Here is a 54,000-nt window from a genome sequence, read left to right as displayed (position 1 = left end):
GACGGGGCCGAGCGCCACACACAATAAACATCTACATCCATAAAGAATGCACGATGCCAAAATGGCATCAGACAATTCATCATCACACTATCGAGTTCTCAAAGAACACACACCCACCAGACGTCCTCTTGACGAGTCCGGCCCCGGTGAGCCTCTCCCAGAGCGTGAGAAATTCTCACGCTCTTGTTCTCGGGAGTGGCCCCGCACAGGCGGCCCGAGCGAGTAGCTCGGGCACTTTTGCTTCCCCGGTGCTTGCGGCTCCGGGGGAGTTGCTCTCTGAGGTGCGTCGATTAAGTTACACAGGCGCGAACAACGCGTCAAATCGCCTGGTCAGAGGCGTGGTTCGCTACGGCTTGGCTGCGTCAGCGGCCCAGTCTCGCGCCGGCGAAGCTCTTCTTGCCGCGGCGCACGACCAACCATCGCCCGTGGAGCAGGTCGGAGTCCGCCGGCTGCCACTCCGGATCGGTGATCTTCGTGTTGTTCACGTACGCGCCGCCCTCGGACACGGCACGACGCGCAGCCTTGTTGCTCTCGGACAGCTTGGTGTCGACGAGCAACTGGATGATCGTGGGTCGCTCCTGCACGTACTCCGCGATGACGGTCTCCCCCACGGCCGCCGCGAGCGTGGACTCGTCGAGCTCGTCGAGCTCGGCGCGACCGAACAGGGCCTGGCTGGCGAGCTCGACTGCGCGGGTGTTCCCCTCCCCGTGGATCAGGGTGGTCATCTCGGCGGCGAGCTTCTTCTGCGCGAGACGCAGGTGTGGCTTCTCCTCTGTCGCCTGCTCGAGTTCGGCGATCTCCTCGCGTCCGAGGAAGGTGAACCACCGCAGGTAGCGGATGACGTCCGCGTCGGCGGTGTTCACGAAGTACTGGTACCAGGCGTACGGGCTGGTGAGCTCGGGGTCGAGCCACAAGCTGCCGCCACCGGTGGACTTGCCGAACTTCTTGCCGTCCGACGACGTCACGAGCGGCACGGTCAGTGCATGCAGGGACAACCCGTCGAGTCGGCGTCCCAGGTCCACACCGCCGACGATGTTCCCCCACTGATCCGAGCCGCCGATCTGCAGGAGGCAGCCGTACCGCCGATTGAGCTCGACGAAGTCGTTGGACTGCAGGAGCAGGTAGCTGAACTCCGCGTAGCTGATGCCGTCCCCCTCGAGACGTCGCTTCACGGTGTCCCGGGCGAGCATGACGTTCACCGAGAAGTGCTTCCCGAGGTCGCGCAGGAACTCGATGGCGGAGAGCTGTCCGGTCCACTCGAGGTTGTTGACGACGAGCGCACCAGTCGGCGACTCGTCGATGTCGACGAAGCGACGGAGCTGGGCGTCGATCCGGCCGGCCCATTCGGCGACCGTGTCGGGAGCGTTCATGGTCCGCTCCCCCACTTCCCGGGGATCACCGATGAGACCGGTGGCCCCACCCGCGAGAACGATCGGCCGATGGCCCGCGAGCTGGAAGCGTTTGAGGGTCAACAGCGGCACGAGGTGACCTGCGTGCAGACTCGACGCCGTCGGGTCGAAGCCCGCGTACAACGTGATGGGCCCGCCCGCGAGGGCCTCACGCAGTGCGTCGAGGTCGGTGGACTGCGCGATCAGACCCCGCCACTCCAGTTCGTCGAGGATGTCGACGGGTGCGGTTCCGCTCTGGGCGGTCGCGGCCCGGACGATTTCGTCGGTCGTGTTGGCGGTTCCCTCAGTCTCAGCACTCACCCCTCGATCTTGTCATCCATCGACATCGGGGCTCGGACGAGGTGACTCGTGAGTGGGCTGCCGGCAGGCGTCGGCTACTGCTCGGAGATCAGGCGTTCGTGCTCGGCGTCGTCGACCTTGCGTGCCTCGTCGATGAGCATGACGGGGATTCCGTCGGCGTCGATCCGGTACGCGACATGGAGCCGCGGGTTGTAGAGCTCGTCGCCGGCGTTGATCAGCGGGCCGTGGTCCTGCGGGCAGGCCAGCCGTTCGCGCACGATCGGGTCGATGGCCTCAGCGCGTGTCGTCACGCGGCTCAGCCTAGGGCATCGTCGATCGACGAATGGCCCCAGTCCAGCTTCTGGGCGATCGTCCTGGTGTAGCGCCGGTACCGGCCCTCCTCATCGCGATACCAGGTCCGGGGACCGGGTTTCGGCAGACCTTCGGCCGCGAAGGCGGTGCTCAGCGGACGGAACGACGCCGAGTGCGGGATCTCGTCGACGACGCGGATGAGGTGTGGTCGCAGTTCGGCGGGGAACTCCCCGAGTGCGATGCGGAGCTGGGTGACGGTGAGTGAGTCGGCTTTCGCGTCCGGACGTAGCGTCAGCGCGGCGACGGCCACCTGATGACCCGGTTCTCCGACCCCGTAGGTGACCACCTGGTCGACACCCTGCATACGCGACAGAGCGTGGGTGATCGGCGGGATGAACACGGGGCCCGCCTCGGTCCGGATCACGCGGTCGATGGCACCGAGGAAGTACAGATCACCGTCGGCGTCGCGGACGAACAGATGTCCCGACACCTCCCACCGGTCGCGGCTGGTGAACGCGTCGCGGAGCACCGTGCCGTTGGTGTCGAACTTGTGCTTGGCCTTGGAGAGCAGCAACCCGGCTTCACCGATCTCGGCCCGCCGGACGAATCCGGACTCGTCGATGAGCAGGCGGTCGTTCTCGATGTCGTAGGCCGCGACCTCGACGGGATTGGTCTCCGGAAGGGGCCGCCCGACGGAGGACAGCTTGTCGCCGGAGACGTTGGCCAGGATTGCCGAGCCGTCCGCGGTCGCGAAGAACTCGAGGATGCGGGCGCGTGGGAAGCTGCTGCACACGTCCTCCCACAGACCGGCCGACATCCCCGAACCCATGAAGAGTCGGATCGGGTTGTGTTGGTTGATCCGGAAACGGGGATCGCGCACGACGCCGCTGAGCATCGACCAGGTGTAGGACACGACGGTGACGCCGTACCGCTGCACCTCGGTGGCGAAGGTCTCCGGGTCGATGCCGTTGGACAGGGCGATCCGCGATCGGCCGACCACGGTGGCGCCGAGAGTCGTCAGCAGGCCGGAGGCGTGATGCAGGGGCGGCAGGCAGTACACCGTGTCCCGGTCGGACAGCGCCGCCGCCGATGCCGCACCGAACGCCGACATCGCGAACCGGTGGTTGGTGACCGGCCACGGGACGAGTTTGCCGCGCGCACGGCTGAACAAGATGAACGCGAGATCACCGGCCAGGCCGGGATCCGGCCGGTACCAGGTGGGCAGGACGACCGCGTCGGGATCGATCTGCTCCATGTCGATGATGGTGGCGCCGTCGACACCGTCGATGTCGCGGGAGTCGCCACTGCCGCCGCCGAGGACCAGCACCCGACCCGACGCCGCGGTGGCGAGGTCGAGGTTGTTGGGGTCGGTGACGATGACCGAGCTGTCGGCGAGCCGCATCATCTCCCGCACGTCGGCGTCGGCGGCGAGGAGGACGGAGACGGCTCCGAGCCGGGCCAGTGCCGCGACCACGACCAGTGCGCTCGGGCGGGTGTCCATCAGAACGCCGATGTGCTGCCCCGGCCGCACACCGCAGTCGATGAGACCGGCGACCACGTTGTTGATGCGGGCGTCGACTTGCGCATGGGTCAGCACGCGGTTCTCGAAGAGGAACAACTCGTTGTCGCCGTGCTTCTTGGTGTTCTCCGCCATCAGCTTGGACAGGGAGATCCGCGTGCCACCCTGGATCTGACCGAGGCGGAGCAGCCGCGGCACCGTACGCACCGACTCGGAGGCGACCGCTCGCGACGTCCGTTGCAGGGAGTTGACCAGTCCGAGCAGCTCGCGGGACGCGGCGGTGCCGGCATCGGCGACCGAACCCATCCCGTGGGTGATACGGGAGGACAGACTGACGCCACTGCCGTGGCCAGGCTCCGCGACCGTCATCTCACTGATGAGCTCCGGGCGGGTCCCGTTGGCCGACAACCAGTTCACCCAGTCGGCCGTCGTGGGCCAGGTGTGCTGACCGGCCGAGGAACCGACCACGAGCCCGAAATGACCGACGGGCAGCGTGGATTCGTATACCTCGGCGTCTGGCGCGGCACGCACGATCCCGCGCACCGCGGCCGGCTGACCGATGTCGTCGGCCTCGCCGACAAACGCCAGTACCGGACAGGTGATCTCGGTGAGCGACACGAGGTCACCGTTGATCACGAAGCCACCGGAGACCATGCGGTTGTGGGCCACGAACTGACGCAGCAGTTCGGCGATCGCCGGACCCGACCACGCGACCCAGCCGTCGGCCTCGAGAAACCTGCGCTGATCCTCACGCGGCAAAAGCGCCTCGCGGTCGTGGAGACGGCGGAGGAAGTCGATGCGGCTGCGGACGGTCTTGACCGGATCGAGCAACTGGAAGCCGGTGCGTGCCATCCAGTCCCGCACCCAGAGATTCCGCACGAACGATCTCTCGGCGAGGAACTCGGCAGCCGGCGCCACCAACCCCGCCGGCAATCCGAGGGGCAGTGCCGCGAGGACGTCGACCGGGCTGCCGAAGGTGATGAGGCTCGCGATCCCCTTCGACCGCCGGTACGCCGCGGTCTGGTACGCGAACATGCCGCCCTGGGAGTACCCGGCCAGGTGGATGTCGCGTCCGGTCGCCTCGATGATCAGGTCGATCGCTTGACTGATGGCGACCACATGGTCGGCGAGATTGCGTTCCATCCCGCCCTCTTCGGTGTCCGGGGACCCGAAGTCGATCACCCACGGCGTGATGCCGTTGCGATGGAGGACGGACACCGCACCGTTGTGTTCGGTCACGTCGTAGACGTTGGCGGACACCATCATCGGAGGCACGAGGACGATGTTGGGGCCGGTGGACGGATCGTTCGGGAAGTACCGCCGCAGGCGGAACATCTTGCGCGTCTCGACGATCGCGAAGGGCGCCGGTTCCGTCCCGGTCTCGAGTCCGCCGAACCGCAGGACCTCGAGCCCGTTCTGAGCGGTCGCCACCACCCGGCTGACCACTCCCCCCACATCGGGGATACCGTCCCAACCCACCATCGCGTCGAATCCTCCCGTCGTCAGCGTGACGTGCACCACCAACATCGGTGACATACGTCACTCTACCCACTCAGAAGTGGATCAGCGTCGTCCTCCGGGCCCCGCGTTCCAGCGTGTCCGCAGGTCGGCCGATTGCGACGACACCAGTTCTATCTGCCGTCGTACCTGAATCGGCGCGGTCCCGCCATGCGCGTCACGCGACTCCACCGATCCACGCACCGTCAACACGTCGCGAACCGCAGGGGTGAGCGAGGGATTGATGCCGGCCAGCGTCTCGTCGTCGAGCTCGTCGAGACCGACACCCCGCGACTCGGCCTCGCGGACACAGGCTCCGGCGACCTCGTGTGCAACGCGGAAGGGCACACCCTGCCGCACCATCCACTCGGCGATGTCGGTGGCCAGGGTGAAGCCGGCCGGGGCCAGCTCCTCCATCCGGTCGGTGTGGAACTCGAGCGTCGCGACCAGGCCGGTGACGGCCGGCAGCAGCAGTTCGAGCTGCGCCACCGCGTCGAAGACCGGTTCCTTGTCCTCCTGGAGGTCCCGGTTGTATGCCAGTGGTTGCGCTTTGAGGGTCGCGAGCAGACCGGTCAGGTCACCGATCAGCCGGCCGGCCTTGCCGCGCATCAGCTCGGCGACGTCCGGGTTCTTCTTCTGCGGCATGATCGAGCTGCCCGTAGACCAGGCATCGGCCAGTGTCACGTATCCGAATTCCGGTGTGCTCCAGATGATCACCTCTTCGGACAGCCGGGAGAGGTCGACCGCGATCATCGCGAACACGAACGCCGCCTCGGCCGCGAAGTCGCGGGACGAGGTGGCGTCGATGGAGTTCTCGGCCGGTGCGTCGAACCCGAGATCGGCCGCGATGGCAGCCGGGTCGAGACCCAGCGACGAGCCGGCCAGCGCGCCGGACCCGTACGGCGACACCGCGGTCCGGCGGTCGGCGTCGGCGAGCCGGTCGATGTCGCGGAGCAACGGCTGCGCATGGGCGAGCAGGTGGTGGCCGAGCAGGACAGGCTGAGCGGCCTGCAGGTGCGTCTTGCCGGGCATGATCGCGTCGGGATGAGCGGCCGCCTGGGCGGTCAGCGCGTCGACCACGTCGAGCAGACCGAGGGCGACGCGACGCATGGCGGCGCGCAACCACATCCGGAACAGCGTGGCGACCTGGTCGTTGCGTGACCGGCCGGCACGCAGCCGCCCACCGAGCTCGGGACCGACCCGTTCGATGAGTCCCCGTTCGAGCGCACCGTGCACGTCCTCGTCGGACTCCGCGGGACCGAACGTCCCGTCGGCGACATCGGCTGCCAGTCGGTCGAGACCGTCCAGCATGCCTTTCAGGTCGTCCCCGGTGAGCAGCCCCGCCTTGTTGAGCACCCGGGCGTGGGCCTTGGAAGCCTGGATGTCGAACGGCGCCAGGGCCCAGTCGAAATGGGTCGACTTGCTCAGGGCGGCCATCGCCGCGGCCGGACCGCCGGCGAAACGGCCGCCCCAGAGCGAACCCTCGTTGGTCGTTCCGCCGGTCTGCTCGTCACTCACAGATTCAGGTCCCGCTTGGCCGAGATCTTCGAGGACAGGCCGTGCAGCTCGACGAAGCCGCGGGCTGCCGACTGGTCGAAGCTGTCGCCCTCGTCGTAGGTCGCGAGGTTGAAGTCGTAGAGCGACTCGGAGCTGCGACGTCCGGTGGCCGCGATGTTGCCGCCGTGCAGGACGAGCCGGATCTCACCGGACACATGCTGCTGGGTCGAGTCGACGAAGGCGTCGAGCGACCGCTTGAGCGGCGAGAACCAGAGGCCGTCGTAGACCAGCTCGGCCCACTTGCGGTCGGTGCCGCGCTTGTACCGGCCGAGCTCGCGCTCGATGGTGACGTGCTCGAGTTCTTCGTGGGCGCGGATCAGGACCATGGCGCCCGGGGCCTCGTAGACCTCGCGGCTCTTGATGCCGACGAGACGGTCCTCGACGACGTCGAGGCGGCCGACGCCCTGCGCACCGGCGCGGCGGTTCAGCTCCTCGATGGCCTGCAGCACGCTGACCGGACGGCCGTCGATGCTGACCGGGCGGCCCTTCTCGAAGCCGATGATGACCTCGTCGGGGGTGTTCCAGTTGACGGTCGGGTCCTCGGTGTAGCTGTAGACGTCCTTGGTCGGCGCATTCCACAGGTCCTCGAGGAAGCCGGTCTCGACGGCGCGGCCCCACACGTTCTGGTCGATGGAGAACGGCGACTTCTTGGTGACGTTGATCGGGATGTCGTTCTCCTCGGCGAAGGCGATGGCCTTCTCACGGGTCCACGCGTAGTCGCGGACCGGTGCGATGACCTCCAGATCGGGTGCGAGGGTGGCGAAACCGACCTCGAACCGGACCTGGTCGTTGCCCTTGCCGGTGCAACCGTGGGCGACGACGGTGCCGCCGTGGTCGCGGGCGGCGGTCACCAGGTGCTTGGCGATCAGCGGACGCGACAGCGCCGAGACCAGCGGGTAGCGGTCCATGTAGAGGGCATTCGAGGTGATCGCCGGGAGGCAGTACTCGTCGGCGAATTCGTCACGGGCGTCGACGACGACCGCTTCGACCGCGCCGCAGTCGAGGGCGCGCTGGCGGATGACATCCATGTCCTCGCCGCCCTGCCCGAGGTCGAGGGCCACGGCGACGACCTCCTTGCCGGTCTCCTTCTGGATCCAGCTGATCGCGACCGAGGTGTCCAGGCCGCCCGAGTATGCGAGTACGACACGTTCTGCCATGAGGTGAAGCTCCTGTTCTAAGCGATGACCCGAGTCCATCATCGGCCCCGGGGTTCCGACCACACCGTCCGGGTCTCGGTTGGCGGTGTGGTCAATTGCGGTTCTCGTCGTGTCCGGCCGCGGTGAGTGCGTCCGGTGGTGGTGGGCAGGACGTGGGCTACACGAGGCCCTCGATCCGTCGGGCGAGTTCGGCTCCGTCGAGCGGCTCCCGGGCGACCACGAAGATCGTGTCGTCGCCGGCGATCGTGCCGACCACGTCGGGCAGCCGAGCACGGTCGAGGGCGGCCGCCAGATAGTGCGCGGCGCCCGGCGGAGTGCGCAGCACGGCCAGGTTGCCGCTGCTGTCGGTGGAGACCAGCAGCTCCGACACGAGGCGGGACAGCCGGTCGGTGCCGCCGGACACGCCGCGCACCGGCGAACCGTCCTCGGGAACCACGTAGACACCCGCACCGCCGTCGGCGGCCCGCAGTTTGACGGCCCCGAGCTCGTCGAGATCGCGCGACAGCGTGGCCTGCGTGGCATCGATCCCCTGGTCGGCCAAGAGTCGCTGCAGCTCGGACTGGCTACGCACCTGGTTGGTCGACAGGATGTCGATGATCCGCGCATGCCGCCCCGCGCGGGTCGCGGCGAGGCGGTTCTCCGTGGGTTCGGCGCCGGCGGTCATCGCTCGTCCTGTGTCACTGCTCGTCCTGGGTCACTGTTCGTCCTGGCTTGGGGATGTCATCTCACTGGTGCTCCAGAAGCCAGACCAGCAGTGCCTTCTGCGCGTGCAGACGGTTCTCGGCCTCGTCGAAGACGACGCTGCGCGGGCCGTCGATGACCGACGCGGTGATCTCGTCGCCACGGTGCGCCGGCAGGCAGTGCAGCACGATCGCGTCGTCGGCGGCGTGGGCGAGCAGCTCGTCGTTTATCTGGTACGGCCGGAAAGGCGCGGTGCGGTCCTTGCCGTCCTCCTCCTGACCCATCGACACCCAGGTGTCGGTGACCAGGACGTCGGCTCCCGTGGCCGCCGCGACCGGGTCGGTCACGAGCTGTACCGACCCCCCGGTCTCGGCGGCACGACGCTCGGTGTCGGCGATGATCGCCGGGTCGGGCTGGAAACCCTCCGGTGCGCTGATCGTGACGTGCATGCCGGCGGTGACGCCACCCAGCCCGAGCGAGTGGGCCATGTTGTTGGCACCGTCGCCGAGGTAGGTCATCTTCAGCCCCGTGGGCGACCCCTTGTGCTCGATGATCGTCTGCAGGTCCGCGAGCACCTGGCAGGGGTGGAACTCGTCCGACAGGGCGTTGACCACCGGCACGGTCGCGCTCGACGACAGCGCCTCGAGACGGTCCTGCCCGAAGGTGCGCCACACCACGGCGTCGACGAAGCGCGACAGCACCCGTCCGGTGTCCTCGAGGGTCTCCTCGCGGCCGAGCTGGGTGGTGCGACCGTCCACGACGACCGCGTGACCGCCGAGCTGGGCGATGCCGACCTCGAACGAGAACCGGGTGCGGGTGGAGTTCTTGTCGAAGATCACCCCGACCCCGCGGGGCCCTTCGAGCGGGCGGAAGGCGAACGGCTTCGCTTTCACCTCGGCGGCGAGCGCGAGCACCTCGGCCTGTTCGGCCGGGGTGAGGTCGTCGTCGCGCAGGAAGTGCCGCGTCATGCCCCATCTCCCTTGTTCACGCTGTCTCCCTTGTTCACACTGTCTCCCTTGTCCTTCTGTGCAGCGTGCGCAGCGGCGTCCAGCAGGTCGGGCAGCGCTTCGACGAAGCTCTGCCCCTGCTCCTCGGTGATGATCAACGGCGGTGCGAGCCGCAGCACGTCGGGTGCCGGTGCGTTGATGAGGAATCCGGCGTCGCGGGCCGCGGCCTCGACGCCGGCCGACAGCGGCTCGGTGAGCACGATGCCGAGCAGCAGACCGGCGCCCCGCACGTGATCGATCAGCGGATGGTGGAGGCCCTCGATCCCGGTGGCGATCGTCTTGCCCACGGCGGCGACGTGATCGGTGAGACCTTCGGACTCGATGACACCGAGCACGGCGAGTGCCGCGGCCGCGGCGACCGGATTGCCACCGAAGGTGGTGCCGTGCTGACCGGGTTCGAACAGATCGGCGGCCGCACCCGTGGCGATGCACGCACCGATCGGCAGTCCGCCGCCGAGTCCCTTGGCGAGCGTCATCACGTCGGGAACCACACCCACCTGCTGGTGGGCGAAGAAGGTGCCGGTTCGCGCGACACCGGTCTGCACCTCGTCGAGGATCAGCAGCGCGCCGCGCTCGCTGGTGATGCGCCGGGCGGCGGCGAGATAGTCGGCGGGCGGGACGATCACGCCGGCCTCACCGAGGATCGGTTCGAGGATCACCGCGGCGGTCTGGTCGGTGACGACCGCGTCGAGCGCCTCGATGTCGCCGTAGGGCACGAACCGCACGCCCGGCGGCATCGGCTCGAACGGTGCACGCTTCGCCGGCTGTCCGGTCATCGCCAACGCACCCATCGTGCGACCGTGGAATGCCTTCTCGGCGGCCACGATCTCCGGCCGGCCGGTGCGGCGCGCGAGCTTGAAGGCGGCCTCGTTGGCCTCGGTGCCGGAGTTGCAGAAGAACGCCCGGCCGGGATGGCCGAAACGGTCGAGCAGCTTCTCCGCGAGTTCGACGACCGGCGGCGAGATGTAGAGGTTCGACACGTGCCCGAGCGTCTGCAGCTGGGTCGTGACGGCCTCGACGATCGCCGGGTGCGCGTGGCCGAGGGAGTTGACCGCGATCCCGCCGAGCAGGTCGAGGTAACGCTTCCCGTCGGCATCGGTGACATACGGCCCCGAGCCACCGACCAGGGCGATCGGCGGGGTGCCGTAGTTCTTCATCAGCGACTGGCCCCAGCGCTGTTGCAGCGGTGCGGTCACAGGTCCTCCTCATGGGTTCCGGCGGCCGCCTTCGCCCCCGACTCGGCCGGGTCGACGACGGAGGTGCCGGTGGAGCTTCCGGTGAGTAGTTGGGCGAGCACCGAGTGGGCGACGCGGCCGTCGATCACGTGGGCGCGTTCGACTCCCCCGGTCACCGCACGCAGACAGGCCTCCATCTTCGGGACCATGCCGGAATCCAGCGACGGCAGGAGCTCGACCAGCGCATCGGTGTCGATCTGGGACACCAGCGACCCGCGGTCGGGCCAGTCGGTGTAGAGCCCCTCGACATCGGTGAGCATCACGAGCCGCGACGCGCCGAGCGCCTCCGCGAGCGCTCCCGCCGCGGTGTCGGCGTTGATGTTGTGGACGACGCCGTCACGATCGGGAGCGATGGTCGACACCACCGGGATACGGCCCGCCCCGATGAGATCGAGCACCGCCGAGGTGTTCACCGAGGAGATGTCGCCCACGAGCCCGATGTCGGTCGCGACGCCGTCGACGAGAACCGTCCGCCGCGTCGCGGTGAACAGGTGGGCGTCCTCGCCGGTGATGCCGACCGCATAGGGCCCGTGCGCGTTGATGAGGCCGACGAGCTCACGACCCACCTGACCGAAGAGAACCATCCGGGCGACGTCCATCACCTCCGGGGTGGTGACCCGGAAGCCGCCCTTGAATTCCCCTTGGAGGCCGAGCTTTTTCAGCATCGCCGAGATCTGCGGTCCGCCTCCGTGCACGACGACGGGGTGCATGCCGCAGGCACGGAGAAACACCATGTCCGCGGCGAACGCCTTCTTCAGCTCGTCGTCGACCATGGCGTTGCCGCCGTATTTGACGACGATCGTGGCGCCGGCGAGTTCCTGCAGTGCGGGGAGCGCTTCGGCAAGGATCGTCGCCTTCTGCAGACCTGCGGCCGGGTCGATCGCCCCCGGGACACTTTCAGTGGCACCGGATTCCGGTGTGGTGCCGGTCATGACGAGTACGCCGAGTTCTCTTCGACGTAGGCGTGCGAGAGGTCCGTGGTCCGGACCGACGCCGATGCGTCGCCGAGTTTCAGGTCGACGAGCACGTCGATGTCGGCGTCGGACAGGTCGACGTCACGCGCACCCCGCACGCCACAGCCGTTCTCGCACACCGGCGATCCGTTGAACGACACGGAGATCACGTCCGGGTCGATGCGGACCGGCGAGGCGCCGACCGTGGCCAGCACCCGGCCCCAGTTCGGGTCGGAGCCGAACAACGCGGTCTTGACCAGGGAATCGCGTGCGACGAACCGGGCGACGGTCAGCGCATCCTCCTCGGTCGGTGCGCCCGTGACGGTGATGGTGACCCGCTTGGTGACGCCTTCGGCGTCGGCCTGCATCTGGGCGGCCAGATCGTCGCAGACCGCGAACACGGCCTCGTCGAGGTCGGCCTGGTCGACCGGGATCTGGCTGGCGCCCGAACTCAGCAGCAGCACCGTGTCGTTGGTGGACATGGAGCCGTCGATGTCGAGCCGGTCGAACGTCCGCGCCGTCGCCCGGCGCAGCGCGGTGTCGAGCTGTTCGGAGGTCGCCGCAGCGTCGGTCGTGAGCACCACGAGCATCGTCGCGAGCGACGGCGCCATCATCCCGGCGCCCTTCCCCATACCGCCGACGTTCCATCCCTGGGGATGGTGCAGCGCAGCCTGTTTCGGCACGGTGTCGGTGGTCATGATCGCGTGCGCGGCATCGGTGCCGCCGGTGAGTCCGCCGCCCATCTCCTGGACGATCTCGGTGACGCCGGCGAGGACCTTGTCCATCGGGAGGCGATCGCCGATGAGACCGGTCGAGCAGACCGCGACCTCCACCGCACCGGTGCTGGTCCCCCAGTTGCTCAGCGCCTCCGCGACGGCCTCGGCCGTCTTGTGGGTGTCCTGGAATCCACCCGGTCCGGTGCACGCGTTGGCACCGCCGGAGTTGAGGATCACGGCCCGCAGCCTGGCCGTGGTGAGGACCTGCTGGGACCAGAGCACCGGAGCCGCCTTGACCTGATTGGTGGTGAAGACACCCGCGGCCGAACAGTCCGGACCCTCGTTGACGACGAGAGCGAGGTCGGCGGCACCGGATGCCTTGATACCGGCCGCGATTCCCGCTGCACGGAATCCCAGCGGCGCGGTGACACCCTGTCCGCGGACGAGCCGCGGATGATCGCCCGGGGCGCCGCCCTCGATCCGCTCCGGATCCTGCTGGGTGTTCTCGATTCCCGTCACGGTGCGACTCCCACGGTGCTCAGTCCCTCGTTCTCCGTCCAGCCCAGCGCCAGGTTCATCGATTGGACCGCGGCGCCGCCGGTCCCCTTGGTCAGGTTGTCCACGGCGCCGACGACCACCAGGGTCTGGGCGCGCTCGTCGACGGTCACGCCCAGCTGGACCGCGTTCGACCCGATGACCGAACCGGTGGCCGGCAGACGACCTTCCGGCAGTACGTGGATGAATTCCTCGTCGGCGTAGGCCTTTTCGTAGACCGCGCGTACCTCGTCGCCGGTCGCGGTGGTCCGTGCGGTGCACGTCGCGAGGATGCCCCGCGCCATCGGCGCGAGGATCGGGGTGAACGAGACGGTGACGGGCTGCTGCGCCGCCGCCGAGAGTGCCTGCGAGATCTCCGGGGTGTGCCGGTGGATACCGCCGACGCCGTAGGCGCGGGCCGAACCGATGACCTCGGAGGCCAGGAGATCGACCTTCGGCGAGCGACCCGCACCCGACGCGCCGCTGACCGCGACCACGGTCACGTGCGGCTCGGCCAGGCCTGCGGCGATCGCCGGGAGGAGCGACAGGATCGACACCGTTGGGTAGCAACCCGGGACGGCGATCCGGCTGGCGTCCTTGAGGACTTCGCGGTTGCCGGGGAGCTCGGGCAGCCCATACGGCCAGGTTCCGGCATGGTCGCCGCCGTAGTAGGCGGTCCAATCGCTCGGGTCACTCAACCGGAAGTCGGCGCCGCAGTCGATGATGAGGGTCGTCGGCGGCAGGGCATCGGCGATGACCGCCGACGCACCGTGCGGCAGGCCCAGGAACACGACATCGTGGCCGGCGAGGATCTCCGGTGTGGTCTCCTCGAGAACCCGGTCCGCCAGCGGCAACAGGTGCGGATGGTGGGATCCGAGCGTGGTGCCGGCGTTGCCGCCCGCCGTCAGCGCACCGATCTCGAGCTCACCGGATCGCAGACGGGGATGCCCGCACAGGAGTCGGAGGATCTCACCACCCGCGTAGCCGCTCGCGCCGGCCACCGCGACCTTCACCTTGCTGGTTGAGCTTGTCCCGCTGCTGGTTGAGCTTGTCGAAGCCATGCAATCATTATGCAGCAGCCTGCAAATCAATTCATCGCCGGGTGGGTGGGCGTCGAAGTGCCCTTCGGTCAGCGGAGTCGGGCGCCCACTCGGTCGGCAGCGGCGTCCACCGCGGCGAGCTTCGCGGCGTTGGCCTCGTCCTCGGTGAGCGTGCGATCACTCGCACGGAAGCGCAGCGAGAATGTCAGCGACTTGTTCCCCTCGCCGACCTGCTCACCGGTGAAGACGTCGAACAGTGCGATGTCCTCGAGCAGCTCCCCCGCGCCGTCGCGCAGCGCCGACCGGACCTCGGCAGCGGGTACGTCGGCCGCGACCACCACGTTCACGTCCTGCAGCACGGCGGGGAACACCGACACCGCGGGAGCGGGCAGCACCTCGCCGAGCGGGAGCGCGTCGATGTCGATCTCCACCGCGCACGCACGCTTGGGCAGGTGGGCACGTTCGAGAACCGCCGGATGGAGCTCACCGGCGTACCCGACCGTGCGTCCGTCGACGGTCAGGCGAGCGCACCGACCCGGATGCCACGGCCGGTGATCGGCAGCGGAGAGTTCGACCTCCACGCCCACGGCCCGAGCGATCGTGCGAGCCGCTTCGAAGGCGTCGAGGTAGTCGGCGGCACGGCCCGGACCCCAGGGACCCGCCGGATCGCGTAGACCGGTCAGGACGACGCCGACGTGCAGCGGCTGATGCGGCAGCGAGGCGTCGAGCGCCGCGATGTCCTCGTCGGTCGGGCGACGGGTCACGTCGAGTGCGGGAACCGGCGCGACGTGGTCGCCGGCGATGACGACCTGGCCGATGGTGAACAGCGACAGGTCGCGCTGGCCGCGGGAGATGTTGCGCGCGGCCATCTCGAGCAGACCCGGCAGCAGCGTCGTGTTGAGTTCGGGCCGATCCGACTCGAGGGGGTTGAGCACCTTCACGGTACGGCGACGTTCGTCGTCGGCGGGCAGATCCCAGAGGTCGAAGACCCCGGCCGGCATGAACGGGTACGGGAGGACTTCGACGTATCCGTCGAGCGCGAGCGTGCGCCCGACGCTGCGGCGTCGACGCTGCTTCGGCGTGAGGCCCGTGCCGCCGGGTGCTCGCGGCACGACGGCGGGGATGTCCTCGAGACCTTCGAGACGCAGCACCTCCTCGACGAGGTCGGCGCGCTGCCTGAGGTCGGGACGCCACGACGGCGGGACGACGTCGAGCGTATCGGTGCCGGTGACCACACACCCCACCTCGGTGAGGCGCGCGGCGGTGGTGCCCGCCGGATAGCTGATGCCCGCGACGCGGTCGGGCTCGTCGGCGGCGATGCCGATCGCCGACGGGAGCGGTGTCACGACCCGCGCCTCGGACAGCGGCGAGGAGATCGTGCCGCCGGCGATCTCCACGATCAGCTCGGCGGCGCGGTCGGAGGCGACCGCGGTGATCTCCGGGTCGACGATGCGCTCGAAGCGCTTGCTGGCCTCGGAGGTCAGCTTGTGGCGCTTACCGGTGCGGAAGACGCGGACGGGATCGAAGGTGGCCGACTCGAGCAGGACGGTCGTGGTCTCCTCGCCCACCTCGGTGGCGCCGCCACCCATGACGCCGGCGAGGGCGATGGGACCGGTCCCGTCGGCGATGACGACGTCCTCGGGGTCGAGCACACGGTCGACGTCGTCGAGGGTTCGCAGCTTCTCACCCGGCTTCGCCGAACGGACCGTGACGGTGCCGGTGATGCGATCGGCGTCGAAGGCGTGCAGTGGCTGACCCAGTTCGATCATCACGTAGTTGGTGACGTCGACGATCGCCGAGATCGGCCGGATGCCGGCGACCATGAGTCGCTTCTGCATCCACCACGGCGAGATGGCCGACGGGTCGACGCCGCTGATCACGCGCGCGGTGTAGCGGGTGGCGCCGGATCCGTCCTCGATGGCGACGGGCCACGGGGTGCCCTCGGCGGTCACGTCCGCCTCGGTGATGCCCGGGTCGACGAAGGGCACCTCGAAGCTGCTCGCCAACTCGCGGCCGAGACCGCGGATCGAGAAGGCGTAACCGCGGTCGGGGGTGACGTTCACGTCGATCGCGGCATCGTGGAGTCCGAGGACCTCGCGTGCGTCGGCGCCGGGCTCGGCCGTGCCGGGGGCGAGCACCAGGATGCCGCTGTGGTCGTTGCCGATGCCGAGCTCCGACACCGAGCAGATCATGCCGTCGGAGACGCGACCGTAGGTCTTGCGGGAGGCGATCTCGAACGGACCGGGCAGCACGACGCCGGGCAGTGCGGCCACGATCAGGTCACCCACGGCGAAGTTCCGGGCACCGCAGACGATGTCGCGCGGCTCCGCCTCGCCCACCTCGACGGTGCAGAACCGGATCGGCTTCTTGAACTCGGTGAGTTCCTCGATCGTCTCCACGCGACCGATCACCAGCGGACCGGTGATCTCCGGGAACTTCTCGATGTCCTCGATCTCGAAACCCACGCGGACGAAACCCGCGTCGATCTCCTCCGTGGTGGCCGACCACGTCGGGTCGCCCGCGCGCAGGACCTCGGTGTACCAGGACTGTGGTGCACGCACTGTGTATCAACTACTTTCGTCGCGTCGTGAAAAGTCTGGAGGGGTCGCGCCGCTCAGGCGGCCGGACCGAACGGGAGGGTGAACCGGATGTCGCCCTCGACCATGTCGCGCATGTCGGAGATGTCGTTGCGGAACTGCAGAGTGCGCTCCAGCCCCATGCCGAATGCGAAACCGGAGTAGACGTCCGGGTCGATCCCGCTGGCGCGCAGTACGTTCGGGTTCACCATGCCGCACCCGCCCCACTCGACCCAGCCGGGCCCGCCCTTCTTGGCGGGGAACCACACGTCGACCTCGGCCGACGGTTCGGTGAACGGGAAGTAGGACGCGCGCATCCGGGTGGTGGTCTCCGGCCCGAACAGTGCCCGGGCGAAGGTCTCGAGGGTGCCGCGCAGGTTCGCCAGGGTGAGGCCCTTGTCGATGGCGAGACCCTCGATCTGGTGGAAGACCGGGGTGTGGGTGGCGTCGAGTTCGTCGGTGCGGAACGTACGACCCGGGCAGGCCACGTAGATCGGCAGGTCGCGGTTGAGCATCGAGCGCACCTGAACCGGTGAGGTGTGGGTACGCAGCACCTGACGCGAACCCTCGGGTGCGATGTAGAAGGTGTCCTGCATCGACCGGGCCGGGTGATCCGGCAGGAAGTTGAGGGCGTCGAAGTTGTGGTGTTCGGTTTCCACCTCGGGACCCTCGGCGATCTCCCAGCCCATGCCGACGAAGACGTCGGCGACCTGCTCGGCGATCACGGTGATGGGATGGCGCGCACCGACCGGGCGTCGACCGCTGGGCAGGGTCACGTCGACCGACTCGGCGACGAGGACCGCCGCATCGCGCTCGGCCTCGAGGACCGCGGTGCGCAACTCGAGCGATGCGGTGACCCGGCCACGGACCTGGTTGACGAGCTTGCCTGCTTCCGAGCGCTGATCCTTCGGCAGGCTGCCGAGTGCGCGTCGGGCCAGGGCGATCGGCGAGCGATCACCGAGGTGCGCGGATTTCGCCGCGGACAACTGCTCGAGGTCGGCCGCCGCATCGAAGGCCTCGACGGCCGACGCCGCGGCCGCCTCGAGCTCGTCGGGTCCGGGGAATACCGTTTCGTCGGCGGAAGTGGCCACGGTCGGCGAGCTCCTCATGCATGGGTCGGTGGATGGACGGTGTCGTCGTGACGCGGAGGGCCGGTCGGGCGCGGAAACCGGCTCGAGGCGACCGTCGACGGCGGCGATGACTCTCATCGAGGGTAGTCGACCGCCGCGACGCGCTGACCTGCAGGGAGGCGTGGTCTCCGGGAACCGTGTCCACTCCGCGCGGACTGGGCGGCCGAAGAGCGAGGACACGAGCGGTCGTCGCACATCCGATCCCGGCGATCAGCCACCCGACGCCGCCGTCGAGCAGGCCGTACCGCGACACCATCAGAACAGCGACGCCGAGGCACACGAGCACGGCCAGCAGGGCCAGGTCACGAGCGCGTCCGGATCGCCGGGCGACCGGATCATCCCACCACCGGAGCGGCCGGTTCTCCAGATGCGACAGCACCGCGACGACGGGCACCATGAGCGCGAGGAGCAGCATCGTCTGGGCACCGACGATGATCGGGAACGACGCGGAGTGCACATCGGCACGATCCAGACCCGTCACCGCGCCCGACACGATGATCGCGGCAAGCACCGGCAGATGCCAGAGGTACAGCGTCATCGCACCCCGGTTGCCGAGGACGACCCACCACCAGACCCGCGGACGCGCCGCGATCTTCGCCAGCACCCTTCGCACGGCGATCGCGCCCGCACACAGCACGCTCGCGTGACCGGCGAGGAGCAGGCTGGGCGGGCTCATGTTCGACAGTTGCTGCCCCGGCACCGTGACGAGCGAGACCTCATACGGACCTCGGTACACGAGCCCGACGTCGAGGATCAGCACACCTGTCGCCACCGCCGCGGCAGTCACCGGACGAAGGATGCGCTTGGCGTAGGCGACGCCGAGCACGGCCGGGATCGTCCACACCGTGAGGAAGTTCAGATAACCGAGCCACGACGGGCCGTCGGCGAAACGCATCACGTCGATGACCGCTGCACTCCCCCAGCATGTTCCGAGGGCGATCATCACGTGGCGGGGTGTGCCGATCCGCTGCAGCAGCGGGACCACGGCCAGCACGAGGAGATACGCACCGAGGAACCAGAGCAGCTGCACGCCGAGTCGCGCGACGACGTCGGCCGCGGCGTCGAGGCCGGCGGTCGTCAGTCCGGCCAGCAGGAGCAGCACGGCGCCGAGGTACCAGACGAGTGGACGCAGCAGTCGCTGCACGCGGGTGAACAGCCAGTGCCCGGCAGTGGGGTGGTCGTGGGAAGCACGCGACATCCACCCGTGCGTCGACGCGGCGGCACCCGCGAAGAAGAATAACGGCAGCACCTGGAGCAGCCAGGTGGCCGGCTGCAGGATCGGCACGTCGCCGAGTGTGTTGCCGAGGCGGATCGCGCCGTCGGATGTGTCGACGGTGAGCATGATCGAGTGGCCGGCGACGACCACCAGCAGCGAGCAGATGCGGATGAGGTCGACGACCCGATCGCGGTCCCCGGTGAGTGCCGCGAGTTCGTGTGGGGTCGGCAGACTGGTCGGTCCGTCGGTCGTCCGGCGGCGAGAGGTCGTGAGCATTCACCGAGTCTCGCCGGGTACGTGGCCCTCGACCTGAGCAGAACTACTCAGCCGGAGTCGGTGATCCCCGCACCCTCCGGGCCTGTGGCACGCATCACGTGCCACCGAAAAGCTTTACCATCGGCCGCCACCACGGTAGAGACGGATAGGTGAAGCAATCAACTATCACCCAGCTCCGAGGCGACGGCATCCGACTCGCCGCCGACGTCTGGGAGCCCTCCGGCACGCCGGCCGGCACCGCCCTGTTGCTGCACGGCGGTGGACAGACCCGGCATTCCTGGCAGCGCACCGGCGCCCGCCTCGCCGAGCACGGCTGGCGGGCACTGACGATCGACGCCCGCGGACACGGAGACAGCGACTGGGCCGACGACGGCGACTACAGCCACGACGCGCACGCCCGTGACCTGCGGCAGATCGTCGCCGACCTGGGTGAGACACCGGTGCTGGTCGGCGCGTCGATGGGCGGTTTGGCCTCGCTACACGCCGCGGGCGCCGACCCGTCGATCGCGCGGGCGCTCGTCCTCGTCGACATCACCCCGACCGCCGAACCCGAGGGAATCGCCAAGATCACCGGCTTCATGCGCGACGGACTCGACGGCTTCGACAGTCTCGAAGACGCCCTCGACGCCGTCGTCGCCTACAACCCACACCGGAGCCGCCCGCCCCGGATCGAGGGCCTGCGCAAGAACCTCCGGGAACGCGACGGGCGCTGGTACTGGCACTGGGATCCGCGGATGCTCGAATCGCACGACCACATGGAGCAGACAGCCGCCGACCGGGAGGAACGTGCGCGCGAGGCCGCACGGGCGGTGCGGGTCCCGACCCTGCTCATCCGGGGCAAACAGTCCGATGTCGTGAGCGACGACGGCGTGCGCGAGCTACTCCGACTGATCCCCGGTGCCCGCCTGATCGACGTCACCGGCGCAGGCCACATGGTCAGTGGCGACGACAACGACGTTCTGAGCAGCGGCCTGATCGACTTCCTGGACGGCGTCGCGGGCGCCGAGGCCGGCTGAAAGGCAACGGTCCCGGCACTCTGCGTGCCGGGACCGAAGCGATGACGGGGGCTACTTGCCGAAGCCGGCGCGCTTGAGGGCGTCGGCCATCGCACCGTTCGGTGCGGGGCGCCGGTCGTTCCGGTTGCCGCCACCGCGGTTGCCCTGGTTGGCGCGACCACCCTGAGCACCCTGACCGCCACGCTGATCGTTGCGACGTCCCTGCCCACCGCCACGGCTGCCCTGCTGGTTGTCAGGGCGCGGTGCGCGGGTGCCACCCTTGCCCGAGTTACCTGCGCCGGGCTCGTCGTCGAGACGCAGCGACAGTCCGATCCGCTTGCGGTCGACGTCGACGTCCATGACCTTCACCTTCACGATGTCGCCGGACTTCACGATCTCGTGCGGATCGGAGACGAAGCGGTGCGCCATCGCGGACACGTGAACCAGACCGTCCTGGTGGACGCCCACGTCGACGAAGGCACCGAAGGCCGCCACGTTGGTGACCTGACCTTCCAGCACCATGCCGGGCGTGAGGTCGGAGACCTTCTCGATGCCGGCGGCGAAGGTCGCGGTCTTGAACTCGGGGCGCGGGTCACGACCCGGCTTGTCGAGCTCGGCGATGATGTCGATGACGGTCGGACGGCCGAACGTCTCGTCGACGAAGTCGTCGGGACGCAGCTTGGTGAGGGTGGCGGTGTCGCCGATCAGCGAGCGGACGTCGGTGCCGACGTTGTCGAGAATCCGGGTGACGACCGGGTAGGCCTCGGGGTGGACGCTCGACGCGTCGAGGGGGTTGTCGCCGTCGGTGATCCGGAGGAAGCCGGCACACTGCTCGAAGGCTTTGGGTCCGAGTCGCGGCACATCGGTGATCTGCTTGCGGCTACGGAACGCGCCGTTCGAGTCACGATGCGCGACAATCGATTCCGCGAGCCCGGCGGTGATACCGGAAACACGGGACAGCAGCGGTACCGATGCCGTGTTCACGTCCACACCCACCGCGTTCACCGCATCTTCGACCACGGCGCCGAGCGACCGGGCCAGCAGCGTTTCGGAGACGTCGTGCTGATACTGGCCGACGCCGATCGACTTGGGATCGATCTTCACCAGCTCGGCGAGCGGGTCCTGCAGGCGGCGCGCGATCGAGACCGCACCGCGGATCGACACGTCGAGGTCGGGCAGTTCCTTCGAGGCATACGCCGACGCCGAGTACACCGACGCGCCGGCCTCCGAGACCACGACGCTGGTCGGCGGCTTCTTGCCGGAGTCCTTGATGGCCGCGATCAGTTCACCGGCGAGCGCGTCGGTCTCGCGGGACGCGGTGCCGTTGCCGATCGCGATCAGCTCGACGCCGTGCTTCTGGACGAGCGCACCCAGCACAGCGAGGGCGCCGGCCTTGTCGCGACGCGGCTCGTGCGGGTAGATGGTGGCGGTGTCGACGACCTTGCCGGTGTCGTTGACCACGGCGACCTTCACACCGGTGCGCAGGCCGGGGTCGAGGCCCATGGTGGTGCGGGCGCCCGCAGGTGCGGCCAGCAGCAAATCCTTGAGGTTGGTGGCGAAGACGGCCACCGCGTCGGCTTCGGCTGCCTGACGCAGACGCATCCGCACGTCGAGCGACAGTCCGACGAACAGCTTGGTGCGCCACGCCCAGCGGACGGTGTCGGCGAGCCAGCGGTCGGCGGGACGGCCCTGATCGGAGATCCCGAAGCGCGCGGCGATGCGCTGCTCGTAGGGACCGGGTCCGGCCGGCCGGTCGGCGGACTCCGGGTCGGCGTCGAGAGTGACCGTCAGGATCTCCTCCCGTTCACCGCGCAGGACGGCGAGCACGCGGTGCGACGGGATCGAGGTGAAGGGCTCGGAGAACTCGAAGTAGTCGGCGAATTTGGCGCCGGCCGATTCCTTGCCCTCGCGAACGGTGGTCCGCAGCACGCCGGTCTGCCACATCAGCTCACGCAGGTCACCCACGAGGTCGGCGTCCTCGGCGAAACGCTCGACGGCGATCGCGCGAGCGCCGTCGAGCTGCTCGGCGGTGAACGTCGACGGGTCGGTCATCGGGTCCGACAACAGCGCGTCGGCCACCGGTTCGTGCCCGGCCTCGCGTGCGATCTGGGCCTTGGTGCGCCGCTTGGGCTTGTAGGGCAGGTAGATGTCCTCGAGGCGTGCCTTGGTGTCGGCGGCAAGAATCCGTGCGTCGAGTTCGGTGTCGAGCTTGCCCTGGGCGGCAATCGACTCACGAACCGCCTGCCGCCGGGCCTCGAGGTCACGCAGGTATCCGAGACGCTCGTCGAGCGTGCGCAGCTGAGTGTCGTCGAGCCCGCCGGTGACCTCTTTGCGGTACCGCGCGACGAACGGGACCGTCGATCCGCCGTCGAGCAGTTCGATCGCGGCCCGGACCTGTCCGACGCCGACGCCGAGTTCGGTGGCGATGGCCGACGCGATGCGAGCGTTCACGACCGCGGGGTCGGGGGCAGGCACCGTCTGCGGGGTGACGGCATCCGACTGCGCGGCAGCCGACTGGGCTGGGGCTGCGGGAGCGGACTCGGATGGGGGCACGGACACGGGTGGCACAGTTTCTGACACGATCGCCGACCCTACCGGCCGCCTCGGACAGCTGTCAGCCGCGACCCACCGCACTGTGGATGCGCGCACTCTCGTACAGGCAGATCGCGGCCGCGGCGGCCACGTTCAGGCTCTCGGCGCGACCGCGGATCGGAATCGACACCCGGTGGTCGGCAGCGGCCTGGATGTCGGGGGGCAAGCCATGGGCCTCGTTGCCGAACAGCCAGCCGACCCGGCCGGACAGCACCTCGGCGGCGTGATCGAGGTTCACCTCGCCGTCGGCGGCGGTGGCGAGCAACGTGACACCCGCACCTGCGATGGCGTCGAGTCCCTCGGTCAGGGCACGGTGACGCACCACCGGCACGGTGAACACCGACCCTGCGCTCGCACGGACACATTTGCCGTTGTGGGGGTCGACGGCGTCGCCGAGCAGCACGACGGCGTCGGCGCCCATCGCGTCGGCACATCGGATCAGGGTTCCGGCGTTGCCGGGCTCCCGCGGTTCGACGGCGATCGCGAGCAACCTCGGCTCGTCGGCGAGGACGCTCTCGAGCGGCACGTCGAGGAGCGGACAGACCGCGAAGATCCCGGGCGGGGTCGATGTCTCCGCGAGCTTCGACGCCGCCCGCGCGGAGATCACGAGGACGGGGACGCCGGCGGCCGCCGCGGCGTCGGTGAGCTCTCGGTGCCGAAGACGCTCCTCGTCGGCGACCAGCACGACCTCGGCGCGGTCGACAGCGAGGGCCGAGCCGACCGAGTTGGCCCCCTCGGCGAGGAAACGCCCCTGGTCGCGCCGCTCGGCGGCGCGATGGAGCTTGGCATACGACACGACCCGCGAGGATCGCTCGGACAGGATCTCCGTCATCGGATCATCCGTGGTGCGACTCGCGGGTCGTGTGTGGTGTGGCGCAATCAGGCAGCCGGGGCGTTGACGTCAGCCGGCAGGGCCTTGCGGGCGACCTCGACCAGGCCGGTGAAGGCCTCGGGATCGGTCACCGCGATGTCGGCGAGCACCTTGCGGTCAACCTCGACACCAGCGGCCTTGAGGCCCTGGATGAAGCGGTTGTAGGTGATGTCGTTGGCGCGGGCCGCAGCGTTGATGCGCGCGATCCACAGCTTCCGGAACTCACCCTTGCGGGCGCGACGGTCCCGGTAGGCGTAGGTCATCGAGTGGAGCTGCTGCTCCTTGGCCTTGCGGTAGAGGCGCGACCGCTGTCCGCGGTAGCCCTTCGAGGCCTCGAGGGTGGACCGACGCTTCTTCTGGGCGTTCACTGCCCTTTTCACGCGTGCCATGTGTTAGATCCTTTTGCTTGTCAGATGTCCGGGTTCGCGCGCGTCAGATGTTCAGCAGGCGCTTGATGCGGGGGGCGTCGTTCTCGCTGACGACGGTGGTGCCGTCGAGACGACGGGTCCGCTTGGAGGGCTTGTGCTCCAGCAGGTGGCGGCGGTTGGCCTTCTGGCGGACGATCTTGCCGCTGCCGGTCACCTTGAACCGCTTCGCGGTGCCCTTGTGGGTCTTGCTCTTTGGCATGTCTTTCCTTCTGTCGGGCGAACTCGGGCAGCCGAACCTGATCAGGTCCGGCTGGAATCCGGGTTCACGTCTCGTGATCTCGGCCGGGACGGGGCATGCACCCGCGTCCGGCCGATCGGCTCAGCTCTCGTCCGGCGCGTTCTTCGGGCCGCCGGAACGTTCGCGGCTCTCTTGCGCCTTCTGGCGGGTCTTCGCGCCCTTGTGCGGGGCGAGGACCATCGTCATGTTGCGACCGTCCTGCTTGGCCGAGGTCTCGACGAAGCCGTAATCGGCGACATCGTTACCCAGGCGCTGCAACAGGCGGTAGCCGAGCTCAGGACGGGACTGCTCGCGGCCGCGGAACATGATGGTCACCTTCACCTTTGACCCCGCCTCGAGGAACCGGACGACGTGACCCTTCTTGGTCTCGTAGTCGTGGTCGTCGATCTTGGGGCGGAGCTTCTGCTCCTTGATGACGGTCATCTGCTGATTGCGACGCGATTCGCGCTGCTTCTGGGCCGCTTCGTACTTGAACTTGCCGTAGTCCATGATCTTGCAGACCGGCGGACGGGCGTCCGGAGCCACCTCGACCAGGTCGAGGTCGGCCTCGTAGGCCAAGCGAAGCGCATCTTCAACACGCACGATGCCCACCTGCTCCGAGTTGGGTCCGACGAGTCGGACCTCAGGGACGCGGATGCGCTCGTTGATGCGGGTCTCAGTGCTGATGGGGCCTCCTAGTTCAATCCTGCAGTGGTAACCGTCGCGTCGTGCGAGGGTCGTGTGCAGGAGAACGAGCGCAAACCTCAGCAAACGAGCCCCGGGACAGATGTCCGCGGGGCTCCGATACCGACCGATTCTGCTACTGCGCCCAAGGGCACAGCGCGGCCGATCTCTCAGTCGCATCGACGAGGATGCGATCTGCGACGATCGGCGTGAACCGGACCGTGCAACTGCGGTGATCTCGCGAGGCGAGTACTGCGTCGAACGGTGGGAGCGGAACTCCACTTACGACCCCGGCGCATACCAGGGCGGTCGTGCTATGGGAGTCTAACAGCCATGGCCGAGAACCCCAATTCGTCACCAGCACCGATACCCCAAGGGGGTGCGACGGGCAGTGGCGCCGACACGGATGATGCGGCACACACTGAATTCGACAACGTCCGTGACCTGGGAGATATTCCGGCGATCGAGGTCATCACCCGTTCCATCGTGATGCTCATGAGTGCCGCCGCCGAGAAGCTCGGACTGGCCGAGGGCACCCCCGAGGACCGGATCGACCTGCCCGAGGCACGCACGCTCATCACCGCGCTGGCCGGCCTCGTCGACGCGTCGAAGGCCGATCTCGGCATCCACGCCGCACCGATCCGCGACGGCCTGAAGGGCCTCCAGCTCGCCTTCCGGGAGGCGAGCGCCTACCCCGACGAGCCCGGCGAGGGCCCCGGCGAGAAGTACACCGGCCCGGTTCGGGTTCCGAAGAAGTAGGCGGTACGAACTCTCGAGGCCCCACACCCATCGCTATACCTGTCGATAAACGGGCTGGCCGCAGGGGCACGAGTCGGTGAGATCAACGGGCAGGTAACCGTCTGGTCAGATCCGGCGACTGGCTGACTACTGACTGGCACTACACTCAAACCACGCCTCGCTCATCGGCTCAGGCAATGCCGGGAAGCCCGGAAGCCGTACTTCACCACATTCTTGGTGGTCTATTCAGTACTCATAGATGCAGGCAGTCAGAACGAACACCTACTTCAGTCTGGCACCCAGTTCGTTAATAACTTCGAATTCGGAAGCAACTTCGCCTTGCACGAGACAACGCTCTCCCCAGTCTCTCGAAAGTACCAACCCATTTCCGTCACTACTGCCACATCCGGAACCAAGGGATGATCGATTGCGATCAGTGAACTGGTTGAAATCAAGTGGTCGGACTGAAAGGAGACGAAGCGTCCCGCACGTTCAACCTCATCCACGGTCTGCAGCAGGCGCGGTCCGCCATAAGCTACAAGTTGACCTAGCACGCGCAGAGAAACAAGCTCGATCAGTTCATCAAGCTCCTCAAACGCATTGGAAAGATTCCTCGCATCTTCAGGAAGTGAAGCTACTACGTCACTAACCCGATCGCGACGGTACGCAAACCGGTTCAGCATTCCATCCTGCGCATGCTCACCGATCGCCGAATGCTCCAGCATCGGAGCAAGTTCCCGACGCACATCCCTTAGGCTACGAGCGCCTTCAGGCGATAGATCGTCAAGCAATTCCGAATACCGGCACCACTCGACAGTCGCTTCGAGCGCCTTCACGAGACCGGTCATTGCGGACACATAATCACGAAAGCTCTCCCGAAAGACTCCGGCGTCTCGAGGAGCACTTTCGTACTGAAGCCCAGCCAGAAGCGCTTCCCTGCGCCAGCCTAGCCCTGGCCGGACTTCTGAACATGTCAGATGGGTCCCGTGAGCGAGGTGCGGGACGGGGATTTGCGGGTATCCGGGTATCCGTGACCGAATCCATGCAACGCCACATTCAGCCGTACCTCCGATCGTCGCGACTCGCTCTAGAAACCTTGCGAGCGCCGGAGCGCTTTGGTCGACGAACGGTAGTTGTTGGGCAAGGACGCCCCACTTATGGGTCAGCAGGGGCTCTTCTGAAACCACTCGCGCTCCGGCGTCAAGGTTACGCAGCGCCTCAGGGATGCCGTCCGGTTGATCATTGTTTCGCGGGAGGAGCTTTCGGAAAGCGTCAACCAATGACGACCCTCGCCACACATCCGCCAATTCAACGGTTGCTTGCCAAACTTCATTTGAAGACACTGAATTTCTCCATAACCGTAGCACCAGCACATTAAATGGCAGGGCCTACAACCACTTTATTCCGACTAGTTCATTAATCTCTTTAAGCAAGTCTTCAGCAGCGTCCGATTGAGGCGTTCCTCGGGAGAAGGACTCAATCGACGCTTGGCCAGTCCAACCATCAGCCAAACCTTCGCCGTTACAGCAAACAACCCGAGGCGCCATCGAATCAGCAACGAACCGGTATCTAACCCCCCTTTCCAGAGGAGGAATACTTTCAACCGACTTCTCCAGATTGAACTGAATGCTTCCTAATTGAAAAGAATCTACATACGATATGCGGCCATCGGCAGGTAGAATTTTGTCTAGGAGTCTCCGCTTTGCGTTATCAAGTTCGATCGAGTACCACTCCAAGAACCCCTCGGGGTCACTTGCGATTGCACCCAGGCTGGCAAACCTATTCCGAACCGGCGATTTGAGTATCGATAACAGGTATCTCCGCCAGACACGGGAGGCGATAGTCAATGGCCCGTGTTCGGCCTCGAACGTCACGCCCTCATCCAGATCAACAGAATCGAGAGAGACTTCACCGCGCCAGCCTTCAATCGAACCATCAACAGTGACCATTAATTTATCGCCAAACTCCCACATCGCTAGTCGTGGAATATTGACACCCTCGGGCAGAAGACGTGAAACCAGTTCAACCGATTCGGTATACCACGACTCAGTCGGTTTCCTACCCTCACGCAGGGACACTACTGGAACAGAGAACGGCCGGTACGCAGCAACAGCATGAGCTAGAGTCAGATCAACGCCTGAAATCTCAGAGTAGAACAGCAATCGTAAGTGGTCATCAGAGGCTATAACTCTCGGAAACTCTGCACATTTACGCGCATACGCAATCGCGGCAAGATAGTCAGCGAACGAGTCATGAATAGCTTCGGTTATGTCACCTCCAGATCGACGAACAAGTCCACTATCGAGACCGAAGTCGACAATGTCACGACCGTCTACATCCTGACCGGCCTCAGACAGGATATCCGCGGACTTCTTCGCCAGTTGCGCCCATTCGAACGAATCCGCATAACGGCGACCTTCAGCTGCGAGGCATGCGAAGATTACACCCAGACCAATCTCGTACACTGAAACCTGTTCATAACCCTGATCCTCAGCAATCCTCCGAATGTAAGCAGAATACATGGACGCAGGATTCTGAAAGTCGAAGCCTTGTGCCACTAGCCGGCACGCTACAAGGAAGAGTTGCGGATTGTCAGCAGCATCTCCGATCGCATGTTCCGCTTGCGCTGCCAGAATATTGCATTCTGGCTCGTCAATTATTTCACGAACAATCGCACGCCTACTATCTCTGGTCAAAGATTCCAGCGTAAGAAGCGAAGTCTCTTGATCGCGCGGTAGCACAGATCTTAGAGCCACGAGATCGCGCCCCACAAGGGCCAGTGAAGCACGCAGGTCGCTCATGAGGAGCTCTCTGAGATCTTCCGCCAGCCGACGCCTGAGTTTGACCGGAATTTCAGATAGATTGTCGACAACAACTGTAACATAAGGGTCTTTTAACGCTTCTAAGCCAGTCGCGGAGTATGCGCCCACGAATTGTGGCGAATTGATTCCTTTCGCTATTAGCGACCCAATCCGTCCCGCCACATACGCTTTGGCGTCGACACGAATTATCGCTCGATTCTCTGCCACACTGGCTACTTGGGCACCCAGTATCGCAGTTGTCTTGCCCGTCCCCGACGACCCGTGCAGGAGGACCACACTCTTGCCTCCCAAGAAGTGCGCCAGCGGAAGCCTCGTATGATGATCGGTCTTGCACCTAAGTTCGATGCTAGGTACTTTAATCTCCGCAACCGCACGAATATAGTCGGAACGCGCTTTGATGTTCCACGTGTTCGTTCGGACATACTCACGATTTTCGTTGAGAATGGACCACACATCTGCACTAGTTACGACTCGGCGGTCGACCTCGGACAGCCCGCTTCTACCGACGACAAGCCGGAGGAGTTCGAGGACCACATACATAGAGCGTTCTTCAGCCTCGGCCTCACCAGTTACAGCGGGCAACAAATTGGTTGCCAGACGCACCGCCTCGTCTAACAACGTGTCGAAGCCCTCCGCATTGGCATCGATGAATGCTCTTCGGCACGCATTCAGATCGACACTTAGTTCCAAGCCAGACGCTATGGCCGTCAACCTCCGCTCGTCACCGTTCCGGAGTTCATCGAGCGCAATCAGAACCTTCCGGCCGGTCGGTCCCAGGCGTCCGTCTGTCACAAATCGATACTCGGCCTCTGGGTGCTCTGGCCCGAGCTTCGACCACCGTTCGAGCTCCTCCATCAAATCGGTTTGCGCCCAGGTATAGCGCTGGTCTCGACGTTTGAACTGGAGTGCTCGGACGAGCAGACCGCTCGAATCGAGAATCTCAAGATCGACTACGTCATTATCAGCTTCAACCCGGGCCTGTCCGAGTCTCGGATCGGCCGCCATACCGAGAACGCCGAGGACTGCCTGCGCATGTTGAAAGGCAAAGCCCCCTGCCGCATCTACACCGCCCATGCGTTTGCCCCACCTCCCCATATCGCCGCCCGGAGCCTACTACGGCCGAGTGACACACGGAGCCCGCGAACAACGATCGAGACCACTACCCTAGGGACATGGCGAATCCAGGAGATCCGGATACCCCGGGCGTTGTCCCCCAAGGCACTGGGGCGGAGACCACGCGACCGGACGAAATCATCGACGCCGAAATCGTGCACGCCGGTCCGGCGCCGGGCACCCTCCCCGACCCCGACTACACCGACACCGGTGTCCCGACCTTCGACTTCGTACGCGACAAGATCGAGAACCGCATCGCCACCGCGATCGGTTCCCAGGAACTTGCCGAGGCGAGCGCCGAGGGGCAGAGCGTCGACGAGATGATGCGCAAGCGTGACGAGGCCGCGAAGAAGCGCCTCGAAGAGATCCGCAAGTCGATGGGCACGGGATGACACTCTGTCCCGCCAACCGCTAGCTCCTGACTGAAGCCCACATACCTTCCTGGAGCAACGAAGGAAGCGCACGCCGCGTCGCGAGGTACTGCACGGTCGGACCAAGCTGCGAATGCCGACGGGTAACCGCTGATTGCGTAGCCTTGTCGAAAGCACCGACCCTGCATAACGCTGCAGCGGCGCCACGTACCAAACTGGGGTTGAAATCGGTCGCCGCTACCCTGCGTACAGCCTCGATATCCTCCCGTACACCGCCTCGTACAAGGAGGTTCATTGCTAGATTCCGCAGAAAGATCGGCTTGTTGAGGTCCCAAGCAACCGACCTCGCGTAATCTACCCATTCACGAGGCGGACTACTCAACGTTTCAAGCATCGCCGCGATCAACCATGACTGCTGGAAGAGTTCAAGCCCAGGTTCCCCCGGCCCGTTCAGATGACGGGTGATCTCCTCCTGGACGCGGCGCTCGGAGATAAATGATCGCAAATACATAGCGGCGTCGGAGGACACTTCTTTCAGTCGATCCAGCCTATTCAAAAGGCTCATCAGGATGCCTCGGTCAACGATCGCCGCCAGTCGAGCAATCGCAAACTTCGCGTGACGCCGCTTCAGGCTTTCATCCTCGATGGCGCTCTTAAATAGTTCTCGTAACACAGCGCGCGACTGCGAAAGCCCGTTCTTGAAGATATAGTCAGCATGGTCAAACTTGTCATCATCCGACGGATCTTCATCATCTGGCGCAAGAACGCGTGTCTTCTCAGACCCCACAATAAGCCCACGGTTCCTGCAGAGCACTTCGAAAGTTCGCAATGCACGCAGCGCGCCCACTTCAGTGTCCGCGATGATCCGCACATCATCCATATATCGGAAATAGTTGAAGCCCCTACGCAGCATCGCGTTGTCCACAGAGACCAAAAAATAGTTGCCCAGCAAACGAGATGCATCACTCCCAGTCGGGAGGCCGTGATGGGATGCGTGCCGCCATTGTCTGAGCAGACTTCGGAGAGACCTAAGAACGGGTTCAGGCACCCCCAACGCGTGAAGATCTTCGAACAGTATTTGGTGACTAATCGTCTCGAAATAGCTAACAAGATCAGATTCGACCATCCAGACCGAGCCCTTCTCCCGCTCTTTAACGACAGTCGTTCGAAACTCTACCCATTGCTGGGTCGATGGTTTGAAGAAGCCACGAGCACCAGCACCGTCGAGCCGTGAACTGAATACCCGGTCCGACAGCTCGCCCTCGATTACGTCCGCGAAGCTGCCGCACAGCGCCTGGTACGCCACTCGGTCCTCCAGACTCAAGAGAGCGCCGGCTCGACTTAAGTAGCGGCCCTTGGGAACCTCGACAACCTCGAACGGATCCGCCTGCCCCGTTGCACACTTCGCACTCGCAGCGGCGAGCACCTCAGCCGATGAGTGTTTGAAGTCATCCCACACAAGGATGTCGGGAACCCACAGCTCGCGAAGATCAGTCCGGAGAACGTGCCGCATCGCAGCTTCGACATCCAACCCGCCAGCAGCTACCGACTGAGACCCACCAGACGCTGGGCGTTGCGCTAGCTTGTCGCCGTAGACAATCCAGCGTCCCCCGAGCTTCGTACCGGGAATCGCACCCTGCTGAAGAAGCCGACGAACCGTCGCTGACGACTTGTTCAATCGTAGAGCAGCTTCTTCAACCGTGATGTTGTGCGCCACTGCAGCCTCCCGTGATGAGCGTTTGCGCTCACTTTAGCGCTCATCATGGGCTATATTGAGATCCGCAGCGGCGTGTCGAGAATCAGCCCGCCGACGCGACCGTCTCGTCGACCTTGAGTATCTCGGCGAGGAACTTGCCGGTGTGGCTTCCCGGGGCGACCGCGATGTCCTCGGGGGTGCCCTCGGCGACGACCATGCCGCCACCGCTGCCACCCTCGGGGCCCATGTCGATGACCCAGTCCGCGGTCTTGATGACATCGAGGTTGTGCTCGATGGTGATCACCGTGTTGCCCTTGTCGACCAGGCCGTTGATCACCGCGAGGAGCTTTTTGATGTCCTCGAAGTGCAGGCCGGTGGTCGGCTCGTCGAGGATGTAGACCGTGCGGCCCATCGACCGCTTCTGCAGCTCGGCGGCCAGCTTCACGCGCTGCGCCTCACCACCCGACAGCGTCGGCGCAGGCTGTCCGAGACGGACGTATCCGAGACCGACGTCGTTGAGGGTCTTGAGGTAGCGGTGGATCGAGGTGACCGGCTCGAAGAAGTCAGCGGCCTCCTCGATCGGCATGTCGAGGACCTCGGCGATGGTCTTGCCCTTGTAGTGGACCTCCAGGGTCTCCCGGTTGTAACGGGCACCGTGACACACCTCGCACGGCACGTACACGTCCGGCAGGAAGTTCATCTCGATCTTGATCGTGCCCTCGCCGGTACAGGCCTCACAGCGACCGCCCTTGACGTTGAACGAGAACCGGCCCGGCTGGTAGCCGCGCACCTTGGCCTCGGTGGTCGCCGCGAAGAGCGTGCGGATCTTGTCGAAGACGCCGGTGTAGGTCGCCGGGTTGGAGCGCGGGGTGCGACCGATCGGCGACTGGTCGACCTGCACGAGCTTGTCGAGGTTGTCGAGTCCCTTGATCCGCGTGTGGCGCCCGGGGACTTGTCGTGCGCCGTTGAGCTTGTTGGCGAGCACGGTCGCGAGGATGTCGTTGACGAGGGTCGACTTACCCGAGCCGGACACCCCGGTCACCGCCGTCATCACCCCGAGCGGGAACGACACCTCGATCCCGCGCAGGTTGTGCTCACGGGCGCCGACGACGGTCAGCTGACGCTTGCGGTCGATCGGCCGGCGGATCTCCGGGATCGGCAACGAATCCCGGCCCGACAGATATGCACCGGTCAGCGATTTGCGGTTCTTCAGCAGATCCTTGTAGCTGCCGCTGTGCACGACGTGTCCGCCGTGTTCACCGGCGCGCGGGCCGATGTCGACGATCCAGTCGGCCGCGCGGATGGTGTCCTCGTCGTGTTCGACGACGATCAGCGTGTTGCCGAGGTCGCGGAGGCGGGTGAGGGTCTCGATCAGCCGGCGGTTGTCACGCTGGTGGAGACCGATCGACGGCTCGTCGAGGACGTACAGGACGCCGGCGAGACCGGACCCGATCTGCGTCGCGAGACGGATGCGCTGTGCCTCGCCGCCGGACAGCGACCCGGCCGCACGCGACAGCGACAGATATTCCAGGCCGACGTCGAGCAGGAAGCGGATGCGGGCCTGTACTTCCTTGAGAACGCGGCTGGCGATCGCGGCCTGACGCTCGTCGAGATGGAGGTTGTCGAGGAAGTCGGCGCATTCGGCGACCGACAGCGCACAGACCTCGGCGATCGACTTCGGGCCGTACTCGGGGTGGTTCAGGGTGACGGCGAGGATCTCGGGACGCAGACGCGCACCCTGGCAGGCGGGGCACGGCACGTCGCGCATGTACCCCTCGTAGCGTTCCTTCATCTGCTCGGACTCGGTCTGGTCCATCCGCCGGGCGAGGAACGACATGACACCTTCGAACTCGGTGTAATACGAGCGGGTGCGTCCGTAGCGGTTGCGGAACTTCACGTGCACCTGGTGGTCGCTGCCGTTGAGCAGCGCGCGACGCGCCTTCACCGGCAGCTTCTTCCACGGTGTGTCGACGTCGAAGCCCATCTGGTCGGCGAGACCCGACATCAGGCGCAGGAAGTAGTCGGCGTTGTGGCCCGTCGACCACGGTGCGACCGCACCCTCGGACAGGGTCAACTCGGGGTCGGGCACGACGAGCTCCTCGTCGACCTCCTTGCGGATGCCGAGGCCGTCACACTCCGGGCACGCACCGTAAGGCGAGTTGAACGAGAACGACCGCGGCTCGAGGTCGTCGATGGCGATCGGGTGGGCGTTGGGGCACGCCATCTTCTCGGAGAACCGGCGCTCGCGATTCGGGTCGTCTTCCTCGAGATCGACGAAGTCGAGCACGATGATGCCGTCCGCGAGACGCAGACCGGTCTCCACCGAATCGGTGAGACGCTGCTTGGCGCTTGCCTTCACGACGAGGCGGTCGACGACGACCTCGATGTCGTGCTTCTCCTGCTTCTTCAGTTTCGGCGGATCGGTGAGCTGGTGCACGACGCCGTCGATACGGGCGCGGGAGAAGCCCTGCGTCTGGAGTTCGGCGAAGAGGTCGACGAACTCGCCCTTACGGGTGCGGACCACCGGTGCGAGGACCTGGAAGCGGGTGCCTTCGTCCATGGCGAGCACCTGGTCGACGATCTGCTGGGGGGTCTGCTTGGCGATCGCCTCGCCACAGATCGGACAGTGCGCCTTACCCGCGCGGGCATAGAGCAGCCGGAGGTAGTCGTAGACCTCGGTGATGGTGCCGACCGTCGAACGGGGGTTGCGGTTGGTCGACTTCTGATCGATCGAGACCGCAGGCGACAGTCCCTCGATGAAGTCGACGTCGGGCTTGTCCATCTGGCCGAGGAACTGCCGGGCGTAGGCCGAGAGGGACTCGACGTAACGACGCTGACCTTCGGCGAAGATCGTGTCGAAGGCGAGGGACGACTTACCCGATCCCGACAGCCCGGTGAACACGATGAGGCTGTCCCTGGGCAGGTCGACATCGATGCCCCGAAGATTGTGTTCGCGGGCACCTCGGACGATCAGACGATCAACCACTGCAGTCCTAACGTTTCTTCTCGAGTCAGAGTCTTCTCAAACTCACCGGGGCGCACGGGTGGCGCATGGGCACCGTAACGACAGGCACCGACAAAACTGTTCCGGAAGCGTCGGCCCGGATGGGATTCGTGGTCCGAGAGCCGGACGATCGGTCTCGCCATCCGCGCCATACACCATCGGACCGATAGTCCACGATACCCGCGCGCAGGGATGGTCCGACCGTCGCGAGCGTCACACATCGGCCGCGCGGTGTCATAGCCTTGCCGCATGACCTCAGCGACACCGATCAGCGATTCCTACACCGGCGATCTCTCCGGGTCGAAGACCCCGCAGCGCCGCACCCTCGGCTCGGCCACCATCGTCAAACTGTCCGTCGGTCCGATGGACAACAACGTCTACGTGGTGACCTCGAAGGCCACCGGCGACCAGCTGATCATCGACGCCGCGAACGACGCGGACACGATCATCGCCACACTCGACGCCATCGGCGGGAAGCCGGCCCTGATCTTCACGACCCATCAGCACCACGATCACGTGCAGGCACTGGCCGCAGTGGCCCAGCACACCGGAGTGCCCACCGCCGCCGGCCGGTTCGACGCCCCCGAACTCCCGGTCACCCCGGATCGTCTCGTCGACGACGGGGACGTGATCGAGATCGGCGACCTCCGCTTCGAGGCGATCCACCTCGTCGGCCACACCCCGGGCTCGATCGCGCTCGCCCTGACCGACACGGGGTCGGACGGCGACACGGTCCATCTGTTCACCGGCGACTGCCTGTTCCCCGGCGGCATCGGCAAGACCTGGAAGCCCGAGGACTTCGACACCCTCATCGAGGACGTCTCCACCAAGCTGTTCGACCGCTTCGGCGACTCGACCGTCGTCTACCCGGGACACGGGAAGGACACCACCCTGGGCGCCGAACGCGCCTCGGTGCCGGAGTGGCGCGAACGGGGCTGGTGAGACGTTTTCGCAACGGACCTAAAGAAAGGGGACTACATGGGGCCCCAACCCGACGGCGATCTGCCACCCTACGACCTGAGCTCGGACATCGACGGGGTGCGATACGCCGTCGTCGACCCCGATGATGCGGACATGTCCGGATGGTCCCTCGAGATGAAGAACATCTGGCGGGGAGATCCGGATGCCCCGACGTTTCTCTCGTCGTTCACGCAAGAGCCCTGGTTTCAGGCGAGCGAGGGGCGATGGAACGCCCTCGGTCGCGGCACCCTGAAGACGGCGTGGTGTGCGGTTGCAGAAAGGGGTGAACGGATCATTGCTTGGATCGGACCAGACGGCACTCGTCACGAGACCGAGACCGAGACATAGCGGTCGCCGCGCGCCAGGTGTTGAGGAACTGATGCGGCATTACGGAGTCACGTAGGGCCACTGCGTTATGTCAGGTGCGGCGGTGGCGCCCGGTAGTAAGAAGCGGCTGGCAGCGGCGCGACGCTACACAACCGAGGCTGCACCGTAAAGAGGTCGCGACCTCGGTTGAACGCTTTACAATCGGCGCGTGAGAAAGAAGCCCGAGAAACCCGTCATCACCGAGGAGATGATCGACGCCGAGATCGCGCGCCAGGAGGCGAACGCCCAGGGCGGTGTGGTCGACATGGAGGGCTCCAAACCGAGGAACCTCACCGCGAGTAGTCTCGTCTCGATCCTGGCCGCTGCCGGCGCTGTGATTCTGCTGATCGTGTGTATCCCGTTGATGACATCGACGATGAGAGGACCCGGCGCGAACTGCGGGACGATCTTCGCTTCGTCTCATACCTGGACGTACTCGTCGAGCTACGATCCCGATTCGTCGTATTATCGCGTGACGCCGTCCGATGTTCGCGAAAAGACCGAGGCGAACGTCGAAGACTGGTTAGCGGACTTGGATCGTGGCGCTGCTGCGTACAGATTCTGCGAGACACAGCATTCGGATCGGCGGATTCTGTTGATCTCGCTGGGATCGGTGGCTGTTGTGCTGTTGGTGGTTTCTGGTGTCGTGTGGCGGATTAGCCGACGCCCTCAACCAAACTCGTAAAACGAGACCTCTCTACGAATCTCCCGCCAACCTAACGCGGTGTCCTCAAGCGCTGTTATAGTGCACTGTCACTCCCCGCGTACCGAGAGCGACGTCGGCAACAGCAGCGTGGGATTCCGGATCACCGTGCGAGACATCTTCGTCCTCGGACTCGTCGTCACCACCGCGCACTCCAACCCAGGCTCCCAAGCGCAGAACCCCGGCGCTCGTCGCCCGAACCAAGCAACACGGCGAGGTAAACTGACGGCCCTTCACAAGTTGCCGATCAAGAGCTCCGGCTGGACGACACGCCAACCCCGCGTTCATGGGTGGCCCGGATGACGAAGCGGCCCGCACCGACCGGTGCTGGGCAAGAGCGCCTCCCCGTGCGGAGCCTCCGAACAAGGACTCCTTGCCTCAGCACCCCCGGTCACGACGTCGTGCACTCGGCCGACGCATTGCCGGGAGGCACTGCGGACTGCCTCCGGCGCGCTACCTGAGAGATATGACGATGGTCTCCCGCTGCAACGCTCTCGGCTACACGCTTCGTACCAGCGGGCACCTTTCAAATTATTGCCCTAAGACATTGGGTCCGCGGCACGCTACCGCCGCCGGAACGTTCGAAGAAGCACATCATGGAGCGGCTCTTCACCGGTTTGGTGATCGCTGCCACGGCCACGACGCTGGGGGTTAGTGTCGCCGACGCCAACCCGACTGCGGAGCCTCGCGACGGCGGCCCCTGTTACGCGCATGAGTTCGGCAGAGACTCACCCGACGGCGAACTCTACTGTTCCGGATTGACCAACAGCTGGCAGAACCGTTCCGATCGCGCCAGGGTGGTACACATCGGTGACCCTTGTTCGAAATTGGGCCTGCGAGGCCCAGGACGTCTCCACCAAGCTGTTCGACCGCTTCCCCTATCGACCGTCGTCTACCCGGGACACGGCAACGCTCGGCGCCGAACGCGCCTCGGCGCCGGAGGGGCGCGAGCGCCGCTGGTGACAACCCGGGCGACCCTAGAGACGACTAGGGTGATTCGCGCCAGAACTCGAGCATCGGTTCTCGGCCCAACTCCTCGCCGCCCTGCGTGATCGTCAGCGACTCGATGTCGATCACGTATCGGACGTCTCCGTTCGTGACGATGTACCCGCGTTCGGTTAGCAGCGGGTCGTCAATTTCGATAAGCCCCATATCACTGAGCCGCACACCCTTGTAATAGAGACGGCCACCGTCTGACCGGCAGACGATGACAAGCGATTCCGGTGTCCGACCGAGAAGTACGGCCCGGTCGGTGTTGTCGCAGGTTCCTCCGGTGACCCCTTCGAATCCTCGGACACTGGTCCCCGGGATGGTCGGTTCCGACTCCTCAGTCGACGGGGCGCGGTTGTCCGGCATTGTGTTGGTAGGCGCCGCCGTCCGATGCGCCGGCGACGCAGCGGTGGATTCTCGGTCCGGGCCCGAGGAACGAGCCTCATTCGCCACTTGGACACCGACGTCGGCGAGCGCGACACAGAACATCAGGACGGGCACTGCCGCCGCCCCGAGAATCCACGGTGCGAGCTTCGGACGGCGAACCGGCGCACGTGCGTCACCCTTCGATGCCAGGACCACCCGGGTCTCGCCGAGTCTGCTCTGCAGCCCCTCGCTCGTGGGATGTTGATCGGGGTTTCCGTGCAATTCGACAGCCAGCGCCGCCAGCACGATCAGGTAGACCGGGAGCAGGAGGAACAGTCCGTGAACCCAGTTCCGTCGAAACGCTTCCGACAGTGACGGCAGGCCACCAGGACCAACCACGCGCAGCCCGAGCAGCCACTTGCCTGCGGTGCGTCCTGTGTAGGCCTCGGACAGGGCGAAGTAGAACATCGGTGCCACCACGATGATTACCGCAGCCCCGATGTACCAGGTGAGTCGGGCTGCGGTGCTCTCCAGCAACGTCGAAGCGACGATCTCGGTGACAACAATGACCACCACGAATCCGAGGCCCAACAGCACCCAGTCCGACCCGAACGCCGCTGCCCTGGACCCGAGCGAGGACGCCGTGCCGGGTGCGCGCGGTTTCTGCCTCAGGACGGGCGCGGGTCGCCCTTGTCTCGGGCGGTTGAACTCTGCGGCGCGTCGCGTGGGTGCTACCACGGGAACCTCAGGCGCGGCTCTCGTTTTGATGATGTCGATAACCAGGGCGGCAGCAGCCAGGCCGATCAGGACCAGGCTGAGAGCACACGAGAGGACCAGTCCGCTGCCGGCCGAGAAGTCCCCGTCATACCAGCCCGGGTCGTCATCAAACACCGCCGTCCTCGGGTTGAGGATCTGAGAAACCGAGACCACAAAACCGACAAGCGCAAGAACCGCCACTCCGATCGCGCTCCCGAGGCGGAAACGGGTGCGCAGATATCCGAGGCCGACGGCAGCGATCAGGAAACCGACAATGAGCGCCCACACTCCGGCACGTCCGGTGGCCTCTTCGAGCGCGTCCGCTGCGTTCCCCTCGACAAACTCGGCGGTCTGAGGGTCGACATCTTTCACCGCCACAGTCGCCTCACCGAGTCCGTTCAAGGATGCGGTCGCAACGAGGCGCGTTCCATCGTCAAAGAACGAGGCGCTGACGTGTCCCCATTCCATGCTGACCGAAACGGCGAGAGCGATCCCACCCACCGCGATCGCCGTACCCAACAACCACCTAGGCGTCCCCACCAAGACTGGATCGGTCTCTGAAGACGGAGCGGGCTGTTGTTCCCATCCGGAAGCAGTCCAATGATGATCACCCAACGTTTGCTCCCTTCATGTGCCATGTGCGATGTGCAGCGGCATCGAGTCGGTCAGCGACCCGGGATCATCTGTCACTACCCGTCGCCTCGACGAGAGAAACGCGGTACGCGCACGGCGCTCAGCGGCTGGTGACATTCCGGTTGACCCACCCCCGTTCCGTAAACCCGACCCTTCGGAGGGGGTGGGTTTACGGAACTGGGGTGGGTGTGCGTCAGGTTTGAGCCTCGCCCCCTCCGGATACCTGGTTCTCGAAGCGCTCTGTCAAACGTGACCCCGGGATCCCGATGTTCCCGACCGGATCACGAAGAGTCGATTCACCTGCATGGATCCGGAGGGCGGGTAGCGTTGATCAGGCACAAACGCGCTGTACCCAGACGGATCTCGAACCGCACTCGATCGAAGAAGGTTGTGACCGATGATTCTCCGCCGTATCGCCCGCCCGCTCCTCGCGTCTGCGTTCGTCGCCAGTGGCGTCGACGCCATCCGGAGCCCGAAACCGATCGCGCAGTCCGCGGCGCCGCTCGTCGACAAGGCACGCACCGCCCTCCCGCCGGAAGTCGCGGACAAGGTCCCGGAGAACACCGAGACCCTCGTGCAGATCAACGCCGCGGCGCAGATCGGTGGCGGCATCCTGCTGGCGACCGGCAAGTTCCCGCGTCTCGCCTCGGTGGTGCTGGTCGGCACGCTGATCCCGACGACAGCCGCCGGCACGGACTTCTGGAACGAGGCCGATCCGGTCCGCAAGGAAGCTCAGCGCAACGCATTCATCAAGAACGTCGGCCTGCTCGGTGGCGTGCTGCTGGCGGCGGTGGACACCGAGGGCAAGCCGTCGCTCGCGTGGCGCGGCCGGCAGAAGGCCACCGCGGTGGCTGCTGCGCTGCCCATCGGCGCGTCCGCCGGATCGTCGGCCTGGGAGACCTTCGTCGAGCGCACCCACGAAGGGGCTGAGGTCGTCGGCGAGCGGTCCGCGGAGGCAGGCGAACTCCTGAGCAAGGGCGCACACCTCGTCTCCGAACGTTCGGTGGACGCCGCAGCGAAGTTCCGCGAGCATGCACCGGAGATCGCCGAAGTGGCGCAGAAGCGCTCCGCAGAGTTCGCGGGTAAGGCCGCCGATACTGCCGCTGAGGTCGCCGAACGTATCCGGGATCGCGCACCAGTGCTCGCCGATGCCGCGGTGGGACGTTCGTCAGACCTGGCTGAGACCGCCCGCAAACGCGGGCCGGAGCTGGCAAAGCAGGCCAAGAAGGCCCAGAAGAAGGCTACGAAGCAGGCGAAGAAGAACGCCCCGAAGATCGCCGACGCCGCCCGGGACCGCTCGGCCGAACTCGCCGAACTCGCCCGGGACCGCTCGGCCGAGTTCGCCGAACTCGCCCGCGCCCGTTCGGCCGAACTCGCCGAGTCCGCACGGCAACTCGCGGCCGCCGCCGAGGAAACCGCATCGCACACCGCGGACGAAGGTCGCAAGCGCTGGCGCAAGGCGCGCGGCTGACCGTCCTGCCCGGTAGCCGGATGCGAGTACGACGCTGACCACCACCGATCACCACGCGGACGCGGCACACCCTCCAGAGAACTATCCCTGGGTGTCCGCGTCCGTTGTGGTCGATCACGTCCCATCGCTCCCGCCTCCGGGTACGCGTCTGGTGGTCGCGGTCGGTTCGAACGCGGCGCCGAGCGTCCTCCGCCGCAAACTCGGACACCTCGACGCTGCCGGCCTCCTCCACCTCCGGCGTGTGCGGGTCGCCAACATCACAGTCGGTCACTCCGCCCACGTCGCAGTCCGCGGATACATCCCTGCGGCACCTGTTCGCACAGCTCACGGCACATGGGAAACGGTGGCGGCCTGGCTGTCACCGCTCCAGACCGAGGCGCTGGACCTGACCGAACCCAACTACGATCGACGGACAGTGAACACGCACGACCATCCCCTCATTCTCGGAGACCCTCGGCTGCCCCACGACGGTCCCGCCACTCCGGACGAGTTCGACATCTACGTGTCGCGTCACGGAGTCCTCGCCGACCCCGCGACGGGAACGCCGCTGCCGTTCGGCAGCCAGGCACGCGTCGTCGGATGGCTGGACCAGCATCTGCACGACCCCGGCCTTCAGGGTTCGACGCCACAGGTCTGCGCGCGACTGGCGACCCCGGACCACGCGGCACGGATCACCGGGCTGATCAAGGACGCCGGGCTGGCACGGCCGGGGTGGCCCGTCGACGCGCGCGGAGGTGTGGCGTGACCGCCTTGTCCCCAGACACCGACACCGACTCGCGGATCAGCGAGGAACAGGAGCACCTCGATCGGGTGTACGGCCGTCTCGACCGGATGCGGCAGACCACCCAGCGGCGCCTGTCGTCGACCCTGAGCGAGCGCGGCGGAACCCCGCAGGCACGGTCGGAACGTGAGTCCTACGAGCGGATGTACAACGAGGATCTCGCGAAATTCGATGCCGCCGAACACAACCTGTACTTCGGCCGCCTCGACCTCGACGACGGCGAGATCCGGCGGATCGGTCGCATCGGTGTCCTCGACGACGGTCTGGGAGACGACGGGACGCACGACCACACCGCGACCGACGCGACGCTGCTGCTCGACTGGCGGGCCCCACTCGCACGCCCCTTCTACCTGGCCACGCCGGCCGCCCCCGAGGACGTCGCCCGCCGTCGCCACATCCGGACCCGCAGCCGCAGGGTCCGCGGGGTCAGCGACGAATCACTGACCGCCGGCGACGCCCTGCTCGACGACTTCGGCCACGGCGACGTCGTCAACGAATCCGCTCTCGTCGCCGCCCTGAACGCGGCGCGCACCGGCGAGATGACCGACATCGTCGAGACCATCCAGCGCGAGCAGGACCTCATCATCCGGTCGACACACCGCGGTGTGACGGTCATCCAGGGCGGTCCGGGCACCGGCAAGACGGCCGTCGCGCTGCACCGTGCCGCGTACTTGCTGTACACGCACCGCGAGATCCTCTCACGCAGTGGCATTCTCATCATCGGACCGAACGACGACTTCCTCAGCTACATCGGCCAGGTCCTGCCGTCGCTCGGCGAATCCGGCGTCCTGCTATCGACGATCGGCGACCTGTTCCCCGGCGTGCGGGCACGGAGCGAGGACCCGCGGTTCACCGCCGGCGTCAAGGGCGGGCTCCGGATGGTCGACGTCCTCAAACGCGCTGTGCGCGCGAAGCAGTCGTTGCCGTCCCGTCCCGAACCGGTGGACTTCGACGGCTATCGGGTCGAGATCGACTCCGCCCTGATCAAGGCGGCGCGTGCCAAGGCCCGTGCGACCCGGCGTGCACACAACCAGTCCCAGAGGGCCTTCCTGAAGGCCGGCCTCGCCGAACTCGCGGCGCGGCACGCCTCGACCATCGGCTCCAGTCTGCTCGACGGTTCTCAGCTCCTGAGCCCCGCCGACATCTCCGACATCCGCGACGACATGAGCGGCGACCCCGACATCCGCGCGGCGCTGCTGAAATACTGGCCCACCCTGACTCCGCAGGACATGTTGCGCGAGCTGTTCACCGACGAGCGTGCGATCCGCAAGGCCACGCCCGGCTGGTCCGACGCGGACCGGGCGGCCCTGCTGCGTGAACCGCGCACGTACTCGACCACCGGGGACGACTTCTCCCCCGCCGACGTGCCGCTGCTCGACGAGTTGGCCGAACTCATCGGGTACGGCACCGACGACGCCGAACGTGCCGAGCGCGCCCGCTGGCGTCGCCGGCTCGCCGAGGCCCAGGACGCACTCGACATCCTGACCGGTTCGGCCCCACAGGATCTCGAGGACGAGCTCGATCCCGAGATCCTGATGGCCTACGACCTGATCGACGCCGAACAGCTGGCGTCGCGCCAGACCGAGACCCGGCGCGCCACCACCGCCGAACGCGCCTACGGCGACCGCACCTGGACCTTCGGCCATGTGATCGTCGACGAGGCACAGGAGCTCTCGCCGATGGCGTGGCGGATGGTGATGCGCCGCATCCCGAACCGATGGATGACCATCATCGGTGACACCGCACAGACCTCCGACGAGGCGGGAACCCGGTCGTGGGGTGACGTGCTCGAGCCCTACGTCGCCAAGCGCTGGCAGTTCAAGGAACTGTCGGTGAACTACCGGACGCCCAGCGAGATCATGACCTACGCCGCGCGTGTCCTCGACGAGATCGGCAACGGTGAGACCGCGCCGACCTCGTTGCGCAGCAACGGTGTCGAGCCGGTCGCGATCCCGGTGACCGATGCCGGGGATGCGCAGAGCATCGCGACCGGTGTCCTGCGTGCCGTCGACCTGGCCGAACCCCAGGGGCTCACGGCGGTCGTCGTCCCGGACGCCCTTCTCGATGCGGTGAACGCCGCGCTGGACCCGGACGCATTCGACGCGACTGACGTCGAGACCCCGAAGGTCTACACGGTCCGGACCTGTAAGGGTCTCGAGTTCGACACCACGATCGTCGTCGAACCGGCCGCGATCATCGCGCAGTCACCGCGGGGTCTCAGCGATCTGTACGTCGCACTGACCCGCGCGACGCAGCGACTCGTGGTCGTTCACGGCGACCCTCTTCCCAAGGTGCTCTCCGACCTGCCGGCCGTCACCGGCGCCGTGACTCCGCGTCGTTGAGCGCCGCGTCGATCCGCGGACCGAACTCCGCCAGCGCCTGGCTGCCGACGATCCCGAGGTGGTCGGTGTCGATGTCGATGCGGGTGATGTCACCCCTCAGGTAGTGCGCCCAGCGGTTGGGCGCCTCGTCGGTCGAGTCCTCCTCGCCGTCGGTGGCGACGACGAGCATCGCGTCGCCGTCGTAGGGTCGCGGCCGGTGGGCGATGGTGCGTTCCGCAGAACTCGTCATACGCTGCAGCATCCGGTCGAAGGATTCCGCATCGAGCAGGCCGAGTCCGATGGCCTTGTCCCGGATCGCGGCCGCGATGGTCTCCGGCGCGACGGACCCCGGATGGGCGGGGTCGACGAGCTCGTCCACGTCGATGACCGCTCGCCAGCCGCCGAGCAGCTCGGCGGCCAGCTCACGCGCATCGATGTCCAGCGACATCTCCCCGTCGTCGGTCCAGACGGTCGCCGGCTCGGCATCGTCGGCCGGGAAGCTGTCGAGCAATCCGAGGACGCCGACTTCCGCACCGCGCAAACGCAGTTCGACGGCCATTTCCTGCGCGATGAGACCGCCGATCGACCAACCCACGAGATGGTACGGGCCGTCGGGGGCGATGCGCCGGATCTCGTCGACGTAGCGCACGGCCAGGTCGTGCACGGTGGCGTCGGGGAGGTCGCCGGCCACCACGTACGGGTCCTGGAGTCCGTACACCGGCCGGTCGTCGAGGTGGGGTGCGAGACCGCCGAACAACCACGCCAACCCGTCTGCGGGATGCACACAGAAGACCGGGCTCCGCTTTCCCTCGCGCCGCAGCGGCACGACGACTCCGCCGTTTGCCGCAGCGGTGGGGCCACCGGCGCGTTCCGGGTCGCGGTGTGCGGCCAGCCGCGCACCGAGATCGCGAGGAGTCGGCCCGGCGAACACCCAGGCGACCTCGACCGGAAGGCCGGTGCGGCGGCGGAGTTCCGCGACGAGCCGCACCGCGGACAGTGATGTTCCGCCGACGTCGAAGAATCCCTGGACCGCGGTCGTGACCGGGACGCCGGTGACTCCGGACATGCACTCGGCGACGAGCACCTCCCACTCTCCGACCGGCGCCTCGGGCCGCTCCGGGACATCCGCATCGCGAGCGGCAGTGCCGATCATCGTCGACATCCGCGCATGGTCGGGCCGTCCGTCGTCATCGACCGGGATCTCGTCGACGATCGTCAGTGTCGACGGAACACAATGCGGGGCAATGCTTTCCACGGCAGATCGACGAAGATCGTCCGCCGTGATGTCGGCGTCGACGCTCACCCAACCGTGGATCTCGACACCGGCGGCGCACGGTATCGAGACGACGCCACTCGACCGCACACCGTCGAGATCGGCGAGCATCCTCTCGACCTGGTCGAGATCGACCCGCAACCCACCGATCCGGGCCTGACGGTCGAGGCGGCCGAGAACCTCGATCCGCGGTCCGCCACCGTCTTCCAGCCACCGTGCGAGCAGTCCGGTCGAGGAATCGTCCGACGTCGCGTCGGATCTACGCAGTTCACCGGGGATCCGCGGCGGCAGGAGTCGCCCGGCGGGATCGACGACGACGCCCGGTGCATCCGGAGAACGGAGTCGACGACGGTCGTCGTCGGTGACCAGATCGATCTCACCCAGATCCGTGGCGGTCGGGACGTCCGCGGTGATCGCATCGACCATGCGATGGAAGACGTCGCGGAACACCGCGACCGTCTCCGGATCGAAGAGCCCTGCCGCGTAGTCGATCTCACCGGCGATGACCATCCCGTCGACGGTGTTCGTCTCGGCGAGTCCGAGAGTCAGGTCGACCTTCGCCGGCGGCGGGCCGGGATCGACCGGTTGCACACGCAACCCGTCTACCTCACCCAACTGTGCGAGGGGCAGTTCGGCTGACCCGCCGGTGGTGTCCGCGAGGTAGTTGATCATGACCTGGACGAGAGGTGCGTGCGCTGTCGACCGTACCGGGGTGAGACGCTCGACGAGCGTCTCGAACGGGATGTCCGCGTGGGCGAACGCCGCCGCATCCGTCTCCCGCACCTGCTCGAGCAGATCGGCGACGGTGTCGTCGGGACCGAACGTCGTGCGCAGGACGACGGTGTTGATGAACATGCCGATCATCCGCGCGGTCGCGGCCTGCCCACGACCCGACACCGCGGCACCGATGCTGACGTCGTCGACGTCGGCGAGTCTGGCCAGGGTCGCGGCGAATGCGGCATGGCACACCATGAACGGCGTCACGCCGGACGCTCGTGCGGCGCGGGCGACCGCGCTGCTGCGTTCCGGGCCGAGATCGATCGGCAGTCGCCCGCCCCGATGGTCGACCACGGGCGGCCGCGGACGGTCCGTGGGGAGATCGAGCGCCGCCGGGATGCCGCCGAGCACCGTGGACCAGTAGTCGAACTGGGCTGCCATCAGCGAGGTCGGGTCGTCAAGGTCGCCGAGGGTCTCGCGCTGCCACAGGGTGTGGTCGGTGTAGCCGACCGGCAGCGGGTCCGGCACCGGGAGGTCGGTTCCCGCCGTGTGCTGTCGGTATCCACCCAACAGTTCCGTGGTCAGGATCTGCAGGGAGGCTGCGTCACCGGCGATGTGATGGATCACCACGACGACGCGGTAGCCGCCCTCGATGGTGGCCGTCGCGACCCGGATCGGCAGTTCGGTGGTGACGTCGAATCCCTCGCCGCAGAGGGCCATCGCATCGTCGATCCCGGTTGCCTCGTCCCACCGCAGAAGGGCGGCCGCCGCACTTGCGTCGACGACGAGCTGTTCGGGCACACCGTCGTGCGACATCGGGTACACGGTTCGCAGAGGTTCATGGCGTGCCACGACGTCGAGCAGGGCCGCACGCAGCGCGTCGAGGTCCGGGTCGCCGTGGACATCGAAGGCGACGGGCATGTTGTACACCGGCGACGTCACGTCGAACTGGTTGATGAACCAGATCCGTTGCTGCGCATACGACAGCGGAATCCGGTCCGGACGCGGCCGGTGGCGCAGCGGTTGAGCCGCGAGTCGCCGCTGGGTCAACGTCCGGGCGAGCTCTCGGACGGTCGGTGCACGGAAGATGTCGCGGATGTCGATGTCGACGCCGAGACGTTCGGCGACGCCGGCCACGACGCGCATCGCGGCGAGCGAGTGTCCGCCGAGGTCGAAGAACGACACCGTCACCGAGACCTCGTCGACCGCCAGGACATCGGCGAAGACCCCCGCGAGGGCACGTTCGATCCCGTCGGCCGGCGGGACGACTTCGGTCGTCACCGCGGTCGGTGCAGGCAGGGCCCGGCGGTCGAGCTTGCCGGTGGACGTCAGCGGAACCTCGTCCAGGACCACCCACTGGGTCGGTCGCATGTACTGCGGCAGGGTCTCGCCCACGCGTGTCCGCACCGCGTCGAGGTCGACGTCGCCGGCGAGGTATCCGACGAGGACCTCACCCGAGGCTCCGCTGCGCACGGTGACCGCGACGTGGCTGATTCCGCTGATCCGGGCGAGGATCGACTCGATCTCCGCCAGCTCGATGCGTTGCCCGCGGAGCTTCACCTGGAAGTCGGCGCGACCGAGGTACTCGAGTTCGCCTGTCGCGTTCCACCGCACCAGATCTCCGGTCCGGTACAGCCGGCCACCCCGGCCGCCGGTGGGATCCGCGACGAATCGTTCGGCGGTGAGATCCGGTCGGGAGGCGTATCCGCGGGCCAGCTGGCCGCCGCCGACGTAGAGTTCGCCGATGACCCCGATCGGCGTGGGCTGCAGCCGGTCGTCCAGGACCCAGGTCGTGGTGTTCGCGATCGGCCGGCCGATCGGGACCGTCACGTCGTCGGGCCGGAGCCGGTGTGCGGTGACCTCGACCGCGGCCTCGGTGGGCCCGTACAGGTTGTCCACGCGCGCATCGGGGACGAGGGCACGCATCGCATGCGCGGTGGCCGCGGGCAGCGCTTCACCCGAGGCGTGGACACGGCGCAACGACGCCAGGGCCGCACGCCGCCGAACGTCGTCTCCGACGTACTCGACGAAAGCCGCCATCATCGACGGCACGAAGTGGATCGACGTGATCCGCCGTCGCCGGACCTCGTCCAGAACGTAGGCCGGGTCGATGTGCCTGCCGTCTTCGGCGATCACCAGCCTGGCTCCGGCCATCAGCGGCGCGAACAGCTCCGGCACCGACACGTCGAAGGTGGCCGGGGTCTTCAGCATCACCACGTCGTCGGCACTCAGGGGTTCCCGGACGTGCATCCACGCGAGCCGGTTGAGCACCGCTCGGTGACTCACCGTGACCCCCTTGGGCGTTCCCGTCGAACCCGAGGTGAACAACGTGTAGAGCGCGTTGTCCGGATTCACCACCCGACGGAATGCGGTGCGGGACACCTCGGCGACATGGGCTTCCGCGACCGGGGTTTCCGAGTCGACGACCAGCACCTCCGGCGCGACGCCGACCAGGACCTCGGGCCGCGGGTCGGCGGCCAGGATCACCGAGATCGACGCGGCGTCGATCATGGCCGCAAGACGTTCCGGTGGCGTCGCCGGATCGATGACGACATAACCACCACCGGCGGCGACCACGCCGTGGATCGCCAGGACGAGCTCGACGGACCGCGGGATGCACACGCCCACGGCGAAATCCGGCTCGACGCCGTGGTCCGCCAACCGGTGCGCCAGGGCGGACACCCGGGCGGTGAACTCCGCGTACGTCAAGGTCCGCTCGCCCGCCACCAGCGCGACCGCATCCGGTGCACGTCGGGCCGCCACGTCGACGGCATCGGAGACGGTCGACCAGGGCACGGACAGTTGCGGACCGGAGACCAGTTCGGCGATCCGTGCGCGTTCGGCATCGTCGGCGAGATCGATCTCGCCGACCGGCCGATCATCGATCTCGTGTGCGGTGAGCGCCTCGAGCACCCGTACCAGCCGCGTGATCATCACCTCGATCGTCGACGCGTCGAACAAGTCGGTGGCATAGACGATCTCGACCGGCCAGGCCCCACCCGTGTCGACGGTGACCGCCACCGTCATGTCGAGCTGCGTCGTCCCGGTGGACACCGCGATCGGGTCCAGCCGGAGTGCACCGAGCGCCCCGGCCGTCGCCGTGGTGCCGGCTCCGCCGGCGGTCGCCGGGGTGGCGGATGCGTGCAGCACCGACAACATCACCTGACTCAGCGGGGCGAACGCCTCCGACCGTGCCGGGGACAGCCGGTCCACGAGGTAGTCGAACGGCACATCCGCGCGGGCGAGCGCGTTGACGTCGTCGATCCGGACGCGGTCCAGGAAGTCGCGGACGTCGAGGGCCGGGTCGACCTCGCTGCGCAGGACCAGGGTGTTGACGAACATGCCGACCAGGTCGTCGAGATGCGCGTGGCCACGACCGGCGACCGGTGTGCTGATCGCGATGTCACGGCTCGCCGACAGCCGGGCCAGCAGGATCGCCAGCGCCGCATGGATCGTCATGAAGTCGGTGATCCCGCGGTCCCGGGACGAGGCCGAGATGCGAGCGGCGAGGTCGGCCGGGATCGCCGCGGTCACGCGTCCCCCACGCTGGGAGGCGACCGGGGGCCGCGGACGGTCCGTCGGCAACGGGAGGAGGTCGGGCAGGCCCGACAACCGGTTGACCCAGTACCCGACCTGCGTCCCGAGGACCGAGTCCGACGCGTTGACGTCGCCGAGTGTCTGTCGTTGCCACAGTGCGTGGTCGGCGAACTGGACCGGGAGTTCGGTGAACGCCGGTGGATGTCCTTCGGCGCGCGCGCGATACGCGGTCCACAGATCGGACAGCACCGGTCGCATCGACTCGCCGTCGGCCGCGATGTGGTGGACCAGGATCACCAGGATGTGTTCGGCGTCGTCCGTTTCGCCACCCCGGGCCACGCCCAGAAGCCGCACACGCAAAGGGATCTCGGTGGTGATGTCGAACCCGGGCGGACCGAGCATGGTGGACAGCTCCCCCATGTCAGCGGAGATGAGCGAGTCGGCGGCCACGGTGTCGGAATCCCACCGCAACGCCGCGCGGGCGTCGTCGACGGTCAGGATTCGCTGGAAGGGTTCACCCGCGTCGGCGGGGAAGACGGTCCGCAGGATCTCGTGCCGCGCGAGCACATCGACAACGGCGTCGAACAGCGCCGACGAATCGAGCGCACCGCGCAGCCGCACGGCCATCGGGATGGTGTAGGCGGCCGAATCCGGTTCGAAACGGTTGAGGAACCAGAGACGTTGCTGCGCATACGACAGCGGGATCCGAGCGGGCCGATCGACGACTCGGACCAGTGGTGCCGGTGGTGGTTCGGAGTCGTATGCGGTGTCGATGCGGCGGGCGAGTCTGCGCACCGTCGTGAACTCGAAGATGTCGCGGACACCCAGCCGGACGCCGAATCGATCTCCGGCACGCGCGCTCAACCTGGTCGCCGACAACGAGTTTCCGCCGATGTCGAAGAAATCCGCGGTGGCCGAGACCTTCTCGAGGCCGAGGACGTCAGCAACGATCGCGGCGAGGATTCGCTCGGTGTGACCCGACGGCGGAGTGTGGGCGCCGGCCGCGTCGTCGGTGTCGATCTCCGGCAACCGGCCGCGGTCGATCTTCCCGACGGGATTGCGCGGGAGTTCGTCGAGGACACAGAGACGCGCGGGAACCATGTACGGCGGCAGCTGTGCGGCCAGATGCTCGCGGAGGTGCGCGATCTCGAGGCCGACGCCCGGAACGGAGGGTTCGACGTAACCCGCCAGCTCGGTGACCGGGTCGCCCACGCCGACGACCACGGCGTTGCGGACGGCCGGGTGAGCCGTCAGGGTCGCCTCGATCTCCCCGAGCTCCAGTCGCTGACCTCGCAGCTTCACCTGGAAGTCGCTCCGTCCGACGTAGGTCAGTTCGCCGGTGCGCGAACGACGGACGAGATCGCCGGTGCGATACATCCGGGTACCCGGTGATCCGAACGGTGCCGGCACGAAACGCTCCGCCGTCAGCGCCGGCCGTTCGTGGTAACCGCGGGCGAGCTCACCACCGGCGAGGTACAGCTCGCCGACGACGCCGGGCGGCACCGCATGGAGTCGCCCGTCGAGGACGTGTGCGGTGACGCCGGGTACGGGACGACCCAGCCGGACCGACTCGTCGACGCCGATCGCCGGCGAGGTGACGCTGATGATGGTCGTCTCGGTGGGCCCGTAACCGTTGTGGAAGGAGGTGTGGCCGGCCCACCGGTCCTTCTCGGCGTCGGGGACGGCTTCGCCGCCGACGAGCACGTTGGTGAACGGCAGCGACGCCGGATCGGGCAGTGAGGCGGCCACCGAGGTCACCAGGAACGCGTGCGTGGTGCGGTGCGTCGTGATGAACTCCGCCAGTTCGCGTCCGCCGTAGATCTCCGGCGGTACGACGACGAGGGTCGCCGCGCTGCCGTAGGCGCCCAGGACCTCGAGGATCGCGGCGTCGAAGGCGGGTGAGCTGATGCCCAGCCATCGGGACGACGGTCCCGAGCCGTGACGGTCGCGGAGCACCGCGGCCACTCCCGCCAGGCCACGGTGGGTGACCAGCACCCCCTTGGGCACACCGGTCGAACCGGAGGTGAAGATCATGTACGCACCGTCATCCGGGTGCACCGGGCGTCGAATCGAGGGCGGGCGCCGATGATCTCGGGACCGGAGTGCGGCGGCACGGTCGGCGTCGAGACGCAACCAGACCAGGTCCTCGCCGGCAGTCTCCACCGAGCCGTCGGTGAGACCCACCCGCGCGCGTGCCGCGCTCACCACGCGGGCAATGCGTTCAGCCGGATAGCGGGGATCGACCGGGCAGTACACCGCCCCGGTCTTGGCGACCGCCCACAGTGCGAGCTGTGCCCGTGCCGACCGTCCCAGCGCGCACACGACGACATCGTCCGGGCCGACGCCCTGCTCGACCAATTCGGCGGCGAGATGAGAACTGGCGTTGTCCAACTCGTCGTACGTCCAGGTACCGAGGTCATCGATGACGGCCGGGTGGTCGCCGCGCGACCGGACGGCGGCGGCGAACAGATCAGGAAGCAGCACGACGATCGGGTCCGGGTCACCGGAGCTCAGCGGACCCGAGTCCTCGTCTCCGGCGAGCAGGTCGAGATCGCCGACCGGCGTGGTCGTGTCGACCACCGCCGCGACCAGAAGCTTGACGAAGCGGTCGGCCAGACGCCGGACGTCGGCGTCGTCGTACAGGTCGGTGGCGTAGGTGAGGGTGCCGCGCCACGGGGCGCCCGCCACCGGATCGGTGCGGACCGCGACGGTGAGGTCGAACTTGGCGGAGTCGTCCGCGACGGACACCGGGCTGATGTCGAGACCGGCGAGTTCCGCTGACAGGTCGCCGGACAGCGTTGCGGTGTCGGCGACGTCGGAGGTCGTGAGAAGGACCTGGACGAGTGGTGCGTACGACTCCGCACGGGCGACGCCCAGTGCGTCGATCACCTCGTCGAAGGGAACGTCGGCGCGCGCGAGGGCGTCGAGGTCGCCGTCGCGGATCTCGCCGAGCAGGTCGGCGAAACCGGCTTCCGGCGCGACCCGGCTGCGCAGTGCGACGGTGTTGACGAACATGCCGATCAGGTCGTCGGTCTCGCCGTCGCGTCCCGCGGTGGCGGTGCCGATGACGATGTCTCCGCTCCCGGAGAGCCGGCCCAGCAGGGCCGCGAGGGCTGCGTGCAGCACCATGAACGTGCTGGTCCCGGTGGCACGTGCGAGCTCGTCGGCGGCCAGGGCGGTCCGGCCCGGGATGGTGAAGTCGACCGTGGCGCCGCGTGTCTCGCGGGTCGCCGGTCGCGGGTACGTGGTCGGGAGATCGAGGAGCGCGGGCGCGCCGGCGAGGTGGTCCGCCCACCACTGCCGCCGTGCGGCCGCGTTCGCGTCGCCGTGGCCGAGTTCCAGGACGTGATCGGCGTACTGGCGACGCAGCGGCGCCCAGTCCGGCGCGCGGCCGTCTCGCCGGGCGACGTAGGCGGTGAGCAGGTCTCGGGCCAGGACAGGGCCGGACGCCCCGTCGGCGGCGATGTGGTGGACTGCGATGACGAGCAGCGCACCATCCATCGCGTCGGAATGCAGGCGCGCCCGCAGCGGCCGGTCACGGGTCAGGTCGTACGGCACCGCGGTGACGGCCAGCGCCTCGGCGTCGGAATCGACGACCAGCCAGTCGAATTCCCCGTCGTCGGCGATGAGTTGATGCGGTCTGCCATCCGGTCCGATCGGATAGGTGGTCCGGAGGATCTCGTGCCGCGCGACCACATCACCGATCGCGGCGCGCACGTCCTCCGCGCGGACCCGTCCCCGAATCCGGAACCCGAACGGGATGACGTACGACGCGACCTCGGGTTCGTACTGGTTGATGAACCACATGCGACGTTGCGCACCGGAGAGCGGCAGGACCGCAGGCCGGGGCGACGGTCCGGACGGCCGCTCGTCCGTCGCGAAACCGGGTGCCGCGACGGCATCGTCCGACGCCTCGATGCGAGACGCGAGACCACGAACCGTCGGGTCGTCGAACACGTCACGAACGGTCACGGTGACACCGAGTGCACGTCCCAGTCGAGAGGCGAGACGGGTTGCCGCCAGGGAGTTCCCGCCGGCGTCGAAGAAGCTCGTACCGGCCGAGATCTCTTCGACGCCGAGGACGTCGGCGACGATCTCGGCGACGGCGGACTCGACGGGCGTGGCGGGGGCGACGTACTCGTCGGCTGCGAACTCCGGTAGCGGGAGTGCCTTGCGGTCGATCTTGCCGGCGGTGTTCGACGGCATCTCGTCGAGGATCACCCATGAGGTCGGACGCATGTAGCCGGGCAGTTTCTCGACAACGGTCCGGACGGTGTCGAGGTCGACGTCCGGACCGGTCAGGTGTGCGACGAGTTGTTCCCCGGCCGGCAGCTCCATGACGGACACCACGACCTGGGTCACCCCGGGTGCGGTCTGCAAGACCGACTCGATCTCCCCCAACTCGATCCGCTGCCCCCGCAACTTCACCTGAAAATCACTACGCCCCACATACTCCAACTCACCCACACCCGACCACCGCACCCGATCACCCGTCCGATAC

General features: G+C 66.9%; 33 protein-coding genes, 2 pseudogenes and 1 riboswitch. Of the genes and pseudogenes, 10 read left to right on the top strand and 25 right to left on the bottom strand.

All coding sequences use genetic code 11. The features are described 5' to 3' along the window. Window positions 1-362: 362 nt before the first annotated feature. From tyrS to NWF34_RS21510, 14 genes and pseudogenes are all read right to left on the bottom strand, one after another. Window positions 363-1,709, bottom strand: a complete 1,347-nt coding sequence (tyrS, locus tag NWF34_RS21575) for a tyrosine--tRNA ligase (RefSeq protein WP_258326025.1) — start codon at window positions 1,707-1,709, stop codon at window positions 363-365. A 74-nt stretch (window positions 1,710-1,783) separates the two neighbouring features. Next, window positions 1,784-1,999 (bottom strand): Trm112 family protein, encoded by a 216-nt coding sequence (locus NWF34_RS21570; RefSeq protein ID WP_024498583.1) that lies wholly within the window; start codon window positions 1,997-1,999, stop codon window positions 1,784-1,786. A 5-nt stretch (window positions 2,000-2,004) separates the two neighbouring features. Further along, the gene (locus tag NWF34_RS21565; RefSeq protein ID WP_258326026.1) at window positions 2,005-5,001 is read right to left on the bottom strand and encodes an AMP-binding protein; all 2,997 of its coding nucleotides are present in this window, start codon (window positions 4,999-5,001) and stop codon (window positions 2,005-2,007) included. An 81-nt stretch (window positions 5,002-5,082) separates the two neighbouring features. After that, entirely contained in the window at window positions 5,083-6,534 is a 1,452-nt protein-coding gene (argH, locus tag NWF34_RS21560) for an argininosuccinate lyase (protein ID WP_159406221.1), read from the bottom strand. Beyond that, on the bottom strand, window positions 6,531-7,730 hold the full coding sequence (locus NWF34_RS21555) for an argininosuccinate synthase (protein WP_159406222.1): 1,200 nt from the start codon (window positions 7,728-7,730) through the stop codon (window positions 6,531-6,533). The genes argH and NWF34_RS21555 overlap by 4 nt, the downstream gene beginning before the upstream one ends. A 157-nt stretch (window positions 7,731-7,887) precedes the next feature. Next, a complete protein-coding gene (locus NWF34_RS21550; protein WP_006437368.1) occupies window positions 7,888-8,394 on the bottom strand; it encodes an arginine repressor in 507 nt (168 codons plus the stop codon). Window positions 8,395-8,455: 61 nt separating this feature from the next. Next, window positions 8,456-9,379 carry an ornithine carbamoyltransferase gene (gene argF / locus NWF34_RS21545; protein ID WP_024498586.1) on the bottom strand — a complete coding sequence of 308 codons (924 nt, stop codon included), beginning with the start codon at window positions 9,377-9,379 and terminating at the stop codon, window positions 8,456-8,458. Beyond that, window positions 9,376-10,614, bottom strand: coding sequence for an acetylornithine transaminase (locus tag NWF34_RS21540; RefSeq protein WP_159406223.1), 1,239 nt, complete (start codon window positions 10,612-10,614; stop codon window positions 9,376-9,378). Before NWF34_RS21540 ends, argF begins: the two co-directional genes overlap by 4 nt. After that, window positions 10,611-11,585, bottom strand: coding sequence for an acetylglutamate kinase (gene argB / locus NWF34_RS21535; protein WP_159406224.1), 975 nt, complete (start codon window positions 11,583-11,585; stop codon window positions 10,611-10,613). Before argB ends, NWF34_RS21540 begins: the two co-directional genes overlap by 4 nt. Then, on the bottom strand, window positions 11,582-12,841 hold the full coding sequence (gene argJ, locus NWF34_RS21530; protein WP_159406225.1) for a bifunctional glutamate N-acetyltransferase/amino-acid acetyltransferase ArgJ: 1,260 nt from the start codon (window positions 12,839-12,841) through the stop codon (window positions 11,582-11,584). The genes argB and argJ overlap by 4 nt, the downstream gene beginning before the upstream one ends. Then, window positions 12,838-13,917, bottom strand: a complete 1,080-nt coding sequence (gene argC / locus NWF34_RS21525) for an N-acetyl-gamma-glutamyl-phosphate reductase (protein ID WP_258326024.1) — start codon at window positions 13,915-13,917, stop codon at window positions 12,838-12,840. The genes argJ and argC overlap by 4 nt, the downstream gene beginning before the upstream one ends. Window positions 13,918-13,985: 68 nt before the next feature. Beyond that, window positions 13,986-16,457 (bottom strand): phenylalanine--tRNA ligase subunit beta, encoded by a 2,472-nt coding sequence (gene pheT, locus NWF34_RS21520; RefSeq protein WP_258326023.1) that lies wholly within the window; start codon window positions 16,455-16,457, stop codon window positions 13,986-13,988. A gap of 53 nt (window positions 16,458-16,510) precedes the next feature. Continuing rightward, window positions 16,511-17,563, bottom strand: a complete 1,053-nt coding sequence (gene pheS, locus NWF34_RS21515) for a phenylalanine--tRNA ligase subunit alpha (RefSeq protein WP_024498592.1) — start codon at window positions 17,561-17,563, stop codon at window positions 16,511-16,513. Window positions 17,564-17,660: 97 nt separating this feature from the next. Further along, window positions 17,661-19,094: pseudogene (locus tag NWF34_RS21510) on the bottom strand (acyltransferase family protein); the annotation flags it as partial. A gap of 149 nt (window positions 19,095-19,243) precedes the next feature. Between NWF34_RS21510 and NWF34_RS21505 the strand changes: the two are divergent. Further along, window positions 19,244-20,110 (top strand): alpha/beta fold hydrolase, encoded by an 867-nt coding sequence (locus tag NWF34_RS21505; protein ID WP_024498594.1) that lies wholly within the window; start codon window positions 19,244-19,246, stop codon window positions 20,108-20,110. A gap of 51 nt (window positions 20,111-20,161) precedes the next feature. On the opposite strand, the gene NWF34_RS21500 is transcribed toward NWF34_RS21505, so the two are convergent. From NWF34_RS21500 to infC, 5 genes are all read right to left on the bottom strand, one after another. Then, window positions 20,162-22,657 (bottom strand): Tex family protein, encoded by a 2,496-nt coding sequence (locus NWF34_RS21500; RefSeq protein WP_024498595.1) that lies wholly within the window; start codon window positions 22,655-22,657, stop codon window positions 20,162-20,164. Between the two features lie 46 nt (window positions 22,658-22,703). Then, on the bottom strand, window positions 22,704-23,513 hold the full coding sequence (locus tag NWF34_RS21495) for an RNA methyltransferase (protein WP_024498596.1): 810 nt from the start codon (window positions 23,511-23,513) through the stop codon (window positions 22,704-22,706). Between the two features lie 47 nt (window positions 23,514-23,560). Then, window positions 23,561-23,941, bottom strand: a complete 381-nt coding sequence (gene rplT / locus NWF34_RS21490; RefSeq protein WP_005178731.1) for a 50S ribosomal protein L20 — start codon at window positions 23,939-23,941, stop codon at window positions 23,561-23,563. Window positions 23,942-23,984: 43 nt separating this feature from the next. Next, window positions 23,985-24,179 carry a 50S ribosomal protein L35 gene (gene rpmI / locus NWF34_RS21485; protein ID WP_006360758.1) on the bottom strand — a complete coding sequence of 65 codons (195 nt, stop codon included), beginning with the start codon at window positions 24,177-24,179 and terminating at the stop codon, window positions 23,985-23,987. A gap of 120 nt (window positions 24,180-24,299) precedes the next feature. After that, window positions 24,300-24,902: a translation initiation factor IF-3 gene (gene infC, locus NWF34_RS21480; protein ID WP_081712428.1), complete on the bottom strand. Its 603-nt coding sequence runs from the start codon at window positions 24,900-24,902 to the stop codon at window positions 24,300-24,302. A gap of 312 nt (window positions 24,903-25,214) precedes the next feature. On the opposite strand from infC, the gene NWF34_RS21475 reads away from it, so the two are divergent. Beyond that, entirely contained in the window at window positions 25,215-25,640 is a 426-nt protein-coding gene (locus NWF34_RS21475) for a DUF1844 domain-containing protein (protein WP_024498598.1), read from the top strand. A gap of 266 nt (window positions 25,641-25,906) precedes the next feature. Here NWF34_RS21475 and NWF34_RS21470 read toward each other — a convergent pair whose 3' ends face one another. Together NWF34_RS21470 and NWF34_RS21465 are read right to left on the bottom strand one after the other, a co-directional pair. Further along, window positions 25,907-26,467: a hypothetical protein gene (locus NWF34_RS21470; RefSeq protein WP_152528518.1), complete on the bottom strand. Its 561-nt coding sequence runs from the start codon at window positions 26,465-26,467 to the stop codon at window positions 25,907-25,909. A gap of 540 nt (window positions 26,468-27,007) precedes the next feature. Beyond that, entirely contained in the window at window positions 27,008-29,515 is a 2,508-nt protein-coding gene (locus tag NWF34_RS21465) for a hypothetical protein (protein WP_152528519.1), read from the bottom strand. 98 nt (window positions 29,516-29,613) lie between these two features. Here NWF34_RS21465 and NWF34_RS21460 point away from each other — a divergent pair, with 98 nt between their 5' ends. Continuing rightward, entirely contained in the window at window positions 29,614-29,946 is a 333-nt protein-coding gene (locus tag NWF34_RS21460; protein ID WP_024498601.1) for a hypothetical protein, read from the top strand. Window positions 29,947-29,965: 19 nt separating this feature from the next. On the opposite strand, the gene NWF34_RS21455 is transcribed toward NWF34_RS21460, so the two are convergent. Continuing rightward, window positions 29,966-31,642, bottom strand: coding sequence for a reverse transcriptase domain-containing protein (locus tag NWF34_RS21455; RefSeq protein WP_081712427.1), 1,677 nt, complete (start codon window positions 31,640-31,642; stop codon window positions 29,966-29,968). 82 nt (window positions 31,643-31,724) lie between these two features. Then, entirely contained in the window at window positions 31,725-34,607 is a 2,883-nt protein-coding gene (uvrA, locus tag NWF34_RS21450) for an excinuclease ABC subunit UvrA (RefSeq protein ID WP_006437353.1), read from the bottom strand. A 267-nt stretch (window positions 34,608-34,874) separates the two neighbouring features. On the opposite strand from uvrA, the gene NWF34_RS21445 reads away from it, so the two are divergent. The 4 genes and pseudogenes from NWF34_RS21445 to NWF34_RS21430 all read left to right on the top strand — a co-directional run. Continuing rightward, window positions 34,875-35,567, top strand: a complete 693-nt coding sequence (locus NWF34_RS21445; RefSeq protein WP_258326022.1) for an MBL fold metallo-hydrolase — start codon at window positions 34,875-34,877, stop codon at window positions 35,565-35,567. Window positions 35,568-35,603: 36 nt separating this feature from the next. After that, window positions 35,604-35,933 (top strand): hypothetical protein, encoded by a 330-nt coding sequence (locus tag NWF34_RS21440; protein WP_024498605.1) that lies wholly within the window; start codon window positions 35,604-35,606, stop codon window positions 35,931-35,933. Window positions 35,934-36,120: 187 nt separating this feature from the next. After that, a complete protein-coding gene (locus NWF34_RS21435; protein ID WP_024498606.1) occupies window positions 36,121-36,636 on the top strand; it encodes a hypothetical protein in 516 nt (171 codons plus the stop codon). A gap of 249 nt (window positions 36,637-36,885) precedes the next feature. Beyond that, window positions 36,886-36,998, top strand: a riboswitch (SAM riboswitch). A 499-nt stretch (window positions 36,999-37,497) separates the two neighbouring features. Continuing rightward, a pseudogene (locus tag NWF34_RS21430) lies at window positions 37,498-37,617 on the top strand (MBL fold metallo-hydrolase); the annotation flags it as partial. Window positions 37,618-37,641: 24 nt separating this feature from the next. Here NWF34_RS21430 and NWF34_RS21425 read toward each other — a convergent pair. Continuing rightward, entirely contained in the window at window positions 37,642-39,144 is a 1,503-nt protein-coding gene (locus NWF34_RS21425; protein ID WP_258326021.1) for an RDD family protein, read from the bottom strand. A gap of 652 nt (window positions 39,145-39,796) precedes the next feature. Here NWF34_RS21425 and NWF34_RS21420 point away from each other — a divergent pair. The 3 genes from NWF34_RS21420 (at window position 39,797) to NWF34_RS21410 (ending at window position 43,993) form a co-directional block, all read left to right on the top strand. Beyond that, a complete protein-coding gene (locus NWF34_RS21420) occupies window positions 39,797-40,870 on the top strand; it encodes a DoxX family protein (protein ID WP_024499510.1) in 1,074 nt (357 codons plus the stop codon). Between the two features lie 91 nt (window positions 40,871-40,961). Beyond that, complete coding sequence (locus tag NWF34_RS21415) at window positions 40,962-41,615, top strand: hypothetical protein (protein WP_159406237.1); 654 nt, start codon at window positions 40,962-40,964, stop codon at window positions 41,613-41,615. After that, the gene (locus tag NWF34_RS21410; RefSeq protein WP_024499508.1) at window positions 41,612-43,993 is read left to right on the top strand and encodes an AAA family ATPase; all 2,382 of its coding nucleotides are present in this window, start codon (window positions 41,612-41,614) and stop codon (window positions 43,991-43,993) included. The genes NWF34_RS21415 and NWF34_RS21410 overlap by 4 nt, the downstream gene beginning before the upstream one ends. On the opposite strand, the gene NWF34_RS21405 is transcribed toward NWF34_RS21410, so the two are convergent. Beyond that, window positions 43,965-54,000, bottom strand: a 10,036-nt coding sequence (locus tag NWF34_RS21405; protein WP_258326020.1) for a non-ribosomal peptide synthetase, incomplete at its 5' end; no start/stop codon positions are given. The two genes, NWF34_RS21410 and NWF34_RS21405, sit on opposite strands and share 29 nt — an antisense overlap.

Source organism: Gordonia sp. GONU (assembly GCF_024733855.1).
Lineage (GTDB): Bacteria > Actinomycetota > Actinomycetes > Mycobacteriales > Mycobacteriaceae > Gordonia > Gordonia amicalis.
This window is presented reverse-complemented; position numbering and strand designations above follow the sequence as displayed.

Excerpts from the sequence above, each read along its gene's own strand:
- NWF34_RS21465 (WP_152528519.1), bottom strand. The coding sequence starts at position 29,515 with ATGGGCGGTGTAGATGCGGCAGGGGGCTTTGCCTTTCAACATGCGCAG.
- NWF34_RS21550 (WP_006437368.1), bottom strand. The coding sequence starts at position 8,394 with ATGACCGCCGGCGCCGAACCCACGGAGAACCGCCTCGCCGCGACCCGC.
- NWF34_RS21445 (WP_258326022.1), top strand. The coding sequence starts at position 34,875 with ATGACCTCAGCGACACCGATCAGCGATTCCTACACCGGCGATCTCTCC.
- rpmI (WP_006360758.1), bottom strand. The coding sequence starts at position 24,179 with ATGCCAAAGAGCAAGACCCACAAGGGCACCGCGAAGCGGTTCAAGGTG.
- NWF34_RS21460 (WP_024498601.1), top strand. The coding sequence starts at position 29,614 with ATGGCGAATCCAGGAGATCCGGATACCCCGGGCGTTGTCCCCCAAGGC.
- NWF34_RS21440 (WP_024498605.1), top strand. The coding sequence starts at position 35,604 with ATGGGGCCCCAACCCGACGGCGATCTGCCACCCTACGACCTGAGCTCG.
- argF (WP_024498586.1), bottom strand. The coding sequence starts at position 9,379 with ATGACGCGGCACTTCCTGCGCGACGACGACCTCACCCCGGCCGAACAG.
- NWF34_RS21420 (WP_024499510.1), top strand. The coding sequence starts at position 39,797 with ATGATTCTCCGCCGTATCGCCCGCCCGCTCCTCGCGTCTGCGTTCGTC.
- rplT (WP_005178731.1), bottom strand. The coding sequence starts at position 23,941 with ATGGCACGCGTGAAAAGGGCAGTGAACGCCCAGAAGAAGCGTCGGTCC.
- NWF34_RS21565 (WP_258326026.1), bottom strand. The coding sequence starts at position 5,001 with ATGGTGGGTTGGGACGGTATCCCCGATGTGGGGGGAGTGGTCAGCCGG.
- NWF34_RS21555 (WP_159406222.1), bottom strand. The coding sequence starts at position 7,730 with ATGGCAGAACGTGTCGTACTCGCATACTCGGGCGGCCTGGACACCTCG.
- NWF34_RS21495 (WP_024498596.1), bottom strand. The coding sequence starts at position 23,513 with ATGACGGAGATCCTGTCCGAGCGATCCTCGCGGGTCGTGTCGTATGCC.
- argC (WP_258326024.1), bottom strand. The coding sequence starts at position 13,917 with ATGGCTTCGACAAGCTCAACCAGCAGCGGGACAAGCTCAACCAGCAAG.
- NWF34_RS21470 (WP_152528518.1), bottom strand. The coding sequence starts at position 26,467 with ATGACCGGTCTCGTGAAGGCGCTCGAAGCGACTGTCGAGTGGTGCCGG.
- argB (WP_159406224.1), bottom strand. The coding sequence starts at position 11,585 with ATGACCGGCACCACACCGGAATCCGGTGCCACTGAAAGTGTCCCGGGG.
- NWF34_RS21475 (WP_024498598.1), top strand. The coding sequence starts at position 25,215 with ATGGCCGAGAACCCCAATTCGTCACCAGCACCGATACCCCAAGGGGGT.